55 protein-coding genes and 4 pseudogenes (1 of these 59 running past the window's edge) are annotated in these 57671 nt (G+C 40.7%); 45 read left to right on the top strand and 14 right to left on the bottom strand.

Annotated features, from left to right (window positions below):
- On the bottom strand, nucleotides 1-487 hold the 5' portion of the coding sequence (locus ACU1JV_RS05930; RefSeq protein WP_337682232.1) for an AzlC family ABC transporter permease. The gene continues 239 nt to the left of window position 1, outside the view; only the first 487 of its 726 coding nucleotides appear in the window; its start codon is at nucleotides 485-487; its stop codon lies off the left edge, out of view.
- A gap of 345 nt (nucleotides 488-832) precedes the next feature.
- The gene (locus tag ACU1JV_RS05925) at nucleotides 833-2071 is read right to left on the bottom strand and encodes an MFS transporter (RefSeq protein ID WP_413985833.1); all 1239 of its coding nucleotides are present in this window, start codon (nucleotides 2069-2071) and stop codon (nucleotides 833-835) included.
- Nucleotides 2072-2350: 279 nt separating this feature from the next.
- On the opposite strand from ACU1JV_RS05925, the gene ACU1JV_RS05920 reads away from it, so the two are divergent.
- Nucleotides 2351-2899, top strand: a complete 549-nt coding sequence (locus ACU1JV_RS05920) for a helix-turn-helix domain-containing protein (RefSeq protein WP_025676412.1) — start codon at nucleotides 2351-2353, stop codon at nucleotides 2897-2899.
- 99 nt (nucleotides 2900-2998) lie between these two features.
- Nucleotides 2999-3514, top strand: coding sequence for an acyl-CoA thioesterase (locus tag ACU1JV_RS05915; RefSeq protein WP_014599583.1), 516 nt, complete (start codon nucleotides 2999-3001; stop codon nucleotides 3512-3514).
- A 108-nt stretch (nucleotides 3515-3622) separates the two neighbouring features.
- On the opposite strand, the gene ACU1JV_RS05910 is transcribed toward ACU1JV_RS05915, so the two are convergent.
- On the bottom strand, nucleotides 3623-5089 hold the full coding sequence (locus tag ACU1JV_RS05910) for an RICIN domain-containing protein (protein ID WP_264216330.1): 1467 nt from the start codon (nucleotides 5087-5089) through the stop codon (nucleotides 3623-3625).
- Between the two features lie 226 nt (nucleotides 5090-5315).
- Here ACU1JV_RS05910 and ACU1JV_RS05905 point away from each other — a divergent pair, with 226 nt between their 5' ends.
- On the top strand, nucleotides 5316-6014 hold the full coding sequence (locus ACU1JV_RS05905) for a 4'-phosphopantetheinyl transferase family protein (protein ID WP_102163283.1): 699 nt from the start codon (nucleotides 5316-5318) through the stop codon (nucleotides 6012-6014).
- A gap of 47 nt (nucleotides 6015-6061) precedes the next feature.
- Complete coding sequence (locus tag ACU1JV_RS05900) at nucleotides 6062-7651, top strand: amidohydrolase (RefSeq protein ID WP_064963874.1); 1590 nt, start codon at nucleotides 6062-6064, stop codon at nucleotides 7649-7651.
- A gap of 70 nt (nucleotides 7652-7721) precedes the next feature.
- Here the strand turns inward: ACU1JV_RS05900 and ACU1JV_RS05895 are convergent, their stop codons facing one another.
- From ACU1JV_RS05895 to ACU1JV_RS05885, 3 genes are all read right to left on the bottom strand, one after another.
- Nucleotides 7722-9347, bottom strand: a complete 1626-nt coding sequence (locus ACU1JV_RS05895; protein WP_413985834.1) for an S-layer homology domain-containing protein — start codon at nucleotides 9345-9347, stop codon at nucleotides 7722-7724.
- A gap of 155 nt (nucleotides 9348-9502) precedes the next feature.
- Nucleotides 9503-10354 (bottom strand): DegV family protein, encoded by an 852-nt coding sequence (locus ACU1JV_RS05890; protein WP_413985835.1) that lies wholly within the window; start codon nucleotides 10352-10354, stop codon nucleotides 9503-9505.
- A 32-nt stretch (nucleotides 10355-10386) separates the two neighbouring features.
- Nucleotides 10387-10860, bottom strand: coding sequence for a hypothetical protein (locus ACU1JV_RS05885; RefSeq protein WP_413985836.1), 474 nt, complete (start codon nucleotides 10858-10860; stop codon nucleotides 10387-10389).
- Nucleotides 10861-11078: 218 nt separating this feature from the next.
- Here ACU1JV_RS05885 and ACU1JV_RS05880 point away from each other — a divergent pair, with 218 nt between their 5' ends.
- The gene (locus ACU1JV_RS05880; RefSeq protein ID WP_040101759.1) at nucleotides 11079-11462 is read left to right on the top strand and encodes a DUF423 domain-containing protein; all 384 of its coding nucleotides are present in this window, start codon (nucleotides 11079-11081) and stop codon (nucleotides 11460-11462) included.
- 105 nt (nucleotides 11463-11567) lie between these two features.
- Here ACU1JV_RS05880 and ACU1JV_RS05875 read toward each other — a convergent pair whose 3' ends face one another.
- Both ACU1JV_RS05875 and ACU1JV_RS05870 read right to left on the bottom strand, forming a co-directional pair.
- A complete protein-coding gene (locus tag ACU1JV_RS05875) occupies nucleotides 11568-12116 on the bottom strand; it encodes a hypothetical protein (RefSeq protein ID WP_058829284.1) in 549 nt (182 codons plus the stop codon).
- A 439-nt stretch (nucleotides 12117-12555) separates the two neighbouring features.
- The gene (locus tag ACU1JV_RS05870; protein ID WP_058829285.1) at nucleotides 12556-13326 is read right to left on the bottom strand and encodes an ANT(4')-I family aminoglycoside nucleotidyltransferase; all 771 of its coding nucleotides are present in this window, start codon (nucleotides 13324-13326) and stop codon (nucleotides 12556-12558) included.
- Between the two features lie 457 nt (nucleotides 13327-13783).
- Here ACU1JV_RS05870 and ACU1JV_RS05865 point away from each other — a divergent pair, with 457 nt between their 5' ends.
- Together ACU1JV_RS05865 and ACU1JV_RS05860 are read left to right on the top strand one after the other, a co-directional pair.
- Nucleotides 13784-14365 (top strand): RNA polymerase sigma factor, encoded by a 582-nt coding sequence (locus ACU1JV_RS05865; protein ID WP_240664135.1) that lies wholly within the window; start codon nucleotides 13784-13786, stop codon nucleotides 14363-14365.
- Entirely contained in the window at nucleotides 14322-16019 is a 1698-nt protein-coding gene (locus ACU1JV_RS05860; RefSeq protein ID WP_058829287.1) for a DUF4179 domain-containing protein, read from the top strand. The genes ACU1JV_RS05865 and ACU1JV_RS05860 overlap by 44 nt, the downstream gene beginning before the upstream one ends.
- Nucleotides 16020-16284: 265 nt before the next feature.
- On the opposite strand, the gene infC is transcribed toward ACU1JV_RS05860, so the two are convergent.
- Nucleotides 16285-16800, bottom strand: coding sequence for a translation initiation factor IF-3 (gene infC / locus ACU1JV_RS05855; RefSeq protein WP_025676424.1), 516 nt, complete (start codon nucleotides 16798-16800; stop codon nucleotides 16285-16287).
- A gap of 172 nt (nucleotides 16801-16972) precedes the next feature.
- Here infC and ACU1JV_RS05850 point away from each other — a divergent pair, with 172 nt between their 5' ends.
- From ACU1JV_RS05850 to ACU1JV_RS05805, 10 genes are all read left to right on the top strand, one after another.
- Nucleotides 16973-17968, top strand: coding sequence for an ABC transporter substrate-binding protein (locus tag ACU1JV_RS05850; RefSeq protein WP_413985837.1), 996 nt, complete (start codon nucleotides 16973-16975; stop codon nucleotides 17966-17968).
- On the top strand, nucleotides 17965-20013 hold the full coding sequence (locus tag ACU1JV_RS05845) for an iron ABC transporter permease (RefSeq protein ID WP_337682241.1): 2049 nt from the start codon (nucleotides 17965-17967) through the stop codon (nucleotides 20011-20013). Before ACU1JV_RS05850 ends, ACU1JV_RS05845 begins: the two co-directional genes overlap by 4 nt.
- Nucleotides 20014-20140: 127 nt before the next feature.
- The gene (locus tag ACU1JV_RS05840) at nucleotides 20141-20452 is read left to right on the top strand and encodes an ArsR/SmtB family transcription factor (protein WP_064963869.1); all 312 of its coding nucleotides are present in this window, start codon (nucleotides 20141-20143) and stop codon (nucleotides 20450-20452) included.
- Nucleotides 20453-20527: 75 nt separating this feature from the next.
- Nucleotides 20528-21703: an MFS transporter gene (locus ACU1JV_RS05835; protein ID WP_413985838.1), complete on the top strand. Its 1176-nt coding sequence runs from the start codon at nucleotides 20528-20530 to the stop codon at nucleotides 21701-21703.
- Between the two features lie 234 nt (nucleotides 21704-21937).
- On the top strand, nucleotides 21938-22471 hold the full coding sequence (locus ACU1JV_RS05830; RefSeq protein ID WP_413985839.1) for a hypothetical protein: 534 nt from the start codon (nucleotides 21938-21940) through the stop codon (nucleotides 22469-22471).
- A gap of 85 nt (nucleotides 22472-22556) precedes the next feature.
- A complete protein-coding gene (locus ACU1JV_RS05825) occupies nucleotides 22557-23234 on the top strand; it encodes a VOC family protein (protein WP_413985840.1) in 678 nt (225 codons plus the stop codon).
- A 99-nt stretch (nucleotides 23235-23333) separates the two neighbouring features.
- A complete protein-coding gene (locus ACU1JV_RS05820) occupies nucleotides 23334-23789 on the top strand; it encodes a GNAT family N-acetyltransferase (RefSeq protein WP_348624794.1) in 456 nt (151 codons plus the stop codon).
- A 223-nt stretch (nucleotides 23790-24012) separates the two neighbouring features.
- Nucleotides 24013-25344: a helix-turn-helix domain-containing protein gene (locus tag ACU1JV_RS05815; protein WP_413987556.1), complete on the top strand. Its 1332-nt coding sequence runs from the start codon at nucleotides 24013-24015 to the stop codon at nucleotides 25342-25344.
- 470 nt (nucleotides 25345-25814) lie between these two features.
- Complete coding sequence (locus tag ACU1JV_RS05810; RefSeq protein WP_413985842.1) at nucleotides 25815-27185, top strand: helix-turn-helix domain-containing protein; 1371 nt, start codon at nucleotides 25815-25817, stop codon at nucleotides 27183-27185.
- 160 nt (nucleotides 27186-27345) lie between these two features.
- A complete protein-coding gene (locus tag ACU1JV_RS05805; RefSeq protein WP_413985843.1) occupies nucleotides 27346-27750 on the top strand; it encodes a hypothetical protein in 405 nt (134 codons plus the stop codon).
- A 139-nt stretch (nucleotides 27751-27889) separates the two neighbouring features.
- Here ACU1JV_RS05805 and ACU1JV_RS05800 read toward each other — a convergent pair whose 3' ends face one another.
- Nucleotides 27890-28129 carry a hypothetical protein gene (locus tag ACU1JV_RS05800; RefSeq protein WP_039269860.1) on the bottom strand — a complete coding sequence of 80 codons (240 nt, stop codon included), beginning with the start codon at nucleotides 28127-28129 and terminating at the stop codon, nucleotides 27890-27892.
- 451 nt (nucleotides 28130-28580) lie between these two features.
- Between ACU1JV_RS05800 and ACU1JV_RS05795 the strand changes: the two genes are divergently transcribed.
- From ACU1JV_RS05795 to ACU1JV_RS05770, 6 genes and pseudogenes are all read left to right on the top strand, one after another.
- On the top strand, nucleotides 28581-29096 hold the full coding sequence (locus ACU1JV_RS05795) for a hypothetical protein (protein WP_413985844.1): 516 nt from the start codon (nucleotides 28581-28583) through the stop codon (nucleotides 29094-29096).
- A gap of 686 nt (nucleotides 29097-29782) precedes the next feature.
- Nucleotides 29783-30562, top strand: coding sequence for a hypothetical protein (locus tag ACU1JV_RS05790; RefSeq protein WP_230584964.1), 780 nt, complete (start codon nucleotides 29783-29785; stop codon nucleotides 30560-30562).
- A 149-nt stretch (nucleotides 30563-30711) separates the two neighbouring features.
- Nucleotides 30712-30894: a hypothetical protein gene (locus tag ACU1JV_RS05785; RefSeq protein WP_413985845.1), complete on the top strand. Its 183-nt coding sequence runs from the start codon at nucleotides 30712-30714 to the stop codon at nucleotides 30892-30894.
- Between the two features lie 431 nt (nucleotides 30895-31325).
- A complete protein-coding gene (locus ACU1JV_RS05780; RefSeq protein WP_413985846.1) occupies nucleotides 31326-31874 on the top strand; it encodes an RNA 2'-phosphotransferase in 549 nt (182 codons plus the stop codon).
- A 194-nt stretch (nucleotides 31875-32068) separates the two neighbouring features.
- Nucleotides 32069-32188 (top strand): annotated as a pseudogene (locus ACU1JV_RS05775) (DUF1805 domain-containing protein); the annotation flags it as partial.
- Between the two features lie 1027 nt (nucleotides 32189-33215).
- On the top strand, nucleotides 33216-33464 hold the full coding sequence (locus ACU1JV_RS05770; RefSeq protein WP_025676434.1) for a CPCC family cysteine-rich protein: 249 nt from the start codon (nucleotides 33216-33218) through the stop codon (nucleotides 33462-33464).
- Between the two features lie 143 nt (nucleotides 33465-33607).
- On the opposite strand, the gene ACU1JV_RS05765 is transcribed toward ACU1JV_RS05770, so the two are convergent.
- Together ACU1JV_RS05765 and ACU1JV_RS05760 are read right to left on the bottom strand one after the other, a co-directional pair.
- Nucleotides 33608-34852: a hypothetical protein gene (locus tag ACU1JV_RS05765; protein ID WP_058829295.1), complete on the bottom strand. Its 1245-nt coding sequence runs from the start codon at nucleotides 34850-34852 to the stop codon at nucleotides 33608-33610.
- A 664-nt stretch (nucleotides 34853-35516) separates the two neighbouring features.
- Complete coding sequence (locus ACU1JV_RS05760) at nucleotides 35517-37793, bottom strand: preprotein translocase subunit SecA (protein WP_058829297.1); 2277 nt, start codon at nucleotides 37791-37793, stop codon at nucleotides 35517-35519.
- A gap of 218 nt (nucleotides 37794-38011) precedes the next feature.
- On the opposite strand from ACU1JV_RS05760, the gene ACU1JV_RS05755 reads away from it, so the two are divergent.
- The 3 genes from ACU1JV_RS05755 to ACU1JV_RS05745 all read left to right on the top strand — a co-directional run bounded on the left by ACU1JV_RS05755 (nucleotide 38012) and on the right by ACU1JV_RS05745 (nucleotide 39502).
- Entirely contained in the window at nucleotides 38012-38485 is a 474-nt protein-coding gene (locus tag ACU1JV_RS05755; RefSeq protein WP_058829298.1) for a copper amine oxidase N-terminal domain-containing protein, read from the top strand.
- A gap of 213 nt (nucleotides 38486-38698) precedes the next feature.
- Entirely contained in the window at nucleotides 38699-38941 is a 243-nt protein-coding gene (locus ACU1JV_RS05750) for a DUF1871 family protein (RefSeq protein WP_013370209.1), read from the top strand.
- 231 nt (nucleotides 38942-39172) lie between these two features.
- Nucleotides 39173-39502, top strand: coding sequence for a hypothetical protein (locus tag ACU1JV_RS05745; RefSeq protein WP_013370210.1), 330 nt, complete (start codon nucleotides 39173-39175; stop codon nucleotides 39500-39502).
- 54 nt (nucleotides 39503-39556) lie between these two features.
- Here the strand turns inward: ACU1JV_RS05745 and ACU1JV_RS05740 are convergent, their stop codons facing one another.
- Nucleotides 39557-39880 (bottom strand): DUF3139 domain-containing protein, encoded by a 324-nt coding sequence (locus tag ACU1JV_RS05740; protein ID WP_013370211.1) that lies wholly within the window; start codon nucleotides 39878-39880, stop codon nucleotides 39557-39559.
- 128 nt (nucleotides 39881-40008) lie between these two features.
- Between ACU1JV_RS05740 and ACU1JV_RS05735 the strand changes: the two genes are divergently transcribed.
- The 10 genes and pseudogenes from ACU1JV_RS05735 to ACU1JV_RS05690 all read left to right on the top strand — a co-directional run bounded on the left by ACU1JV_RS05735 (nucleotide 40009) and on the right by ACU1JV_RS05690 (nucleotide 50372).
- Complete coding sequence (locus ACU1JV_RS05735; RefSeq protein WP_025676436.1) at nucleotides 40009-40554, top strand: hypothetical protein; 546 nt, start codon at nucleotides 40009-40011, stop codon at nucleotides 40552-40554.
- Between the two features lie 160 nt (nucleotides 40555-40714).
- A complete protein-coding gene (locus ACU1JV_RS05730; RefSeq protein ID WP_058829299.1) occupies nucleotides 40715-41332 on the top strand; it encodes a restriction endonuclease in 618 nt (205 codons plus the stop codon).
- 399 nt (nucleotides 41333-41731) lie between these two features.
- A pseudogene (locus ACU1JV_RS05725) lies at nucleotides 41732-42992 on the top strand (WXG100 family type VII secretion target).
- A gap of 26 nt (nucleotides 42993-43018) precedes the next feature.
- A complete protein-coding gene (locus ACU1JV_RS05720) occupies nucleotides 43019-43300 on the top strand; it encodes a hypothetical protein (protein WP_238791045.1) in 282 nt (93 codons plus the stop codon).
- Nucleotides 43301-45179: 1879 nt separating this feature from the next.
- Nucleotides 45180-47231 (top strand): YfaP family protein, encoded by a 2052-nt coding sequence (locus tag ACU1JV_RS05715; RefSeq protein ID WP_064963858.1) that lies wholly within the window; start codon nucleotides 45180-45182, stop codon nucleotides 47229-47231.
- An 82-nt stretch (nucleotides 47232-47313) separates the two neighbouring features.
- A complete protein-coding gene (locus ACU1JV_RS05710) occupies nucleotides 47314-47625 on the top strand; it encodes a hypothetical protein (RefSeq protein WP_013370248.1) in 312 nt (103 codons plus the stop codon).
- 65 nt (nucleotides 47626-47690) lie between these two features.
- On the top strand, nucleotides 47691-48224 hold the full coding sequence (locus tag ACU1JV_RS05705; protein WP_025679900.1) for a 3'-5' exonuclease: 534 nt from the start codon (nucleotides 47691-47693) through the stop codon (nucleotides 48222-48224).
- Nucleotides 48225-48274: 50 nt separating this feature from the next.
- Entirely contained in the window at nucleotides 48275-49054 is a 780-nt protein-coding gene (locus ACU1JV_RS05700; RefSeq protein ID WP_129548974.1) for an RNA ligase family protein, read from the top strand.
- Nucleotides 49055-49384: 330 nt separating this feature from the next.
- Nucleotides 49385-49504 (top strand): annotated as a pseudogene (locus ACU1JV_RS05695) (DUF1805 domain-containing protein); the annotation flags it as partial.
- A 610-nt stretch (nucleotides 49505-50114) separates the two neighbouring features.
- Nucleotides 50115-50372: a hypothetical protein gene (locus ACU1JV_RS05690; RefSeq protein ID WP_080683422.1), complete on the top strand. Its 258-nt coding sequence runs from the start codon at nucleotides 50115-50117 to the stop codon at nucleotides 50370-50372.
- Nucleotides 50373-51301: 929 nt separating this feature from the next.
- On the opposite strand, the gene ACU1JV_RS05685 is transcribed toward ACU1JV_RS05690, so the two are convergent.
- Nucleotides 51302-52774 carry an amidase family protein gene (locus tag ACU1JV_RS05685; RefSeq protein ID WP_165084672.1) on the bottom strand — a complete coding sequence of 491 codons (1473 nt, stop codon included), beginning with the start codon at nucleotides 52772-52774 and terminating at the stop codon, nucleotides 51302-51304.
- A gap of 572 nt (nucleotides 52775-53346) precedes the next feature.
- On the opposite strand from ACU1JV_RS05685, the gene ACU1JV_RS05680 reads away from it, so the two are divergent.
- The 9 genes and pseudogenes from ACU1JV_RS05680 to ACU1JV_RS05640 all read left to right on the top strand — a co-directional run bounded on the left by ACU1JV_RS05680 (nucleotide 53347) and on the right by ACU1JV_RS05640 (nucleotide 57373).
- Entirely contained in the window at nucleotides 53347-53739 is a 393-nt protein-coding gene (locus ACU1JV_RS05680) for a hypothetical protein (RefSeq protein ID WP_025677100.1), read from the top strand.
- A gap of 44 nt (nucleotides 53740-53783) precedes the next feature.
- Nucleotides 53784-54230, top strand: a complete 447-nt coding sequence (locus ACU1JV_RS05675) for a hypothetical protein (protein ID WP_025677099.1) — start codon at nucleotides 53784-53786, stop codon at nucleotides 54228-54230.
- Nucleotides 54231-54608: 378 nt separating this feature from the next.
- Nucleotides 54609-54692 (top strand): annotated as a pseudogene (locus ACU1JV_RS05670) (YHYH domain-containing protein); the annotation flags it as partial.
- 159 nt (nucleotides 54693-54851) lie between these two features.
- The gene (locus ACU1JV_RS05665) at nucleotides 54852-55181 is read left to right on the top strand and encodes a copper amine oxidase N-terminal domain-containing protein (protein WP_025677097.1); all 330 of its coding nucleotides are present in this window, start codon (nucleotides 54852-54854) and stop codon (nucleotides 55179-55181) included.
- 177 nt (nucleotides 55182-55358) lie between these two features.
- Nucleotides 55359-55772, top strand: coding sequence for a hypothetical protein (locus ACU1JV_RS05660; protein WP_238791167.1), 414 nt, complete (start codon nucleotides 55359-55361; stop codon nucleotides 55770-55772).
- A 29-nt stretch (nucleotides 55773-55801) separates the two neighbouring features.
- Nucleotides 55802-55969: a hypothetical protein gene (locus ACU1JV_RS05655; protein WP_165084670.1), complete on the top strand. Its 168-nt coding sequence runs from the start codon at nucleotides 55802-55804 to the stop codon at nucleotides 55967-55969.
- Between the two features lie 45 nt (nucleotides 55970-56014).
- A complete protein-coding gene (locus tag ACU1JV_RS05650) occupies nucleotides 56015-56200 on the top strand; it encodes a hypothetical protein (protein WP_165084668.1) in 186 nt (61 codons plus the stop codon).
- Between the two features lie 37 nt (nucleotides 56201-56237).
- On the top strand, nucleotides 56238-56747 hold the full coding sequence (locus ACU1JV_RS05645; protein WP_238791166.1) for a UPF0489 family protein: 510 nt from the start codon (nucleotides 56238-56240) through the stop codon (nucleotides 56745-56747).
- A gap of 305 nt (nucleotides 56748-57052) precedes the next feature.
- Nucleotides 57053-57373 (top strand): hypothetical protein, encoded by a 321-nt coding sequence (locus tag ACU1JV_RS05640; protein ID WP_137078187.1) that lies wholly within the window; start codon nucleotides 57053-57055, stop codon nucleotides 57371-57373.
- Nucleotides 57374-57671: the final 298 nt, after the last annotated feature.

The following is a 57671-nucleotide window of genomic DNA, read 5'->3' as shown; positions in this document are numbered from 1 at the left end:
CGAGCACTCCACCAGCCACACAGGAAGCAATCCAAGCGAGATAAGCTGTAATATTGAGTCCGTTCATCCAGCGGTCACTGACCTGCCCGCCTTTAGCCAATTTATCCGACGCTACCCCAAAGGATTCATCCGTTAAAAGGATACCGATGCCTATGTTTTTCCACAGTGAATATTTAGAAAAGTAAGGAGCCAATGATGCACTTAACAGCAGGTGGCGGGCGTTCACAATAAATGTCGTTAAAATAATGACAGATGGAGGACTGGCTGCAGCCAGCATCGAGCACATAATAAACTGGGAGGCACCTGCGTATACAAGCGCTGACATCAGACCAATTTCCATGGTGCTAACCCCTGATGAAGCGCCCACAATGCCTGCCGCGAATCCAATACATACATAACCAAGCAGTGTAGGAATACAATCTTTAACCCCTTGTAAAAAGCTGAGTGAATCGCGCTTTGTTCCACTCAACTCCGAAGCTATGGACATTTCAACCTTACCCCCAGTGTATAAATTTTATAATAGTATATAACGGAAATTGTAAAGTATCAATATATTATACGTTTGTATGTTATATTGAATATCTCCTATAGCGAACACGTAGTCTTATTGTACACTCTCGGCCACACTCTTCTAATCAGAAACAGTCTAATAAAGTAGACTACAGGAGAATTGCCCTTGAGCCCTTCAAAATGGCAAACGGACAAAAGCTGATGATTAGTCAAAGCAGCTCGGATGTGTTCATACAAGGACTGTTTTGACTGAACGGGGAGTTCGTAAAAAAAGGGCGCCCCAGTCAGTTCATGACTTATGGGACAACCCTAAAGTGGTGGCTTATATAAGCTCCTGCCGTTTTTTCAGATATCCGTAGAGAATATTTCCCGAGACCGCGCAGATGGCTGCGCATAGGCCAATAACTCCATATCCCGCCTGAAGCCCGCGCAGTATGCCAAGCTCAGTGGTTGCGCCGTAGACTATCTTGACTCCTTCGATTACCCAGCCGATCACATAGTTGCCAATGACACTACCTATGCCCATCAGCGTGACGACGAACGTAATAGCTGTATCACTGTCCTTAGGATATCTCCGTGCAATGAACGCCATCACGGTCGGATAGATCATTGCAATGCCTGCACCCGATGCGGCAAAGAGAAACGCCAGTCTCTCCCCACCCGCGATTGCTGCGAACGTACATATCGCTGAGAAGGCGGAGAATAAAATCGTCGAAAGCACAAACCCCATTCGGTCTGTGAGCGGACCAAGCAACAGGCGCCCCAACGAGAAGGTAAGAAAGAACGCGGAGAGCATGCTGGACGCCTTTACTGTACTCCATGAATACGCTTTCTCTAAAAAGTTAACTAGCCAGCCTCCAACTGCGAGCTCGGAGACTACTCCAAACGACAGGATCATTACCATCATCCAGAGTGCCGGATCGCGGGTTAGGGTCTTGAGTGAGGTCCGTTCCTCATGCTGCAGATCGTCTCCCGGGAAGGTGCTGAGCAGCGCGGCCACAATCGGCAGCAGACAGAGCGACAACATAGCCAGATACATCCCTCGCCAGTCCAGCGTATGTCCAAATACCGTCAGTGACATGATTCCCGTCGCCAGCAAAGGGGCGACTGTTGAGCTAAGCCCATAGAAAAAGTGGGACAAATTCATCATCGTGCCGGTATTTTTTACAAAAATCCTCGCCCCCAAAATTGCGAGTGCAATCTCCAGCATGCCGTTCCCGATATACATCAAGAAGTAGGACGAGGCGAAGAATGGATACGTATGCGACAGATAAATGAACACTCCCGAGATGATCATGGAAGCAAAGGAAATAATGCTGACCGCCTTGATTCCCCACTTACGGACAAGGACGGCGGTGAACGAGCAGGCAATCAAATACCCAAGTGCGTTTAGAGACAACAATGTTCCGAGCTGCTGTTCATCCAGATTGAAGTCGAATTGAATGCGTGGAATGGCAGGGCCTTTAATATTTTCCGAGATACCAAATACAATAAAGCCAATAAAAATTGTCGCCAGCTGCATCGTGTACATGTGGCGGGACTTGCGGGTTTGCGGATTCAAATTTAGTCCCTCCTAGATAGTTAACGTTGATTTTCTCACCTGTTGGGTGTTCAGAAACAGAAAAGACATAGGATAGCAACCCCTTTCAAGATATTACAATAGTTTTGAAAAACATTTTAATAAGTGAAGTTTAAGGACATTTATATTCAATGTCAATGTTTTAATTGGCATGTTGAAGTAAACGAGGAACCTGACCATAATAGAGTAAATTGTAGCTACAGCGGGTACTTTTGTGTATTCTTCATATATAGACTTTTGGATATGAGGAGGTATAATTCGGTGGATTCAATGCAATATATTATTGGTTCTAATTTGGCTCAAATCAGGAAGACTAGAGGACTTAGTTTGGATAAGGTGGCTGAACTGACAGGGGTTAGCAAAGGGATGTTGGCTCAAATTGAGAAGGGGAAATCCAATCCTACGGTAACCACGCTTTGGAAGATTGCGAACGGCTTGCACGTATCCTTCTCGACCTTTCTTAAAGAAGACCCGCCGCAAATCACGAAGATTCGGAGAGCAGATTTGCATCCAGTTATTGATGAGGATGGTAACTATTTTGTGTACCCTGTCTTCCCGTATCACTCGGAAAAGAAGTTCGAGGTATTCACGGTAAGTCTGAAGCCAGGCTTTACACACAAGGCAGAAGAGCATCTGGGAGAGGAAACGATTCTCATGATCCGTGGGGAAATGTACTTTGAAATGCAGGGGCAACAGCTCAAACTGAGTGCAGGGGACGCCGTGCAATTTCAAGGATCTGATTTTCATACCTATCGTAATGATTCGGATGAGGATGCCGATTTTTATGTATTGATTTATTATGCGGATTAGTGGGATGATTAACATAGTCTACAACAGACTTCGACACAGGATTCTGCAAAATCCTGAGATATAAAAAGAGAGCAACGAGGAAAAGAGAGGAAAGAACCCATGGAAAGCAAGTACATCCGAGAAACCTACTGCTTTAAGACGTCCCGAGTATTTCCCAACGATATCAACAATCATAACACGCTCTTCGGAGGCCGATTGATGTCGTATATCGACGATATCGCATCTATAGCTGCCGCCAAGCTGTGCCGTACGAACACAGTTACAGCCTCTACAGATTCGGTGGATTTTTTGCTGCCTATCCACCCGAGCGATTCTGTCACGCTGGAAGCGTTCGTAACTTGGACAGGCCGCAGCTCGATGGAGGTATTCGTAAAAGTGATTCGCGAAGGATTAATGACTGGCGACCGCAAAATTGCAGCCACCGCCTTCCTGACCTTTGTGGCATTGGACGAGAACAATCGTAAAGTGACCGTCCCACAGGTGATTCCAGAAACAGAGGAGCAAATACAATTACACCAGACAGCTCCATCGCGCGCAGCCATACGGCGTCAGCGGAGGGAAGAAAGCAAGCAACTGGCCAGTTTTCTGACGACAGATTTTCCGTGGGAAGTGTAGTGTACTAGACATCACCCATCTTATCGTTTTTGCGTAAAAAGGAGCCGTTTTTCCGTTACGATCACTAAGATCTGTTCGGATGACGGCTCCTTTTGGTAAGGATTTGAGCTATTCCACTTTAACTACACGGAAATGCTGATTCGTCCCGCCATTATCGCCCCATTGAATGGCTTTGGCTCCATCGCCAGTGGCGCCTTCGGAAATGTCGATCAGCTTGCCAGTTGCCCGATTTTTCAGCTTGTAATAGCCCCCGGTTACGGATACGAGCTGCCAATGCTGGCTGGACCAGCCTCCATCATTCCACTGTTCGATCACTGCGCCGTCCGCTGTAGCACCGCTTTCAACACCAATCAGCTTCCCGCTGTTCCGATTCACAATTTTATAGTATCCGCCGCCTGCATCCTTAAGCTGCCATTGTTGGCTTGGTGCTCCGGAATTCGCACGCTGCTCTAGATCTGCTCCGTCTATCGTCGCATTGCCAATGATGCCTAGCGGCTTGTTGCTCTTGCGACTTACCAGCTGATAATAAGCATCCGGGTCGATGACCATCGGCGTAGTTACGCCCTCAACCACACCACTGGCGGTATCAACGTTAATGCTGTCGAACCAATCCATGGCCAATGAAGTTGCAGTTGGAAAACGCAGTGGCAGCCACACATATTGCGAATCCTGCACAGGACCGCTCCACGCCCCAGCCCAACGGTCGCCCAAATACAGATACGAGGTCGTCTGCGTACCTTCAACAGGAATGACGTAGGCCGACTGTGAACCGTAAGTCGTCCCGTCCCCGAAGTTCATCGTATTGCTCCAGGTTCCTTCAATGCTGGACGCAGTAGCATACTTGGCCTGATTGGGATTCCAGCCAGTTGCCCCGGATGTAATCAGGAAGTAGACGTCTCCTTTTTTGAACATCGCCGGAGCTTCACGATATTGTCCTGGCCAGAGTGTAGCCACCAGCGATTCAACTTGAAGAAAATCCGGTGTCAGGCGATAAATGTTCAGATCCGCGTTTACACGGGTAGCCGATATCAGGTATGCAGTACCGTTATCGTTGTATACGGTCATATCGCGCGAATCATAATCCAGCGGACGGAAGCTGCCCTGATACGTATAATCTCCGTCTACAGTATCGGATGAGGCAACTGCCACTCGGGCTTCGTTGTAATTAATCCCGTTTTCCTTGTGCATCCATAATACGTATTTACGCGTTTTTTCATTATAAATCACTTTCGGACGTTCAATATTCGATACATTCAGCTCTACGGCCGAGCTGCTGGTCAGCACGTTTTTACGAAACTCCCAGTTTTTTAAATCCGAGGAACGATAAGCGGATACCGCCTTGAACGTTCCATTCGGATTACGATTTTCACCAAACCAATAATAATAACCATCCACTTTGATCATCCCGCCCCCATGGGCATGGACCACGTTTCCATCTGTATCTTTAAACTGAATGCCGTTCACAACATTCGCTGAAGCAGCTGAAGCAATCTTAGGTGAGAACATCTGAAAAATGCTTAACGAAAGCAAAATAGTGAGCATAATACACAGCAAGCGGGCAAAATCATATTTCATTGTTTCGTCCTCCTCTGTATGTGTTATTTTAAAGCGCTTTCATTAGTGGGTTCTATGAAGTAGCTTTGAAGGGCTGCTTATCCCAATTGTATCCATATTGAATTGAAAGTGCTAGAGTAGTATATTGACCATGTATATGGCAAGCGTCATCCAAATTTGACAGACTTCAATCGAATGGTGAGTGTTATAAACGTATTATATTCATTAAGATATACGGGAGGCGACCATGGAAATATACGCGATTGATACGAGCAAGCCAGAGGCTGAGAATCATTACGAATTACTGGTAAATCGGGTTTCGCTGGCAAAACAGCACAAGTTGGATCGTTTTTTACATCGGGAAGACGCTTTGAGGGGGTTATACGCTGATGTGTTGTTAAGATGGTTGGCTTGTCGACAATTAAAAATACCGAATGCCAGCCTTCAGTTTACATACAATGCTTTTGGCAAGCCCTCCTTGTTGAATGCGCCGGCATTTCATTTTAATGTTTCCCATTCGGGAAAATGGGTAGTATGCGCTATCGATGATCATCCGCTTGGCATTGACATTGAACAGCTCCGTCCTATTGATTTTGAAGTAGGCAGGGTGTGCTTCTCGGACACAGAGTATGATGCATTAATGCATCAGGATGCAGAGAGTCGTTTATCCTATTTTTACGATCTTTGGACGCTTAAGGAAAGTTTTGTGAAGGCCGAAGGACAGGGGCTAACGCTTCCGTTAAAGTCTTTTTCATTCGAGTTGGAAACACAACCGTCTATAGGTTTCACGACAGAGGGCTTTACTACGGAGTATTGTCATTTTAAGCAGTATGAGCTAGACCCAGATTATAAAATGGCTGTCTGTGCAGCTCATGATGACTTTGCACAGGTGGTACAGCAGGTAGATATAAATACACTACGTTTGGAAGTAGCAACCCTGGCGTAATATGCAGCAGATCAAGCGTATAGTTGGAAAAAAGGAGATGAGTGGCGTTGACATTCGTTTTGTTCAAGCACGGCAGGTTATATGGGGACTGGGCTACCAAAGGAGACTCCATCGTTGTACAGCATGGCCGCATACAGGCCATTGGAAATGCTCGGGAGCTTGAATTGCAGTTATCTGGTAAGGAGTATGAAACCGTGGATTGGGAGGGAGCCCATGTACTGCCGGGCTTAACCGATGCCCATATGCATTTGTCTATGCATGGTATGAAGCTAGCTATGCTGGATTTAACATCAGCTACTTCCAAGAACGAGATGCTGGCTATGCTGCGCAAGCGGGTCGCTGTAACACCGCCGGGAGAGTGGATTTTAGGTCTTAATTGGAACGAAAATGCATTTAATCCTGTTGAAATTCCGAATATAGCTGAGCTAGATGCTATTACAGATCAGCACCCGGTATATCTGACCCGTACGTGTTTTCATACGTTTTTAGCTAATTCAGAGGCATTTCGGCGTGCAGGTATTAATGAGAACACTCCTGATCCGGCTTCAGGAGCCTATGGACGGGACGCAGAGGGTCGATTAAATGGATTAATTTATGAGGAAGCATCCTTTGCCTTTACAAGCGTGCAGCCAGAGCCGGATTATTCGGTGAAGAAGGATACGATCCGGCGAGCTTGTCTGGATGCGCTACGGCTGGGGCTGACTGCTGCGCATACGGAGGATTTACGTTTTTTGGGCAGCGTGGAGACAATGCAGCGAATTTACAGAGAGCTGAGAGAAGAAGGTCTTGCATTTCGCACACACCAGCTCATCTATCATCCATTTATGGAAGAAGTGAAAGTACAGGAGCTGCGTGCAGGTACCGGAAATGAGTGGTTCAAAATCGGTGCGATTAAAATGTTTGCTGATGGCGCTATTGGTGGAAGAACGGCTTTATTATCCAAACCTTATAGTGATGCTCCACATACGTGTGGAATGGCCATCCAACCACAGCCAGAGCTAAATCAGATGGTGGCAGCAGCCAGAGCCGCAGGCTTTCCAGTGGCTGTACATGCCATCGGAGATGAAGCGGCGCATATGATTTTGACAGCGATGGAGGCTCATGGACCAACGAAGGAAAGCGGGTTGCCGGATCGTCTGATACATGGGCAGGTGCTAAGGGCTGATTTGGTCAAAAGAATGGCGAAGCTGCCACTGATTGCGGACATCCAGCCTCGTTTTGTCGCCAGTGACTTTCCCTGGGTGCTGGATCGAGTTGGGAAAGAACGGAGCGAATATTTGTATGCCTGGAAAAAGCTGCTGCAAGCAGGCATTCCGTGCGCTGGAGGCAGTGATGCGCCGATTGAGCCATTAAACCCATTTCTGGGCATACATGCGGCAGTGACTCGCGCCAAGCCGGAAGAAATGCATGAAGGTTATCTTCCAGCTGAGAAGCTGGATGTTCACGAAGCCCTTCATCTGTTTACTATGGGAAGCGCAGTAGCCGCTGGGGAAGCTAATGAAAGAGGGACAATCGCTGAAGGCAAAGCTGCTGACTTTACCGTTATTGACCGCGATGTATCGGAAAGTCACCAGGCTTTACTGGATGTTAAGGTACGGATGACCGTTGTGAACGGGCAAGTTGCATATCGGTCGTAGGCTGGTGATACGTATGTATGGCAAAAGCCTTCAACTTCACTTTTTACGTGAGGTTGAAGGTTTTTAACTTTTACAAGCCACGCTGTATAAAGCGGTCCGCATTTTTCACACTGGACCACAGATCAGAGCTTGCGCCGCCTGAATACCAGTAGGCGAAGCCGGCAAATCCTTCATCCTGGCCCAGGCGGTACTTACGAGTAAAGGATCGCCCTTCTTCCAGCCATAGCTTATGAAGCTGAGTATCTTTGTATGATACGGTATACTGCTGAATATCCTCGTTCCAGATCGGTTTGGAAGAGATACGGGATACTAGCTGATTTTGCTGGTCTAATGAAATATCAGAGGAAGCGATTGACTGTCCGCTAGCGTTAAGTGTCCAATTCCGTGTAAATAAGGGCAACGCCAAAATCGCTTTCTCCGGATCGGTGGTTTGTACAAAGCGCCGCACGCTTTCACGTAGCCATGGCAGTGAGGACACGGAGCCGGGGATCGAGCTCCCTCCCCAATGCTCGTCATATCCCATCAGGATGAGATAGTCTGCCGCAGCGCCAAGCTTTTGATAATCAAAAGCGGCAGTCCAGTCCGTTCCGTAATCAGGAGATACACAAAGCGCCAGTACCGCATTTTGACTTTTCAACTTAGCCTTTAATTGTTGGACGAACAATGTAAGGTAGGCACGATCCTGACCATCTACATTTTCAAAATCAATGACAAGCCCGTCCAAACCATGTACAGACACAGCATTGGCAAGTTGAGTTATGGTTGTAGCCCGTAGAACCTCACTGGACAGAATTTGGTGCGTTAGCGCCAGATTGGAGCGGTTGCCTACCATAGCCCAGATTTTTTTTTGATGCTGTTTGGACCAGGTAAGCAGCGAAGAATTGGTGTAATCGCTGATACTGCCTGTTTCGTTCAGAAAAAACCAGCGTGGTGACAGGGTGTTGATGTTGGATTGAAGCACCGTATTTTCAAACTGCTGAACGGTTTGGTCATATTGCCAGCCTAATCGAATGGAAGAAGTAGTGGAAGCAGCTTGGCGAGCATGCTGTGCTGAATACGTTAGCAGCCGCTCCAATAATACCGCTGTTTCTTCACGAGTGAGAGAAGATGCCGGGCGAAAATAGTTGTTTTCACCTTTCATAAAGCCGTAACGATTCACGGTGGTTACCCCTTCAAGAGCCCAATCTGCAATTTCGTCACGATCTGTGAAAGAGGATGTGGTGCCGCCTGATCCGCCCGAAGAGCGGATGAGACGTGCAATCATTAAGGCTGCTTCTTGCCGGGTTATAGAACTATTGGGTTGAAATGTAGCGGAAGAACCTCCCTGTACGATATCAAGCTGCGAAGCCGCCTCAATCCAACCGTAGTACCACGCCTGTTTGGGAACATCCCGATAGGAGGAAACAACTGCTTGTACAGGTTCTAGCCCGAGTGTACGGTCCAATGCGGTAACCCATTCAGCTCTGGTAACGGCCTTTTTAGGAGAAAAGTAACCAGGTTGTGTACCATTCAAAATTCCTTTAGCATGCAGGGAAATAATAGACTGATAGGCGTAGCTGTGTGCAATATCCCGAAAAGCTACGCCGGATGCTGCTGCCGGGGCAGCTAAGTATGAAGTGAATGTTGTGAATATTGTAATGGCTGTAGTTGCCGATAGAGTAAACCTGGTTAGCCAACGCGATCGTTTGGAACTCATCCCCAATAACCTTCTTTTTATGATAGATTGTAAGTGTATATATTGTTACTCGACGAATAATACTATCAAAAAGAGGAAAGTTATTCATTGCTAAATTGCTGGAAAAATACCAAAAAACCCGCTACCAATGGGTAACAGGTTTGATATTGGATAAACTATGCTTTTTTGCTATACATAATACCGATCGTTTGTGGACCACAATGACTGGATATAACACAGCCTGCTGTTGTTAGCAGTACCTCTTGTGCGTTTGTTTCCTCTTTCAGACGTGCTTGCAGCATCAGCGCATCTTCCTCAGCCAAAGCGTGCACGACAATAATCATATCGTTATCCATCAAATCCCGATGGTTCAGGGCATTTTGCAGCATTTGTTCTAGTGCTTTTTCACGTTTGCCGCGAACCTTGTAGGCGGGCGTCATTTTTCCGTCAATCACTTTGATTACCGGGCGAATTTTGAGCAGACTGCCGATCAGGTTTTGCATGCCTGAGCATCTTCCGCCTTTATATAGGTATTCGAGTGTATCAATCACAAATTCCGTGTCGATTAGCGGTCTGGTTGCCGTCAACATGTCTACAATCTGCTCTATCGTACTACCGTTAGCTGCTGCGCGAGCAGCTTTCATCACAAGCAGGCCAAAGCCGCACGACAAATTTAGGGAATCAAAAACCGTAATGCGACCTTCTGGAAATTCGGAGGCAGCGAGCAGCGCATTCTGGTATGTCGATGATAGCTCGGAGGACAGACTGATATATAAAATGTCATCTCCTTGTTCTATGTAGGGCGTAAAGGCTTGAATAAAATCTGCCGGAGAAGGTGCGGCGGTACGAGGTAAGCATCCCTCGCGGCTGACACGCTGAAATAATTGTTCCGGGTGAATGTTCACCCCATCTTGCAATGCTTCATCACCAAATACTGTATACAATGGTACAATGCTAATCTCGTACTGTTGACGCCAGTGGGCAGGAACATCACTGGTACTGTCTGCAAAAATTTTAATTTTGTTCATACATTAAATCCTCTCTGTGAGATGCAGAAAAATCATAAAGATTGCACAGAGGAAGGATAAATATCCGCTGTGCTATTCGGAATCGAAAGACCGATGGCAAGTAGTGCAATAAAACCTACAATAATGAGTGTATTAATGATTAATCCAGTAATAGCAAAGGTTTTTTTGCGGTTTTTTAACGCAATGCCGATGATCCCGACCACAAGTCCGCTACAATTGAGCAGCAGGCTGGCTAAAAAAATAAAGGGAATCAGCATCGTTCCGGTTTGCTGCAAAGCGACTTCCGGGTTCATTGTTTGGTATTGGCTGAAATGAGCCATCAGATTAATGACCATAATAGCCAAGATAATATATCCGATCAGACTGACGAGCGACATAATAAAAGAAGCAATTCCGGGACCGGAATGCTTGAGCTTGACCGGAGGCTGAAACACAGGAGCTTCTGAAAAAACAGGGTGCTCCTCAGACGCAGCAGGCTTTTGCAAATTAGGATCTTGGTAACTCATTTTTTCAACTCCTTGAACATAGTCCGAACAGGTACTAATTTTCCACAAAATAAACAAAAAAGCAAGCCACTTTACATATTAGCCTCCAATAGACAGGGTTTAATCATCGAATTTCGTATGCGGTTTGTTTACACACACTGGCTGGTAAACTTCATGCTGTTCCGATAAAATAAGAAGAACATTCGGGTAAAAGGAACAGTGAAAAGGAGTAAAAAAACATGCAACGAAGATGGATAATGGTAGGATCTATAATGATGATGTTGGCGGTAGCCATTGGAGCCTTCGGAGCGCATATTGTAAAAGCACGGATCGACGCGGATGCATTGGCGATATATGAAACCGGTGTGAAATACCATATGATTCACGCTGTCGGTTTGCTGATCATTGCGTTGGCTGCCGGACAATGGGGCCCTTCGACCCGCTTAAGATGGGCCGCGCGGCTGTTGTTCACGGGTATCATTTTGTTTTCCGGCAGTCTGTATGTGCTAAGTTTAACCGGAATCCGTGTGCTGGGTGCGATCACCCCATTAGGGGGCGTATGTTTTATTGCAGGATGGATATTCCTGGCATGGGCTGCTGCTGGTCTAAAGAAAGAGGCTTAGAAAACTTATCGGTCCATACTAAAAAAGAGAATCGGCAGGAAAGACGCAATGCTTTTCCACCGATTCTCTTTTTTCATGCTTTGTTGTTTTAGTGAGATGTTACACTTATGATGTGATTTCGTCGATCTCATTCATTTTAAAGGAGTATACTTGCTTCTCATCGACATGATACACACTCAGCAGGTTATTATCATGGTCCAGGTTGAGTATGCGGCAAGGAATGCTGCGCTGTCCTCCATAGCGGTTCACAATTAACCGTACAAGCGTATTATCATGTATATAGCGTTTGATCCATTCGTACGTACTAAGGTCTTGTTGTATTGCAGGCTTTGGCTGTACGTGGGATTGTTTGATCTCTTGAACAACGGGTGTCTTGTTCGGAATTGCGGCTGATTTCTTTTTGGAGAATCTTTCCGCAAGCGTAGCGGCTGCATCAGATGGGCTATTAACAGCCGACTGTTTTTTTAGATATAATGCAGCTTCAATTAAATTGCCAAGTTCGATACCAGATTGAATCCGACTATCCGCAATTTGTTCGTTTTGGCTCAAGAGATTAAGCAGGAACTGAAGGGCCTCTACGTTCGAACGACCTTTAACTAATACATCAACATTAAATAAATAACTGGTTTCGTCTTGATTTGATTCCTTTTTCATACATCCTCCAGCCCAAGCCCTGGGTAATTAGTCTTTTGTAGTATCTATCAATATATCATTAAAATGTAATCTGTCATAGGGCCTAGGGCCCTGTTATTGGATATTAATAAAAATTAGCTCTATATAAAGACCTATGCGTTACATTTTCTCTGAAAACACAGGAAATATTCATTCTGGCATGTGTACATGAACAAGGGTTGTATATGAGAAGATTATTAGAGCCAAAGTATGCATATACCGAGAATAAGCGAGGTGAGGAATGAAATCAAGTAATTTAAATTTAAAATATTTTACAAAAAAATATAACGTAACATGTCTGTAAAAAGGATCTCATCCGCTCAGAAGAAATAATGAAAATCCCCCTTAACGAAAGGGAGATTTGGCATAGCGAAAATAGGGTTTTATAGTAAGCGAAATTAAAACGGACTTTAATTTCCGATTAAAATGGGATTCGTTGTGAGTTCATATGATAGTCATGTTCGACTGCCCAGCTCACAAGACCACTCCAGAAATTTTCACAGGCTGAAATGATCTTTGTGGATTCCGCTAAGTCACCGGACATGACCATCTTAACCAGATGATCAAATCCTTGTGGACGACTCGGCAGTTCCAGTGCTTCCGGTAGAACCATTGAGCCCGTTGAGAAAAGCTTCTGATTGTGTAACCCAACTAACATAGCCCCATATTGGGCAAACTGCATGATCAAGTACGGCAAGTAAGTACGAGGGCCATTTATACTGACATTTCTAAGCTTTCCAATAAACTCATACATTTCACCTACAAGCACTTCGTTGATGGCATGCCTGAAATCTTCCTTTGTTGGGGATTCGGCAGCTTCCTTTAATATAGAAAAAAAGTCTTCAGGATCATACAGACGAAGTGGGGAAAAGAAGGGTCCATGTGTTAACGGCCAGTCGCCCTCAACAGTAGAGGCGGTTTTCAGAAGAATGTCTGAACTACAGACGTTCACCTCAGCTTTCCAGGGACCCGCCGACCATTCATGGCTAAAATCTACAGGAGCGTTGGATTCACTTAATACACAAAACATTTCAATATCTGAGAAAGGGCCGTCCGTACCTTTGGCAACAGATCCATAGACCCCTATAGCCAAAATTTTGTCTCTATATACCTCATGCAACCTAGTAGCTATTTCGTGGCAAGTCTGAAATCTTTCAATTCGAGAAATGTGAATAGGTCCATTCATGTTCATTAGTGATTCTCCCTCCGATTTATTGGGGTGAGTTGAAACTAACACATGGATGGAGGAGAACGGGCTTAACGAGGGACATTTTTTCGATACATTCCAATTCCTCCCAAGGGATTTTCTTATGGGAATTGTACTCAAACGGGTCTATTTTAGCAAGCATATTGCTCTGTCCATCTTACTTAGGCTATTGATAGAGCGGTCATAGGGTGAATCTACGGCTGAAGATTGTTGCTTGAGCGCTGTAAGAATTGGCGATAAGTTTAAGGCATGTATTTTATGAGTAAAGCGGTGATCCTCTCACATCTGAACTAGGCATAGAGAAATGAGCCAAGTGTTCATGACCTTGAGGGCAACAAAACCTCAAGGTCTTTTTTATATGGATCAAGTGAGAGAAAAGATGCAGATTAGGAGTCTTAGAAATGAAACAAATAAAAGCCGGACCGTAAGAGGAGGGGAACGCGTGGAGCTGACAGACGATCATTCCATTATTGAAGTTGTATTAAAAGGCAATAAACAGGCGTACGCAGACATTGTCCGGCGCTATCAGAATAAGCTTTACGGTTTGTTTCGCAAGATGGGGACTTCTGAAGCGGATGCTCAGGATCTGACCCAAGAGACACTAATTAAAGCCTATCGTAAACTGGCAGCACATAACCCGTCGCAAAGTTTTGCCGGTTGGATGTATACAATTGCCGTCAATTTGCAGAAGGACCGTGGACGCCGAAAAGATCCGAAGTCTCCGGTACAGGAAGATACATATGAACGTGAAACACCGGAATCAAAGTTGCTGCAAAAGGAACTACGTTTCGAATTGGATCGCTTGTTGGAGACGCTACCCGAACATTATCGACTTGTGTTGATTCTGCGCTACACTAACCAACTGAGTCACAAGGAGATCGCTAGTATTACTGGCATGTCGGTTCGGCAGGTTAACAACGCCGTCCACCGTGCTAAAATCAGCCTACGGAAAACCGTAGAAGCCAGGAAGGGGCAACGTTATGAGATTCTGGGGTCGTACAACAACGAAAAAAGCCAATCTTGAAGCAGTAGACGGTAAATCGATGATAGAAGATAGGAATTGGGAAAATTCGTTGTTTCACGAAAGGCTTCCTGATGAGTTTACCGACCAGGTGATGCTGGAACTGGAAGGAGTGGAGATCGAACCAGCTGACAGAGCCGACGCGAGCGATCAGGATCTATCCAGATACTCTGCGAGCGGGCAACCCGCGGAAACGGAGGCACAGATTATGACGGGATCGACTGGACACGGGAAGCGGCAACAGAACGCAGCAGCGTACGATGACACGTCCATAGTTGCTCAGGTGAAACATTACCGCCTTACCAGATGCTCTTCACAGCTTAAAGTATGGAGTGTGGTGGTCGTCGTCTCTGTATTTGCGGTTAGCACACTACTGTATACGCAGCCAACTCTCGCAGATACGGTGAGATCGCTGTTTGCGAAAGATAGTTATGTGGATAGCGGTATGAAGAAGGCACGTGAAACAGGGCTGGTACAGATTTCGGGCGCCAGCGCTAAAGATCAGGGTTACACCCTGAAAGTCAACGAACTTATCGCCGATTCGACTAGAATGATTATCGGGATCGACGTTTTCGACGCCAAAGGAAATGCTATAGCCGGGGATTTTGGTCTTCAAGATGTCGATTTCAGTATCTTTGATAACCAGAGAGGTGATATTGGCGCTGTTCCTTTTGAAGTAAGCACAGGGAGCAACGAGACAACTAGCAGGATTGAGTTCGACTTTACGAGGCCAGTACTGACTGACAAGCTTCAGCTTAGTGCGCATATCCGTGAACTTAGGCTGTATGCGGATAAACTCAATGTGGAAGCTCCTATTAAAACGGTAAAAGGAGATTGGAGACTGAATCTTGAGGCAGATCTGACTAAAGCCAAAGAGCAAACGTTGCTGACTCCAATTGATAAAACGTATGAGACGCCAAGCGGCTTACAAATTCACATGCAGGGAGCTACTCGGACACCAAGCGGCGGATCATTGGAATATACGACAGAGTTGACTCCGGAAGCGGCAGGCCGAGCGCTGAACGGAAAAAGCGGATTCCACGAGCTTAAGTATCATCTGGAAGATGCACAGGGGAAATGGCTTGGGGATAACAGAGAACCTGAATTCGAACGCCGATCTAAATTGGACCGTTGGAGTGGCAAGACGCACTGGTTCTATCAATTTAATGACTTCGCTTATGATAAGCAGCAAATTCGATTCGTATTGGACGGCTATATAATTCGAGAGAAAAGCGAAATGTCGGTCGTGCTCGACCCGGCTCAAACCTCAGCTGTGCATCCCGTTAAATTTGAAGATTCGGGTGATGCTTATCTGTTCAAGGGGCTTAAACTTCGTCCCGACAGTTCCAATTCGGGCAAAATGTATGCGACCATTCCGGTTAGTGGTACGTTCAGCAGTCCAAACTTCACGAAAGATATCTGGGTTGCAGTTGACGAGAATGGCAGGGAGTATTCAATGTTTTTTGGCGGAGGCTATACCACAGACCGTGCAGGTGTGATCGAGCCGCAGGAGGATGCCGGATATTTCGTCGATGGTCTAAATCAAATGCCGAAACAGCTCACGTTAAAACGAAAGATTGTTAACCATTTGTACAAGGATGCCGATTGGTCGTTTGTCATACCGCAAACGGGAACGAACGGCGTCATCCTGAAATAAGCAAGCGGTTATGTATTGAGGTTGATGAATGAAAAACCTTTTTGGTATCTCCCTTGGAGCAAAGTAGCTGTGACAAGAACAGGAATGAGGTGGAGCACTTGATCATAGTAAATCAGATAACCACATTGAATCTGCTCGCTCTGCTTCACCTGACTTGTGCCGAAGATAAAAAGAAAAATTCAAACAAGGGATTTATAACAGAGGGCACATTCGGCCCTCTGTTTTCTACGGACGAAGAGACTTGTCCAATCTACCGATTCGCCATTCAGCGAGGGTTTAATTTTACCTGTGAGCCCTTGCCGCCCGTCTGGATTCCAGTTTCCTTTACGCCGACTTCCTTCAGATCACCCAGTAGACGCTCCAGCACCGCTTTGGCGACAGGTGCTTCTTTTGCGCCTGAGGCCTTAACGACCAACTGTACCGGCTTACCAGAACGAAGCTGTTTGTCCGCCTGACGCAGCTTCGTGTCGTAATCATGATCCTCAATGTGAGCGGTGAAGCGGAGCTCCTTGACCTTTTCTTTGCCGCTGTTTCCTGCGGCTCGTCCGTTGTTTGTTTTGCTTGCTGCGGCTTTTTTTTGCGCAAGCGCTTTTCCTTTACCTTTTGCAACCAAACTGCATGGTGGTGGACTACTCATCAGTGAGGTGCAGACCAGATCCACTCCTTTGGATCGGGCCATAGCCAAGGCTTCTGACTTGGAAACAACGCCGAGGTTCTCCCCTGAGAGTCCAGTGAGCACCACCTCATCAGCTTTAATTTGCTCGTTGATTAATACTGCCACTTCAATGTAGCCTCCCTTAAAACAATGATAAAGCTATCATATACGGAACCTGTGTGCGATTCAATTGAACTTCGATATATCCTTATTGACAAAAATCACTAACCCCTATACTCTTTTACTGATAATGATTATCATTTTCCGATGCATATACATACAGGGGTGATTGAGAGAAATGAAAAAGATGTTGAATGGCCTATTGTTATTTGTAGTTTTCGCGATTGTATTGGCAGGTTGCGGTTCGGCTGGGGATAGCTCAAAGACGGAAGGTGCTGCAGGATCTGAGCAGACATCTACAGCGGCTGGTCCAGTTACGGTTAAGGACGACCATGGAGAAGTCAAGCTGGACAAGCCAGCGGAACGTGTCGTTGTACTCGAATGGACGTTTACCGAAGATCTGATTGCCCTTGGCGTACAGCCGGTCGGCAATGCGGACAATGAAAACTACAAGCTGTGGGTAACACCGGAGGCGAAGCTGGCTGATACCGTAACGGATATCGGCACACGGGGCGAACCCAATCTCGAAGCGATTGCGGCGCTCAAGCCAGATCTTATTATCTCTAACGCCGATAACAATGCAGCGATTTATGCGCAGCTTAAGGGAATTGCACCAACGATAGAGTTCGATCCTTACAAGGGGAACGGCTATGATTACGACCGTATGGTCGAGATTTTCAAGCAAATCGCTGTGGCTACTGGTAAAACGGAACAGGCTGATAAAGTCTTAAGCGAACTTGACCAGCACTATGTAGAGGCAAAGGCTACATTGGAAAAAGCGGGCAAAGCAGACTTTCACTATGCGCTGACACAAGCCTTTACATCTCAAAATGCTGCCAGTCTGCGGATGTTCAAAGAAAATTCGGTTGTAGTGGGAACACTTGCGAAAATCGGTATGGTGAACGACTGGAAGTCGGACCAGACTGAGAAGTACGGATTTAGTACCGTTGGAATCGAAGCTCTTCCAGCTGTACAGGACAGTAATTTTATCTACATTACGCAAAAGACGGACGATATATTTGGCGCCGCGATGAAGAACAACACGGTATGGAACGGACTGAACTTTGTTAAAGAGAAACGGACCTACCCGCTAGACGGCACAACATGGACATTCGGTGGCCCAATCTCATCCAAAGTACTGGTTGATCAAGTAGCCGGAGCTCTGACGAAATGACCCGAACGGACACAACGGGTTTATCGAAGACTTGGCGTATAGGAAGCATCTTTGGGGGCGGTTTGCTCGTCCTCATCGTGCTTTTTTTTGTAAGCTTGTGTTATGGGGAAGCTTCGATCCCGCTGCATACAGTCATCGAGGCGTTGACCCAGCGTCAGGATACGCTTGAGCATAACATGGTGTGGGATCTTCGGATGCCGCGTACGGTTATTGGAATCCTGGCTGGCGGCGCGCTGGCTATTGCCGGTGCTTTGCTTCAGGCCATCACCAAAAATCCACTGGCGGCTTCTGATACCCTAGGGATAAACGCTGGTGCCTACTTTGTGGTCGTACTTGGTGCGGTGATGTTTCCTGGCTTGCTGCACCAGGCGCCATTTCTATTTGCCGCCGCTGGCGGGCTGTTGGCAGCGGTGCTAGCTTATTTTATGGGTGGAGGAAGAGGAGGAACACCGATTCGGTTGGCGCTTGCCGGCCTGATCGTATCCATGGTTCTTGGTTCATTTACCGGAGCGTTGCATATCTTTTATTCATTTGAAACACAGGGGCTGTTTCTCTGGGGTTCGGGCTCACTGGTGCAAAATGATTGGAGTGGGACGACTTACGCTTGGCCTTGGGTTGTAGGACTCTCGGTTATTGCTGTTATGCTGTCAAGGCAGTTTGATGTGCTTGACCTGGATGAGTCCACATCCACATCCCTTGGACAAAAGGTTAGCTTAACCCGGGCGGTGGGAATTGTGCTGGCGGTTCTGCTATCGACCATTACAGTCAGCGTCATTGGTCCCATCGGATTTGTAGGTTTGGTGGCTCCGCATTTGGTTCGCTTAAGCGGGCTGAAAATGCATCGTTGGGTACTGCCCGGTTCCTTCCTATGGGGGGCACTGCTGTTGATAGGCGCAGACGTGTTGGCGAAAATGGTTCACAAATCAAGTATGGATTTGCCAACCGGAGCGGTCATGGCCTTGATCGGGGCACCTTGGTTGATTTGGCTGATTTTGTGGAAGATGAAGCTGCCTTCCGGTATCGGTGGACAGTCTTCAATGAACATAGGTGTGCGCTCTCGGAAATTACCGTTTGGCAGACTGGTTACAATATTTGCTTGCTGTGCCGTGATATTAACGGTATTCAGTCTAATGTTTGGAGGCATGCGCATTCCGGTGGGGGATCTGCTGTCTGGCCTGTTTGGCGGGGAGAACGCGAATTCGGCTTTGCTACAATTTAGAATACCACGCACATTGGTGGCGGCCGGGGCTGGTATCGCGCTTGCGGTCAGCGGCGTCTTGATCCAACTAGCGGTTCGTAATCCTTTGGCGGATGCCTCAATCATCGGGGTTTCTTCGGGGGCTGGATTCGGCGCGCTTGCAGTGATTATCGTGTGGCCTGGGCTGCCTATCTATATGTTGCCCATCGCAGCAATTGCCGGAGCGACGGTGTCGGCAGCGGTAATCTTCTTTTTATCGTGGAACAAGCAACTCAATCCGTCTGTGGTCATTCTGCTTGGTATTGCCGTATCTGCCATCGGATCAGCGGGTATTCAGGTGTTGATCATCCAAGGTTCACTTTGGGGTAGCACAGGCTATATCTGGCTGACTGGTAGTACCTACGCTCGAAACTGGGGGCAGGTGGCGACCATTCTGGCCTTTCTGCTCGTGTTGTTGCCAGTAGCGTGGTGGCTGGCTCGCCGTTTCGATCTTTTGGTATTTGACGATAGCAGTGCCATGGGTCTGGGACTTCCGGTGCGTCGCACCCGGCTGCTGGCGATGGTAGTGGGTGTGCTGCTGGCAGGTGGAGCAGTAGCCTGTGTGGGTACAATTGGCTTCATCGGGCTAATTGCTCCGCATATTGTGCGTACGTTGATCGGGCACCATGTACGCCGTTCCATTGTTCTGTCGAGCATCTTGGGAGCGGTCATGCTGGTGCTGGCGGATACGATTGGACGGACCGTGCTTGCACCGACCGAAATTCCTTCTGGATTGCTGATTGCATTGATCGGGGCACCGTATTTTCTGTACTTGATGTACCGCTCGAATAAGAGTAAATCTGTGTAGTTGAGATGACACGAACAGGCTGTTTCCAAGCGGATTCTCCGTGAGGAAGCAGCCTTTATTATTTTTTATTGTGTAATCACCTGAATTAAATATTTACAAATCTAATAAAGTAGATATAATGTGATGTATGGAACCGTCATTGATTTATAAAGCTTTGTCCAACGAGACTCGTCGTCTAATTATGCAGTGGTTAAAAAAACCGGAAGATTATTTTGATGAACAGGCTTATTTAAAGCAAGGGCTTAATTTTCAAATTGGTGTATGCGTGGGAGATATTCAGGCCAAATCGGGACTGGCACAGTCTGTAATTTCAAGTTATTTATTAACGATGCAAAAATCCGGTTTGTTAGAGTCTGAGCGAGTAGGAAAGTGGACGTACTATCGTCGGAATGAAAAAACAATACAGGAATTTGCCGAGTACATCCAAAAAAAACTATAAACAGAAAGGAGTTTTTTTTTCACATAACATATCTACAAATCTATATATATAACTAATTGGAGGCTTATACTTAATATGAAAAAGGTTAACCCGTTACTTATTATCATTCTAGCTTTGGGCGTGTTCGGCATTATTACAACGGAAATGGGGATTATAGGTGTTCTTCCCCAAGTCACTCAAAAATTCAATGTGTCAGCTTCCCAGGCTGGTTGGCTCGTCAGTATATTTTCTTTAGTTGTTGCTATCTCAGGCCCGTTTTTGGCCTTACTCGTTTCTGGCATGAATCGTAAAGTTATTCTATTAATAGCTGTATTCAGTTTTGTTATTTCAAATATTGTCTATGCCTATACTACTCATTTTGAGGTCATGCTCATTTTTCGTGTTCTCCCTGCTATATTTCACCCTGTCTTTTTTTCAGTTGCCCTCGTGACCGCATCTCATCTTGTCCCCCCTGAAAAGAGCAGTAAAGCTGTCACCAAGGTTTTCGCCGGGATTACAGTAGGATTTGCTTTTGGTGTGCCCTTGACTTCTTATCTTGCTGAGAAGATAGCGTTAGAAGCTGCTTTCTGGTTTGGAGCTGTCGTAAGCATGATTGCATTTGTAGGAATCCTCATATGGCTTCCTTCTCTACCTGTCCAGCAAAAGATGTCTTATGGCAAACAGCTTGGTATATTACGCAAGCCTCAATTATGGTTCAATATTGTGTCTGTTATTTTTATCTTTGCGGCTATGTTTTCAGTGTATAGCTATTTTGCTGAATATCTTGGAGAAATAACTCTTATGAACGGATCATGGATCAGCATGATGCTGATGGTCTTTGGAATCGTTATGATTTTTGGGAACTTTTTATTTGGAGGGTTATTACATAAAAATCTGATCAAGACCGTCATCATGTTCCCGTTGCTATATATGGTCGTTTACGTATTCACTTATGCTCTGGGTACATCTTTCCTACCGATGATTGTAGTTGTGCTCATTTGGGGAGCTGTGCATTCAGGAGGGCTTATTATTAGCCAAACATGGTTAACCACAGAAGCGAAAGAAGCTCCGGAGTTCGGTAACAGCCTGTTTGTCTCATTTTCTAATCTGGGTATTACGATAGGATCTGCTATAGGCGGATGGTTTATCTCTCATCTGGGAATACACCAGCTCATCTGGAGCGGAATGATGTTTGCGCTGCTGGCATTCTTATCTATGATTATAAAAATAAAAATGTTCAATTCGAATGCAGCGGAAGCGAACGTGCGTTAAAATATGGAGAGACATTAGAAAATACTTTACAAGATGACCATAAAATGATGCATGGGGTGATGTTGATTGCATTTCGTATGGACTTCGATCTTAATGACCTTTGTAATCGTCAGTGGGATCTTGGCGTTGCTCATCTGGGGAGTGATATCTTTGATTAAGCGCTTTCGTTAATCGTAATGAAGGAGTAGACATCTCTAAGTGTTAGAATTTATATTATCTATGGGGAGGAATCTGATGGATATTCGAATGTATCAGGATCTGGAAGCTCAATTGGTAGAAACGATTTGGGCTCTTGGAGAGGAAGCAGCTCTTACACTCCCGTTAGATAGCAGCTTGGCCGAGGAAAAGGCACAGAAGGCTTGGGACCTCATCCCCGAACCTAAGCATACATGGGGCATTACAAGTGTAACTTTGCATCAGTATGTTCAAATTCTCAATTATAACAGCCATATGCAGCGATCAGTAGAGCTTTTAAATGAGGAAATTTTAGATTTGGAAGGTGCAGGGTACCGGGTTATACATGCTGAACCTTATATTCAGATGGCGGAAACACTTCTTCATCAGAGCAAGCCTGTATTAGCTCATGAATATCTCCAGAAGGCATACTCGATTGGGAGGGCAAGAGCGTTTCGGGACCAGCCCAAGCTTTATCTCGAAATAGCAAAAAGTAAAGCTCTAGATGAACAGGATATACTACTTCAATTTGCGGCGTTAGATGGGAACGCCAAATTTTTAAGCGACTTAAAGGATAATAAACAAACATTGTAATGACCTCATATAGTCTGAGATAAAATGCTGATATGGATTAGACGGACAATGGGTTTCAAAATTATTTGTGGGGAGGACCAATGCATTGAAATTAAAAGAAGTGCTCTTAGGCACCCATAGTTTCGAAGCGATAAAAGCTTTTTACGGCTCTCTCTTGGATTTGCAGGTTGTGGAGGAAAGCCCTTCGCGGTTGTCGTTTCAAGTAGGGGAATCGGTTCTTGCTTTTCAGGAATCCTCCCATATGGAAAATGAGTTTTACCATATTGCATTTACGATTCCAACAAATAAATTCACAGAAGCAAAACAGTGGGTAATCGACCGTGGAATTTCATTGATTTCAAGACCCCAAGAAGATGATGAGTTTTTTTTCGAAAACTGGAATGCAACAGCGCTTTACTTCTATGATTCGGATCATAACCTTGTCGAGTTCATCGCTCACCATACACTCGACAATGCAGTCACTGAAGCTTTCGGGCCCAACTCTCTACTTCGTATAAGCGAGATCGGTCTTCCTGTCGATGATGTCCCTGAAGTATCTAGGATAATCACCGAAACGTTCCAACTTGATCCATGGGGAGGGGCTGGACAAAAATTCGCGCCGCTAGGGAATGTTGAAGGATCATTTATAGTCATAGACAAGCAACGGCCTTGGTTTCCTGATGATAGGCTTCCGGCCGTATTTAATACCAGTGTCTTGTTTGAAGGTCCATACTCTGCCCGTCTTTCACTGCATAATGGTTTGTATGAATTGAGGTCAACCTGAGTTAAGGCTTCATTCATCGCCATCACCCCCGGATTTCTGGAATAAAGCTTACGATAAGGGGGGAAATCCGGGGGCCATAATACATTCAGGAGAGAATATATGAATATTAGACTACTTAATTCAAATGAAAAATATCCAATAGAGCTTTTGTTACTAGCTGATCCTTCGCACCAACTTGTTGAGGAATACTTAAAAAGAGGGCAGTGTTTTGTAGCAGAGATTGACCATCATATTGTTGGAGTCTATGTTCTTTTACCTACAAGACCTGAAACAGTTGAGTTAGTGAATATAGCAGTATCAGAAGATATGCATGGTAAAGGAATAGGCAGACTATTAGTGACACATGCCATTGAAACAGCTAGGGCACAAGGTTATAAAACGATGGAAATGGGCACAGGAAACTCTAGCATTGGGCAGTTAGCTCTCTACCAAAAATGCGGGTTTAGAATTGTGGGTGTAGATCTAGATTTCTTTGTCAGACATAACTATCTAGAAGAAATTTATGAGAATGGCATACAGTGCAGAGATATGATTCGTATGTCTCAGGATTTATAGAGCTTAATTTTCTTTACAAACCCTTCAAAGGTATCTTAAGTAAGGTTCTGAAAGGTATATGATATTGTGCCAAAAGATGGTACAATGAATTGCGGAAAGGCTATACAATCATTGGATTGTAATAGTCCTTTTTTAATGAGTTGATATCCTACTAAGTTCCTGACAAGGGGTGGTTACTTTGTACAACACAACAACCACGATACTCACAGAGATAACAAAACATATGAAAGATCATGATTTAATCCTAAGTGATTTAGCTAGAGAAGCAGAAATGAATCCGGGCACCATGAGCAGTATTATTAATGGGAACCGCACACTTTCAGTTGATCAGTTAGATCGAATCACAAAAGCAATGGGGCTTCCCGTTGGCTATTACTACGAACGGTATGTGTCTGAGTATTTAACAGAGGCTAATCCGAATTGGCGTCGAATGAGTCCTTTTATACATAATTGTGCGAGACTCAATAAATTGGACTGCATTCATGATGTGGTTAATTTATTGATGGATAAACTAGGCTATTCAGAATCTTTATTTGAGCTTGCCGAAGAACTTTTTAGAGAAGGGCTTTACGAAGCGGCAACTATTCTATATGAGAATGTGGCTCTAAGTGAGAAAAAGCAATATTCAGAACGTCTGGCTATGTGTCAGTACCGTTTGTTCCATACAAGGCAAGGAGATAATCAAGAGAAAAACTATGAAGCAGCCGTTCAATTTGAAATATACGTTGATCGACTAGATGAGATAGAACAGTTAGATGCATTAAAAGATCTGGCGAATACATACCGTTCGTTACGAAAATGGGACAAAGTAGAATTATTCGCTAAAGCTTTGGGAGACAAGGCAAAAATTCAATATAACATGGAGCAACAACGGCATCCTTCCAAAAAAGAAAATGCAAAGAAACCAAGCTTTCCTCTGTTTGCTTATTGGGCTTTTTCGCATTTACTTCGTGCAGAAGTCTGTGAAGCTCATAAAGATTATCAGACGGCACTTCAACATACGTACAAATATGGTGACTTAAGTTGGGTGAAAGAAACCGATGAAACTACTCTGAAGTGGAAAAAGCAATATGAAGAGTGGGCTGTGGGGAATACCTATTTGAATAAGATTCTTGCTGGCGAAATAAGCGTTCTATCTGATTATCTAGTTTATATATCATCAAGAAAAGATGAAATTCTTCCTGCACTTGATATTATAGTTGATTCCGCTAATAGGTACCATTTTGATGTGGATGATATTTTAAAGCAATTCGAGGAGGCAATTGTAACTTTTCTAGAACAACAAAAAATCGAGGGTTTTTACACTAAGCGTTTCATAACAGAACGTTTTATGCATTTTTCGAAGGAATTATCGATCTACTATTTGACCAAGAAAAGATATTCTGATGGCTTCAAATTTTTAATAAGTTGTTTGGAAAAATCTACATTAATCAATAATAAATCATATATAATTACATGTATGCGGCTGTATGAGTCTTATCGAGAATATGCATCATCTGTTGTGAAGACAGCATACAGAAAATTGATTAATGAGGTGGATAAGGATGAAACGTAAAATAATTTTTACCTTATTGGTAACAAGTTTTATGTTGTTGACATTAGTAATTCCTTCAGCGGGTTATCAGGATTCTGAACATAGCTACCAACCTGCACAGCATGGCGAAATGTAATTATTTCCAACAGAAAAAAGATGCTTGATATTTAAAGCACTTAACTTGATATTTAAAGCACTTAAAAGGTACAGAATATTAAACCAAATGGATAATGGAACAGGTTAGATGGAATGATCCCTCTAGCCTTTTTATTGCGCGTTTTGCTGTATATAAGCAATATGAGGAAATCTTCTTTTGAGAAATATATGTAAAAAGTGCAAAAATGTAATGTGTGTTGTTGTAACAACTGAAAGGTATATGACTTTGTTCCAAAAGACAATGATGGGCTAAAGTAATTTTTACTAACTGTTTCTCTTTACATGGTTTAATTATGTATCATATGCCGAGTCTACGTTGAAAGGGTGGCTTATCTATGGAGATTACACCTACGATTAGAGCAGAAGTTCAAACCTATCTGATACGGAAAAGCTTAACCATGACCGAGTTTGGTCACATGATTGATTTGAATGTAGGAACAGTTAGTGGCATTGTGACGGGCAACCGATCAATTTCAGTTCACCAGCTAGATCGCATCACTATGGGAATGAATTTACCACCAGATTATTTTTATGAACGTTATATTGATGAATGTATTGAAGAAGAACCGCTCAACTGGCGAAGAATCAGCCCTTTTTTGTACCGATGCGTGGAGTTAGGACGACTTGATTGCTTGCGAAGAGTTGTAGGTATGTTGCTAGATAATCCTGTTTATCTTCCTTCACTTTTTGAAGTAGCCGAGGATTCTTATAAAAAAGGTTATACTGAAGCAGCGGCGTTCCTTTATGAAAATGTAGCAGAAGGGGAAAAGTATCAGTATTCAGAACGCTTGGCAGTTTGCCAGTATCGATTGTTTACGATTCGTATTAGAGACGATCAAGAGAAAAACTATGATGCAGCCGTTCAATTTGAGCCTTACGTTGAACGGTTAGATGAGGTAGATCAACTTGATGCACTAAGAGCGTTGGTGAATACATATCGTTCTCTACGAAGATGGGCTAAATTGGATGACTTCGCCAAAACGTTAGGGAATAAAGCTAAAATACAATACAAAATTGATCAACAGCATCATGAAAATAATGAACACACAAAGAAGCCGCTTTACCCTCCATTTGTCTACTGGGCATTTTCGCATTTAATACGTGCTGAAGTTTGTGATGCTCATAAAGATTATGAGACAGCACTCCAACATATTCAGAGATATGCCGATTTAAGCTGGGTAGAAGAGAAAGATGAAACGACTCTAGAATGGAAAAATCAATTTAAAGAATGGGCAACTGCTAATATTTATGTGAATAGGCTTATGTCAGGCGACTTAAGTGTAATTCCAGATTATGTTGCTTATTTTTCTTCAAAGAAAGATGAAATACTCCCTGCAATAGATAATATAATCGAGGCGGCTAATCGATATAATATTAATGTGGATCACATCCTTGAAATGTTTGAAACAGAAATTCAATCTTTTTTGAATGAACAAAATCAGGTAGGCGTATATACTCAACAAATCAGTTCAGAACGTTTTACTCATTTATCAAGGGGATTGGCAATCTATCTTTTGCGTAAGGGCAGATTTTCAGAAGGTTTCGCATTTTTGTTCAGTTGTTTGGAAAAGTCTGCTGAATCTAATAATAGAATACAAGCAATCAGATGTATGAGGTTGTTTACACATTTTAAAGAACATGCATCTGCTCACACGAAGGAAGTCTATGGAAATCTGATTAAAGCGGTTAACGAAGAGGAAGAGTAAGCTGATCCCACCATTCCAGTTTATGTTAGTAGCAGTGGAGGCACCTCCTATTGAGCATTGATAGAATGGCTCGAATTACAGACCAACGGGTCACCACGTGGCAGTCTGAGAATAAAATGCTCTCAAGTTCAAAATCACAGCCATTAGAAGGAGTAAGAGTATGAAGACAGATAAAATAAATGATACCTACTATGCTGGATTTGAAGGAGAACCAGAAATAAGATTGATTTATACAAATTCAGATAAAAGCTATGTATTGAAGATATGGAATGGATACTTTGATACATTAATGGATTGTTTGGTTCAACTAGAATCTGCACAAAGTAATATACTAAGTGAATATTATGCCCACGAAGGCTGGTATGAGGAAAGTCCATGGGAAGTGGAAAATATTAGAGAGACCCTACAATTGTTTGATTCATTTGATATTAAATATTTCACAGAGGAAGAAGCGAAAAGTTTGACTAATATATTACCTGTACTTCCTGACCTTAAGAACGATATAATTATATTGTTACAGAAAGCCGTCAATGGAAACGGCAATGTGTTCATTGAGTATGATTAATATTTTATAAGCTTGCTCCTTAACATTAAAATGGGAGCAGGCTTTTTTGCATAGTTAGTCAATTAAATAAAGGGTCGATAAAGAAAAGGAGCTATTGCGATGGGTTGGCTCCTTTTGTTTTGGGATTATTCTGGGAAATCTACTTATTTCCTTTTATACATAAAAAAACGATTGTATACACCACTCCAGCAATGAGGCTTAGTATAAACGAGATTGATAAAGTTCTGAAAATAAAAGTAGAAGTGGGTACTGTATAAAATTCAAACATACCGTTGATTGAAGAACTCATTGTTGTTGGCCCTTTAATAAAGGAATAATAAATTCCTACACAAAAACCGTAAGACAAATACTTAATTAGATTTTTTTCAAATTTACTCATTTACTAGCCTCCAATAATGTTTATGGAAAAGGAGAATTTTGTACTATGAAGCCATTCAAAGTTATATAGGAAAAGCCTTTAAATATAGCGTCCTAGAATTATATAGTAAGGATGTTTATTGATATTATGTCAATTATATTGTTATAAATCAAGAAAAAGTAATAATGATATAATCAACATTAATCAATACTTGATCACTAGCCTATGGATAGAACAGCTAAAACTAACTTAGGCATTATCTAACAGCGTTATACACTACTTTATACATAATAAATCTGTTTATTTCAGTTCAAATGTCACATGGATTAAAAGGAAATAACAGGATAGCAGATGGATTTCCCTAAATCATCCCTTCTCTATCTCAAAGTAATATAGAAAAATTAGATAATATCAAGAAGCTAGGAGTAACTGTTGTAAATTCCTTGGAGGAATTAAGAAAGGTGGTTAAGTGATGGGGAGTTCGGCTTTTATTTTAATAGAACGAGAAAAATATACACCTGAGAAATTACTAGGAGATGCAATCGTAGCTGCCTTTCATGCAGATGCTGGATTATATTTTGACAATGATAAAAAATATAAGAACGAACAGTTTTTTTCAACAACTCTAAATATATCTTACAACCCACTAGGTGCTGAAAATAACCAGCAGTTTATATTCTATATTGATGGAATTTATAATTACGAAATTAATTATGAGCATGATGAGAATATTAGTGGATTAGATTCAAGCTTGTCCTTGTATCAAGTAGGATGTATTGAAGATGTTTATGGTGTTGAAGAGCTGATTTTTCGATTTATATATGAATATCTCAAGCTAAATCCTACTGACTATTTTTGGATTCCTGATTACGATTGGGTCTACAGTTGGGAAGATATGCAGAAGTTCAGATCTCTGCCCTATGATCCAAACTGGTGCTATAAAAATCCTAAATCAATAAAATTCACAACGATTAATGAATATCTATAAGCTCGCTCCTTTAACAATAAAATGGGAGCAAGCTTTTTTCATAGTAATTTATCTGATAAAGAAGATAATTTGCGTGCACCTAAGAATTACGAGGCGGGTTTAAACAGGAGAGTCTTCAATCAGGCTACTAACTTAGCGATATGGGTAAAGTATACGGAAGGTGCGTGAATGTTATGAAGTATGATACATTCTTAAAATTATGGGAAGAACAAAATAGTCTAATGAGACTATTGTTCTGTGAAAATAAAGTGTTAGACTGAAAAACAAAGCATTAGACCGTGAAAAATAAAGTTGTAGACTGGCAGCCGGCATTAGCCAACGGGCAGGATAACGCAACCATTAGATGGACTTATGGTTCTCATATGATACAATTTATCCCAGAAGTATCTTCGCGGGTTAATGAAAAGCAGCGGTGATGAACTAATAGGAGACCAACACAATAAGTGGTGGTTTTATGGATATGCAATAGTTTGCTATAGGATCTTATTCCTCGGTTCGTCTGAACCGATTGTAACGGAGATTCATGAAGTGCCTGGAGAGATGGAAATAAAAGTGTTGCCTGACAATGGACAGAGCGGGATTGGAAGAGCGGAAGTGAAGTGGCAAAGCCCGTAAGCGTAGGTCACAGCTCATAATACGAACGGTATAGCTTAACCAAAAAATTACTGGAAAATGCGGAGGATAATTTGGATCGTAATTCGCTGGAATCGAGCGGAGATTCACTTCGCAGACAACTGGTGGCACTACGCGCCGAATGGAACTTGGTACTAAAAGGAGGGGCAGGACACATGCAAGAAGAACAGGAAATATTCGCGGGCGACGGATATAACAGGTCGTACGCAATGGCTACGGGTATGCCGATTTTGAATCTTAGGGGTAGCATACCGCGTGAAAGTAACGGCCAACTACCGTTTCCGTGGGTGACAACGGGCATCAGGATTGATAAAGAACAGATGTTGGAAACCGTTATGAAGCAAAAGACACTCGAGTATTTGTTTAATATGCAATTCAGTAAGGAGGAAATGACCGACCGCAATTTGGTTGTAGGCTGTTATGAATACAGGAATCCGAATGACAAGGAACAAATAATGCTATATGCGCTGGTTTCGTTGAAGGAATTTCTCGCGAGATACGGCGATGAACGGGCATTGGAGATTCTGATGCGAGTTGGCTGCACATACGAGAAGATTATGGAGGAATGTGATGAAGCCATTAAAGAACACTTTGCAGTGTTGCGCCGGTCACTTCATTTAAAGAATTTGAGGGACAAATATGATGTCGTTTACGAGTGGAGTGAAGAGGAAGGGGTAAAGACGTACATAATCAGATACACCAAATCAAGTTATACGAAGATTAAAGCTAAATCATTCGAAGAGTTGACCAAACTCTATGATGAGCAACGGAAGAAGGATGCAAAGAAGACGTTCGCGACTCTGGAGCCGTTAGAAGCATTCATGCAAGCATAAGAAAACCGCCCCTTTACGGGGTGGTTATTCAACATTTCATTGAACGAAGATTCCAGGAATATCCAGTGATAGAGAGGATTCTCGACAGTCGCATCGGAAAGTGCTGACCCGTACGCCAGATATGGTCGAATGGGGACTGATGGAAGACGTTGATCCAGCCGATTATTTCGGCAAAACCAATAGAGGTAGAACGATTTAAGGCGATTGGAAGCCTAGCGATTCAGGGAGAATTTATCGCCTCGGTGTTTCTTACTGACGGCAAGCCGATCGGCAGCACCGAAACGGTTGTATATATATCGCATGAAATAATTTTGCACCACTTGTTACGCTAACAGAGAACGTTACTTCAATAAACCAGCGGCAGTCTAGGACTTTATTTTCAGGTCCTTGACTGCCGCTGGTTTTATATTTGGGTCAGTCTAAAACTTATTATTCCAAGTCTGACGATTTAGCAATTCAGAATCAGCTTAGGACCAACAAATTCAGTCTAAATCTTTATTTTCATCGGACAACTATTAGAGAGGAGGGATATAAGAATCGGAAATTTTTTATCATGGCTTTGGTAAGGGGCATTTTCGGGTATTTTCCTTGTGGGCTGGGACTTGCAAAAATATTGGAGGCTTATAACAGATACAGTCTAAGAGGTTTTTTAATTGGTGCTACATTTTTCCTTATCGGAGGTTTGGGGCTTTACTTCCCAAGGCGCTATGAATCATCGGTAGGTTATTATAGATAGACAAATATTTTATTAAAGGAGTATACAATGTTAACACCAAAACAAGAAGAGAGCCTCAGTAAGTTTATGAGTAAGATTCTTAGGCATACACCAGAACAGTTTGGTCTTGAGCTAGACCATGAGGGTTATTGTGACATTCAAGACCTGATTCAAGGAATAAGATCAGAGGATAGATGGTCTGATGTCAGCGAGTCGGATATCAAGCAAGTAGTAAGCCATTGTCCAAAACAAAGATATGAGATTGTTAATGGGTACATAAGAGCTAATTATGGGCACAGTGCAGGCAGATTGGATTATAAGGAGGCCACTCCACCAACGATTCTCTATCACGGTACAAACACAAAGGTAATCCATAACATTTTTACTGAAGGAATTAAGCCAATGGGCAGAAAGTATGTACATCTGTCTGAAGCCCTTGAGTTTGCAATTCTAGCAGGTAAAAGACGTGGGGAACTGGTGATCCTTGAAGTAGATACAGAAAAGGCATTGGCTAATCAAGTGAAGTTTTATAAAGCAAACCATGGTGTTTGGCTTGCTGACCTTGTGCCGTCACAGTATTTAAAGAAGTTTGAATAAAGCATAGACCTAGAACATTAACGATGATCAAGAGACTAGATGGAATGATTCGTCTAGTCTTTTTGATTTCGCCTGTTTTGCTGTACATAAATAAGATTTTTAATATTTTGAATGTATCCACGAGTGTCCACACTTACCCGCAAATGCCGCATAAAATATCCCGGATGAAAAAAGAGGAGGTGCATGTAATAACCATGATACACATGGAACCCATTCAAGTGGGTGAGCATACATTTATCGGAGTCGAGGTCAAACTGCCTAAAACAACGCTGTTAACGATCTCTAACTCCCGTGGTTACATCATGTGTGGTGCGTCTAAGATGTACCGAATTTGGGGTAGTAAAATTTTTCGATGTTTAAGCCGTAAAGTCAAGCGGGACAAGCTTTCATAGCAATTTTCAATTTACTGATCTGTACTGATTCATTCTATTAAAATCTTATAAATGACTGAATTTTGTGACCACATTTGTGACCTCTTGGAGTTGGACAAGCATGTGACTGTGCATTGCATTTCCGTTATAATCCTTCAAAGAATAATTATACGCCCCATCATCTACTCCTTTAATGGGGGCTTAGCTACGCTGAATAATTTTATCTTGCTCTTTTAAAATACCTTGCATTGGTTTCGTCCTTAAAAATAACTTGTGTACTAACTAAGGTAGCTTTACCTATTTGAGTTTTACTGAATAAATTTTAGATGGTTTGTATCCTTGAATTTTTACAAGATAATCGAATACCTTGTTTTGAGTATCACTTTTAGTGTAACTACTAAGCGTCCAAACGCTTGCGAATATCATTACTATAAAAATTGCTATTCCATATTTTCTTATAACTATCTTCTTTGTTGGAGCAAGCTAAAGTAGCGCTACCAATGACGTAATATTTGCTTCGAACCGTTACTTAAGAAAAGGAGCCGTTGCGATTTGGACAGCTTCTTTTGCTTTGGAGTTATTCAAAGAATCTACTTATTTCCTCTTATACACAAAAAAGTAATTATATACACCACTCCAGCAATGAGGCTTAGTATAAACGAGATGGATAAAGTTCTGAAGTAGAAGTGGATACTGTATAAAATTCAAACATACCGTTGATTGAAGAACTCGTTGTTGTTGGTAATAAAGGAATAATAAATTCCTACAAAAAAACCGTAAGACAAATACTTAATTAGATTTTTTTCGAATTTACTCATTTTCTAGCCTCCAATAATGTTTATGGAAAAGGAGAATTTGTGTACTATGAAGCTATTCAAATTAGTATAGGAAAAGCCTAGTATTTAAAAGAAATCCTTGTTAAGCTAACGGGAAACGCTAGTTGAAATCTGTTATGTGGAGGTCACTATATATGAAATATGCATGTCCATGCTGTGGTTATAAGACACTGGATTATGAACCACCAGGTACCTATGACATTTGTGATATTTGTTTTTGGGAGGATGATGTTGTTCAATATCACGATCCCGACTATGAAGGGGGGGCAAATATTGAATCGCTAAGGCAATATCAAAAAGCTTATTTACAAGGACGTGTTAATCGTAAGCCCACGATTAACGATGAGCGTAATGAGAACTGGAAACCACTTTTGAAAAAGTGACAGTCTCATTACGCTAATGGGAAACATTAGTTCAATGACAACAGTGGGGTTTCAAGACTTTATTTATCAAGTCTTGTGTCCGCTGCTGTTCCCTTTAATAGACTGGTCCATATTTAGCTGGTGTTAAATCTGGAAGAGAAGAATTATGGTTTTTTCTTAGTTTTAGGCAATACTTCGACTGCTATCTCAGCCCATTTGACAGAGCCGTACGGTGAACTACCTCCCACGAATACATCTGGGCTTAGAATATTGACCAAATAAGTACCAGGTTTTTGAATAACGACAGAACCGCTAAAGGATTTATCCTGTTTGAGGGGAATAACGGTCTTTTTTTCAACTTCAACAAAATCACCGTTTTGAAATGCTGCCACTCCAAAAGAAACTTCATTGCTTTGGATATACGTGTCCATCACGACTCCAGCAATTGCTATTGAATCTCCAGCCTTTACACGGAGATATCCCTGGCTCGGTTTGGTAAAGCGGATGTCTTGCTCGTTACCGGCATGATTGTATCTGATAGGAACGGATGATGGGTTTAATACTTTGCGATGGACCATTATCTTAACAGATCCTTTATCATTAGTGTGAATTTCTAATGGATTTGGACCAGGACGAAGCTCAACTGAATATTCAATCCGCCGAAATGTTTGCCCATTTATTATAATCGGCTTTCCAATGCTTTTTTCTTTTCCCTTAAACGTGCTAATGCTACCTCCAATGGAACTTGTCATGCCACCGTGCCCTGTATTTACCATAAGATAAGCATGCCCGAACTCTTTTTGTACTAATGCACTAAAAGTGATTTTTTCCTTATCCGTTGTATAAGTTGGGTGAAGCGCTTTAACTACTTTGTCGTTCCAGACCCAGTGCATGACTCCATTACTCCATGTATAATTTATTCCCATTTTAGGCAGAAGTGACGCTGGAATATACAATTGATCGTTTTTCATAAAGGTTTTAGGGATTGGCTCATCCAGCGCTGTCATTGTTCCGTCTTCGTACCTGAAAATCTTTGATTGGTTAGGCATCAACCGAAATGAGGAAAAAGGTACCGAGTTCTCAATGTCAAACTCCGCCCACGTGCTGCCTGTCTTTGCATCCCACTTGATGGTTGCCAAGTGAACTGTTTCCAGCCATTTGAACGGGAAATATAAATGATTATTTTTCTTCAGCAGGGGAGCGGTTTTTATGGAGACGGAATCCAGCGATAAAGAAGATTTGTTTACTTCGGCAGTCAGTTGGTGCGGAACCAGATAGAACACAGCCGCATCCTCTACTACAACGGGAAGATTGGAATTTGAATTCTCCGCATAACTCAGAGCCGTTGGAAACAGACCAGAAATAAGAAGGCAGGAAGATACAAGTAGAGAAACAAAAATTCGTCTCATTGAATAAACACCTGATTTCATTTTTTTATCATATATACCAGAAAAACGAAAAAAAGTTGCGTGTATATAAGTCTTTTATTCTGACCATTTTTGAATAACTTAGTTCTTTCATTCAACTGCTTTCTTATTTTGTTTTATGACAAGCTTTATGATACTTCGACACGACTTTTACTATAAGATAAAAAAGACTAATTTACTTTGGAGGTGTCTTTTTGGAGTTATTCCTATTTATACTTAATATTTTAGTTATCCTCCTTTCTATTGCTGGCGGAGTGCTTTTAATTGGATTAGTGTACAGAGGATATGTACTACTAGGTTTACTTGTTGCTGAGAAAAAGAGAAGAATAACGGATCAATCTCAAAATCAGGCTTGACTATTAGCCCAACATCCGATGGCGGTTACATTCAATGAGAATGCCTGCTTTATAGCATCTACGCTTGTTGCCATCGGCATATAAATCCCCCCCTCAAAATGAGTGCAAAAAAGCCACCATAGCTTTGGCGGCCGTGATTGATATGTTTATACCGATTATAAAATTGAGAAATCCAAGCGGACGTCCAAAGTCAACACGGAGTCAATGCTTCGCTTCAACTTTTTCAGCGCAGGATGAATCGAGCGTTTGCTCTTATTCGTCCCGATCATTCTCGAAAAAGCTACGCTGCATCAAAATTTTGACAGTTTGAATATCGGCCTCAAAATCTTGCGAATCCCAAAAGCAAATACAGTCATTGCGGTCCATGAGCTGCGCATATTCTGGATGTATTGATCGTTGATTATATAAGTCCGAGTGGAAGTAGGGCTCTTCAGACCGAACTCTTCCCACTTCGCCGGATCATTCGAACCTCCGAGCCTTACAAGCATATTCGCTGACTTGCTATTTATTTTAGCTCGAATTTGCTCGTATGCTTGGATGATTTGCTCATGAAATTCGTCGATCGGATTGCGGCTAGCAAGGCTCTCCAAGTGGATGCCTTCGCGAAGGTAAGAAATGTATGCCAGATGGTCAGCCCAGAACTTGTCAATATAATAAAGCCGTACCCGCTGCTCCGAAGGGCTCATCGGCGTCTCTCCTTTCAAAATTGCGAGCCGCTCCTCGTATAGAATACGTCGCTGTTCCTCCACCATATCCGAATAACGGTTTAGTTCCTGGTGGATATCGAAGTTCTGGCCCATAATAACGCGCTGAATATGCGCGATTTTGCTGCGTAGCACCGGGTCTTCGAGAGTCTCATCCTGCCTGTGGGCGCGAATCGCTTTATCGATGCCGAACCGAAGTAACAACTCGTCCTCCAAGCTTACGAAAAATACGGAAGCTCCAGGGTCGCCTTGGCGTCCAGAACGCCCGCGCAGTTGGTCGTCGATCCGCACACTTTCGTGCACATGTGTACCAATCACGTATAACCCTCCCAGCTTGGCGACAACTTCTGCTTGCGTAGGGTTACCACCGCCGAGCCGAATGTCGACGCCGCGTCCCGCCATATTCGTAGACACCGTCACGGCGCCGATTTCTCCCGCTCTTGCAATGACCTCGGCTTCTTCTGCATCGTTTTTTGCATTCAGAACATGGCAGGGTACGCCGGCAACTGCTAGCGCCTCTGCCAGCATGTCCGACTCCTCCACGCTTGACGTACCAATGAGAATCGGCCGTCCCATCGCATGGACGGACAAGATTTCTTGGACAAGCGCCTTAAGCTTGGCTTCCTTATGGGTATAAATCCGATGCGGTTGGTCGATCCGTATGTTTGGCCGGTTCGGTGGAATTTGCACGACCTGAAGTGCATAAATCTCTTTGAATTCCATTGCGGAAGCGTACGCGGTAGCCGTCATTCCGCAAATTTTTGGATACAGGCTAATGAAGTGTTGAAGGGTGATCGTTCCGAGAATTTTCCCGCCGACTTTCGAGTGCAGCCCTTCTTTGGCTGCAAGCGCGGCTTGCAGTCCTTCTGGCAAATGCCTGTTCTCCGCCACGCGGCCAGTATATTCGTCGATCAGCTCGATTTTACCGTCCCGGACGATGTAATCGACGTCTTTTTTCAATAACGTTTCCGCATACAACGCGCAATTTAACGACGACAACAAATGACTATTATGGCTTTCGTACAAATTACCGCATCCCAGCAGCGACTCCGCTTTCGCAGCGCCCGCCTCATTCAAATAAACGTTCCGCTTGAACTCGTCGAAGTCGTAATACTTATCTTGCTCAAGCTGTCTAGTCACATCTGCGAAACGAATTACGTCGTTGCCGGAAGAATCCGGCTCGCCAGCGATGACTAGCGGCACCCGAGCTTCGTCGAGAAGCAGTGAATCCGCTTCGTCGACGATAACGTAGTGGAAAGGACGATGCACGGTATCGGCTTCGCTTAGTGTAATCGTGTCGCGCAAATAATCGAATCCCGCTTCTTTGGCCGTAACATAGGTTATATCCGCGGCGTACGCTTCTCGTTTCTCGGACAAGCTCATGCCCGCTTGAACCGATTTTACCGTTAATCCGAGGAAACGATAGATCGGACCCATCCACTCCGCATCCCGATTTGCCAAATAATCGTTAAAAGTGAGCACATGAACGCCTTCGACGGTCAGCGCATTTAGATAAGCAGGCATAACAGCAGAGAGTGTTTTTCCTTCGCCGGTATGCTGCTCGATCACAAACCTATCGTGCAGAGCGATGGCAGCCATGATCTGGACATCATAAGGCTGTAATCCGAGCTTTCTCTTCGCTGCCTCGCAGACTAACGCATAAGCATCGACAAGCAGCTCATCCAAAGGCGTACCCAATTTTGCTTCCTTTTTCAGCCAGAGAGATTCCGCTTTCAGCCGCTGATCGTCCCATGCTTCCAAATTCCGTTTCCTAATGAGCTCCGCTTTGTCCCGATAGCCTTTCAGCTTATTCTGGGTATCGCGGTCTTTGAATTTTTGCATCAACTTGACGGCTAAATTCATTGGAATTTGATCCCTCCTCGGTAGAAACACGCAATTCTAATAGTGGCTAAAGTATAATCAAACTCTGTAACAATAGCAAAGTTTGGAATAAAAAACTTCCTTGCTTTATTCTTATTATTAGGCAACGATGTATGATTCACAGGAAAAGTACATCTTGGAGGTCAGAAAGATATATTTTCAGTAAATTGTTAATTTTAAACAAAGGGAGAGATGGATGCATGATGAAAAGATTCTTTCCGGTTTCCGTATTTCTTATTTTTTCACTTGTATTAAGCGTACAAGCCAGTGCAACAAAACATCCTTATAGTTACACAATTAATGTACAGGTAAACGGTGTTCCTATTAATTTTGGAACTAATTCAGATTCACCTCCTTATATTGAAAATGCTACAAATACAGCTTTTGTTCCTCTTCGCTTCGTTTCTGAAAATCTAGGAGGGAGAGTAAGAGACTGGGACAAAACTTTACAACAAGTCACAATCGAATCAAAGAATGGAACTGTAATTAAATTGGCGATCGGTAGTAAGATTGCATATGTCAACGATGAAGAGAAAATGATGCTGGCGGCACCGCAGATTCCTACAACTCGTGTTCAAGTTCCTTTAAGAGTTGTTTCCGAAGTGTTGGGAGCTAAAGTGGATACCCAAAAAATAGGTGGAACATTAAATGTGAACATTACAACCTCTAATTAATAATTCTTGGAACTAAACTATCCTATTTATGCGGCAGTTTTTCCTCATTTAATTGATTAAATTTATTTTCATCGTTAAACATTTGTTTTCAAAAGAAGATGCTGCTGTATTGCTAACGATGGGACGCTTGTTATAGTTATTCCTAAGGGTAAGTATGGTGATGCATATAAAGCACTATCTAAATCGTTATTTGGAGAATAGGAGTCTATAAAAATGAACAATGATATAGTACAAATGATTAATGAATGGAACCCAATCGAAATATATCCTCTATTAGAAGATGAATATTATTCAGAAATACATAAAATTCATGAAAAAAGCAAGGAAACAAACTCTATTAGAGAATTAGCCAAGCAGATCCATTCTGTATTCGCTCAATCTTTTAAAAAGGAATTCGATAAAAGCATTGAAGATTGTCAGTCAATCGCTGAAAAGATAATGAATATTACAAAATAATTTATTTATGAGCTTGCTCCTTTAACAATAAAATGGGAGTAGGCTTATTTTTGCATAATTGGTCAATCAAATAAAGGACACGAGTTTTTGAATACAGCAAACAACAATATCATCCATGATAAGATGGTTGTGTCTGGATAGGTTAATAAGGAATTGGGACAATGGTTTATTTATAGCGAAACACTCCATTGAATTTGAAGACGAGAAGAGCCTTAAACCAAGGAGGAGTATATGGGATATGATTCTTTAATTAAAGCTATTATTTCTGTGCCAAAAGATGAATTAACTATTCATTGGGGGAATGGATTAAAGATTATTGGCACTAGGGACACCATCTATGAAACAAACAATGGTTTAGATGAAGAAGATAATGGGTTCCTTGAATATGCTGCTGCAGTTATTGAAGTTGAAAAAATAGTATCTAAGCCGATTAACGATGAAGGAAGTATATATAAATGGTTGCAAAAAAGAAAAAGCTCCTTTATTGAAATTTCTCTCCATGACGATCCCCCTAGCATGATTACATCTTCAGATGGCTCTATTATCTGGAAAAATGAATAGCTTAGGCCATCCTCAATTGAGTTTTTTCACTGAATTGAGGATGATCTTTCGTTTTTATTTGTTTTCATGATGTTTATAAATATAAGCACCATCATCTACTCCCTTAATAGGGGCTTGGTTATACTGAATAATTTTACCTTGCTCCTTTTTATAAAAATACCTTGCATCGATTTCGTCCTTAAATATAACTTGTGTACTAATTAAGGGAGCTTTAGCTATTTGAGTTTCAACTGAATAAATTTCAGATGGTTTGTATCCTTGATCTTTTATAAGATAGCTGAATACTTCGTTTTGGGTATAACTTTTAGTGTAACTACTAAGTATCCAAATGCTCGCAAATAGAGTTGCTATAAAGATTGCTATTCCATATTTCTTCATAACGATCTCCCTTTTTAATTGAAAGAATAGAAATAATTCAGTTTTTCTTCTAATGCTTTTTAATTATATTTACTCTTACCTTCATTTCCCTTATGATAATTGTACTATTACCAGACAAGGGGATAAATATGAAGAAAGCTATTCTACTATTATTAATGATTGTTGTTTTAATTCCATCACAAGTATTGGCAGCAACATCTACAAAAGCAATGTCAACAAGTGAAATCGAAAAATTATACTTTGAGAATTATAAAGATCGTGTAAAAGAAATTAAAGCTGCACAAAAAAAGCTTAATGCTGTTCTGGGGGCAGAGGTTCGTGAGCTAACTCAGAGATTAAACCAAGCCTCTGCACGTTATAAAAATGAAGTGAAAAATAAGTCTAGTAAAGCGGTAATAGCTCAAGCCAAGGCTGATTGCGATAAATTAAAGAAGCAACTCAGCGTGGCGAAGGTTGAACTAAGTAAAAGTATTAAAAATTACAAGCGAGAAAGTGACCAAGTTTTAAAGGATATTGCAAAACAGAAAGCAGACCTTATAAAATTCATTAAGAATCACACGGCAGGAAAAGACAAACTTACGGAATCTCAATTTAGCCAACAAGTTAATGGAGAAATTATGTCGATCGGCAATTCATTTACTGAAGCTTTAAAAACATTAACAGAAGCTGAATAATAGGGAGTAAGGCAGCAGGTATTACCTGTTGCCTTTTTAATTTAGACTCTTTTTTTGTTTCTAATTCACTATATTCATCTAAATTTTACGGGAAATTGTACCTATTTGTTGTATTATAAGCAAGTATGGAAAAGAGTTGAATAGCTGAGGAGGAGCAGAGTTGTACATATTTATAGTTGTTGGTGTCATTGCTGTATTACTTGCTTTGGCTCTATTACGTTTTCTTAAAAAGCCTAAAGTCCAAGAGCGATATAAAGTAACGCAGGATATTGACCCTTACAAAATCGGAATAAATGAGATCGATCGTATGGAAGATGGCAAGGATTTTGAAATGTATCTGTTCAGGTTGTTCTTGTGTTTAGGCTATAGTGATGCGTATAAAACACAGGACAGTAGAGATTTTGGAACAGATTTGGTATTTACGGATAGAGAAGGATATCGCAATGTCATTCAGGCAAAACGGTATGCATTAAGCAATCCTGTAGGTTTGAGTGCAGTTCAGGAAGTGTACAGTTCTATGCGATTTTATAGAGCTAAGAAATCTATTGTGATTACTTCAAGTAAATATACTCCCTCGTGTGAACAGTTAGCCAGTTATAATGGAGTGAAGCTGCTGGATCGTAATGATTTAATTCGAATGATTGAGCTATTCAAAGAACAACAGCACAGCAAAGTAAAAGATATCATCGAAGCAGAGCCTTACTTGAGTCTGGATTCATGGGATGATTATAGGAATAACAGTAAAGTGATAAAAAAGGATCGTAAGACTGAAAAATAACAGAAACAAACTGTGTTGTAACGAAAGAAAACAAGACCGGAACGGTTAGGGATACCCCTTACAGTCCGGTTTTCACTTTTTTCATGCAAAAGACTGTCTAATGGTCGAAGAAAAACTACTTTTGGAAGAGATCCATTTGTAGACGGAGGGCTAAACAAGAAGGGATGTGCAAATAGAGTCAAACAAATTGCAGAAGGCAAAAGTTACAAAAACGCTTCTCACATTATTCCTTTGTTAAAGATTAAAGAATGAAGATGAAGATTAAAAAACGATGAATTTAAGTCTTTAGACATAGGTAGAAAGGTTAATCCTTCATATAACAATTAGGAATTAAGTTTATTTTCCATAAATCGGAATAGTGTTACTATGTCATAACGAACTCATGACTAGAGGTAAACTATGACAACTATTAAAGTGACACCTGAGCAAATTATGACTGTCTCCAAGCAGTTTGAGTTAGCACAGCAAACGGCAACTCAAATGAACAGCAATTTAGTACAACAAATTTCATCTATGGGACAATTGTGGGAAGGACTGACTAAAGAGCACTTTTACTATTCCTTCCAGACCTCTCAGAAGAATATGAATGACTTTGTTACCCTAATAGATTCTATTGCTAGGGGAGTTACGTCAGCATGCAGATAAATTCAGATTAGCGGACCAGATGGAAGCAGGTAATATTGACGCAAGTTGTTTACCGCCTCCACCGAATTCATGTGCTGTTCATGCCCCAGATACACGAAATGCATTCCAGAAATCGGTAGATAGCTTAACTGAACTAGGTCAGGATTTTGTAGATGCTAATTCAGTACGCTATGAGAAAAAGTTTGATTCGGTTTGGAGCTTCTTAGATTATATGTCGTATGGTATTCCAAAAGGAATGTATCAAGGGTAAATGGAACGGGCAGCTAAACAAAATGATTCGTGGAATGACATGCTCAATTTCGGTATATTTGGAATAACGGGCATGATTCAGGGAGCATTTAATCCTACCAATGCGTGGTCAAAGGAACACTGGGCTAATATGATCGGTACAGCAGGATTGTTTGGAGGAGTTAGTTCGGTAATTAAGCCTAAAATTGGGTTATCAGGGTCTATAAAATATACTCCGTTAAAAGATGGAACTACCCGAATAATAGAAGAGGCGGGCAATGCAAGGAAAATTATTGATACTAATGGCCTGCGTAATGAAGTGCCTTTAACTGTAGCACAAATTGAAGGTTTAACTCAGTACGCAAAAAAATTAGGGATACCACAAGAAAATATCCGTGTAGCGGGGCCAAATGACACATCTCCTACTGGATTATTATTTGATACGATTCTCAATATAAATAATGATGTATTACCTTCTAATGCAACAGGTAAATTAGCAGCTAATAGCCGGATTACTGGTCATGGAACAATAGCGCATGAAGTTGTCGGACATTATGAAGCAGGACTGGCAGGAAAATCCTTTCAGGTTATGGATGATGAATTTAACGTTATAACTAGAAACTTTGCACTTGACGAAGCTCAAGCAAGTATCCGAGCTGCACGGTTTGCTCCTGATTTGACCCAATTAGAAAGGATCATGCTATTAAGAGATGGAATTACTAGATTAAAAAACGAAGGTATCAAAATTAGGGAAGTTAAAGATATACTGTTTATACATGAACGTTAGAATGGAGAGGTTTTCTTTTGGAGATTATGAAGTTAGACGATATTATTAAAACACCCAATAAAGGAATCATTTTAATTGGAACAAATCTTGGTTTAGATAAGCAGGATCATACCAATTTGAAAGGTTTGATAGGTTCAAAAATACAAGTAGATAAGATAGATGGAACGAAATGCGAACTGGACGTATTGGATATAAGCATTTCTTTCTCCATTGCTAACCATCCGCTAATTGGAATTAATGTAAAGAATTCAGGAAACATTGAAGATATAAAAAAGGGAACACAAGTAACAGTACTTAAAAAAGTTTGAATAAAGCGTAGAACTAGAACATTAACTTATGATCAAGAGACTAGATGGAATGATTCGTCTAGTCTTTTTGATTTCGTCTGTTTTGCTGTACATAAATAAGCTTTTTAATATTTTGAATGCATCCACGTATTTCCGTTATAATCCTTCGAAGAATAATTATACGCCCCATCATCTACTCCTTTAATGGGGGCGTGGCTATACTGAATAATTTTAACTTGCTCTTTAAAAATACCTTGCCTTGGTTTCGTCCTTAAAAATAACTTGTGTACTAACTAAGGGAGCTTTACCTATCGTTTTGAGTATGATTTTTAGTATAACTACTAAGCATCCAAGCGCTTGCAAATATCATTACCGTAAAGATTGATATTCCGTATTTTCCTATAACTATCCCCTTTGTTGGAGCAAGCTAAAGTAGCGCTACCAATGACGTAATATTTGCTTCGAACCGTTACTTAAGAAAAGGAGCCGTTGCTTGGACGGCTCCTTTTGCCTTGAAATTATTCAGGTAAAATCTACTTACTTCCTCTTATACATAAAAAAGTAATTGTATACACCACTCCAGCAGAGAGGCTTAGTAGAAACGAGGTTGATAATGTTCTGAAAATAAAAGTAGAAGTGGGTACCGTATAAAATTCAAACGTACCGTTGATCGGAGTACTCGTTGTTGTTGGCCCTTTAATAAAGGAATAGTATATTCCTACAAAAAAACCGTAAGACAAATACTTAATTAGATTTTTTTCAAATTTACTCATTTGTTAGCCTCCAATAATGATTTTGGAAAAGTAGAATTCTTGTACTATGAAGCCATTCAAAGTAATGTAGGAAAAGTCTATAAATATAGCGATCTTAAAAATCTTTGGAAAGGATGTTTATTGATATTATGTCAATTATATCGTTTTAAATCAATAAAAAGGACTATGGATAAAATCCTTGAAACTCTAGGTCACGCTAAGAATGTACACAGCGTCTAACATTAACAATACGTGAAATCCCGTCATATCAAGGCTTATGACAGTTTGTCAAAAGTATTAGGAAAATTTACAACAAATCAGCCTAATAAAATGATTTAGGCTCTTCGCCATGTTGTCTATGTGAGGCAAATATAATAAAAAGGCAGGGAAGGATTGTGTATATAGGAGTCAGATAGGAGTGATTTTACCCCTTTGATATGTAACTAAGCATCTAGCAATAGGCGTTATTTATTGTCGATTTACTATAGTTATTTAAAAATAATTGGGAAATTGTCCCTGAGTGTTGTATTATAAGCAAGTGTGGAAAAGAGTTGGAATAGCCAAGGGGGAGCAGAGTTATCTATATTTGTGATTGTTGGTGTCATTGCTATATTGCTTGCTTTGGCCCTGTTACATTTTCTTAAAAAGCCTAAAGTTCAAAAGCGATATAAAATAACGCAGGGTATTAACCCTTACAAACTCGGTATTAACGGAAATAAACCGTATGGAAGATGGCAAGGATTTTGAATTTTATTTGTGGAAGCTGTGCTTGGGCTATAATGATGCGTATAAGATACAAGACAGGACAGTAGAGATTTTGGAGCGGGTTTGGTATTTATGGATCCTTGTGTGAACAGTTAGCCAGTTTTAGTGGAGTAAAGTTGTTGGATCGCAATAATTTAATTGAAATGATAGAGCTTTTCAAGTCACAGCAGCATAGTAAGGTAAAAGATATCATTGAAGGAGAGTCTTATCTGAGTCTGGATTCATGGGACGATTCTAGGAATAAGGTAAGTGATTAAAAGGATCGTAAGGTTGAAAAACTCATCGCTTCAGGTAACTAGATACTGAAGACTTTTGAAGTAGAATGATGATTTTACAATCATGTTACATAAAAAATAATAATACAATTAGGAGAAGGTTAAAAAGTGAACAACAATATCAATTATATCAAAGACAAATACGACAACAGCAATGATCAATACCCACATTTCAGTGAGGTAATCAAAGAAAGATTTACAACCTTTAGCAGCAAGCCGCTTTTCACAACTGATTCCGATGGAGTATTTGACGCATTTCTTGAGGGCTTACCACATGAAGCAAGACAACATTATACTTGTAAATGTTGTAGAAATTTCGTGAATCGTTTTGGTGGGCTTGTTTCTATTTCTGAAGATGGCGAAATCTATTCTGTTATGTGGGATGAAAGCAACACTCCTGAGTTTTTCATTAATTCTGTCAATGCAATGAAGCAAATTGTTCTTAAATCTAGAGTTACAGGGGTGTTTGTTTCTAGCGAAAGGAATCTTGGTCAGCCACACTCTAATGGACGGGATCATATGTCAGTTACGCTTCCAGCAGAAAAAGTTTATCAATCTAGACTGAAAACTGCTGGACAGGAACTGGCAGAGAAGAAAGAGGATTTCAGAATTTTGACTGCTGGACTTACGGAATATCCGCCGGAGGCTGTCGACCAAGCTGTGACTCTCTTGGAATCAGAATCTTTGTATCGGTCTGACAAAATTCTTGGTGTAGCTAAATTTCTTCAAGTTCTTCACTCAAAACATCAAAACATTCGGAACAGTCAAATTCGTGAAAACATTACTTGGATGGCTGTTGCAACCGCTCCATCTGGATTCTGCCATGTGAAAAGCAGCATGATCGGAACTTTGCTTGACGATATTGTTAATGGACTTTCATTTGACTCTATAAGTCGCAGATTTGCTGAAAAAATGAGTCCTTCCAATTATATGAGAGCGCAAGTTGCTCCATCTCAAGGGAACATTGAGCAAGCTGAGAAGATTGTTCAGAAGCTTGGCATTGCTAATTCGCTACAACGAAGATACGCAACGATTGAAGAAGTCCCTGAGACCATTTGGAAGAGTAAGGGTTCTTTTGTGAATAAGGGTGTTGTTAAAGCTGGAGGTATATTCGGTAATATTACGCCGAAAGAGAAAACTAATACTGTTTCAAACAGAGGTGACCTTCCAAGCGCGGTTATGACATGGGACAAATTCCGAAAAACGGTAATGCCATCAGCAGAAAGCATTGAAGCGAAAATCGATAATCCAAATAGATTTATGGCATTGGTTACGGCTTCTGATGATACAGCACCTAACATTCTGCAATGGGATAACGCATTTAGCTGGTATTATCATGGAGGCATTGATGGAGAGATCAAACGTAGGGTTGAGAGTGCAGGTGGTCAATATAAGAACAATGAAATCCGATGCTCACTCATTTGGGAAGGATATACGGATCTTGATTTGCATTGCGTGACCCCTAACGGTGAACATATTTACTACGGAGACAAGCTAAGCGGGTGTAATGGTTGGCTAGACATTGATATGAATGGTGGAGGTCATAGAGAGTACTCGCCAGTAGAAAATATCAGATGGAGCGAAGGAGAAGCTAGAAATGGAACATATAGATTCTATGTTCATAATTACTGTGAACGAGGAAAAGGAAGCACACCATTCAAGGTAGAACTTGAAGTCAATGGAAAAATATATTCCTATCATGGTGTTGCTGGCGGTGATGGCTATCAACAAGACGTATTTATATTTAAACATATTAAGGGCCAGCATCCGGAAATCGTTAACTCAAATTCATATTCTTCTGATGATGCATGGAATGTTTCAGTTAATAGTTTTGTCAAGGTAAACGGAATTACGAATTCTCCAAATTTGTGGGGCGAAGAGAAAGTTACTCATACAGGCCATCATATTTTCTTCTTGTTGGATGGATGCAAAGATTTGTCGGAAGGTAAAGGCAGAGGATTCTTCGTTGAAACACTGAAACCAGAACTTCGTGAAATCAGAAAGACGCTTGAAGCGTACACCGCTAACACTCCAATCGAAGGAATTGAAGCAGCGTCAGCTAGTGGTGTGGGTTACTCTAAGGATAGTGAGTGGAATTTGATTGTGAAAGTAACATCAGGCAACTTCGCACGAATCATCAAGATTGATCGTTGGGATTAGTATTTAATAATTATCTTGGAAATATATAAAAGCTTGGGAAGAATCAAAATGAATTTTTCTGTCCATGAGGAGGGCGATTGTAATGAAAGAAGGGTTGACACTAGAATTTCATAAGAACAAATTAATTTTTTTTGAATTCAAGAAAAAGGCTGTCACTCTGATACCTGATATTATTCGCGAGGAATTCAAGGATGCGCAAGTGATTAATGAGCATAACAGTAAAGAAAAAGTGATTTACCAGGTATACCTATATGAAAACGACATAGAATTTACCATTCGAATTATCGCTTCTTATTTCTATGATTCCATCATCATTATCGCTGACGAAGTAAATATAACAATCAGAGCTTATCAAGTCTTGCATAAAATACTTGCAAATGGCTCATTGGCTTGAAAGATGGCTAACCTAGCTATATATGGTGAGAGTAAAACAAGATTTGACATGAGAAAGGATAAATAATGAACTACATAATCTTTGATTTAGAAGCTACCTGCTGGGAGAATGATCGAACAAGGCAGAATGAAATTATTGAAATTGGTGCTGTCAAAGTAAATGTAAATTTAGAGATCATAGGCGAATTTCAAACTTTTATTAAACCTAAATTGAACTCACAATTATCTGACTTCTGTAAGAGTCTAACTTCAATTTCGCAGCAAGATATTGATATGGCAACATATTTTCCACAAGCTATCTATAAGTTTCAAGAATGGATTGGTAAAGAACCCTATTATCTTTGTTCTTGGGGATTTTATGATAAGAGCCAACTGAAGAAGGACTGTGAGTTACATAAAATCAGAACTGAATGGATTAGAAATCATATAAGTATTAAACATCAGCATGGAAAACTGATTGGAAATGATCGTGGAGTTGGTATGGAGAGAGCTTTAAAGATGCTTAATCTGCCATTGGAGGGTACTCATCATAGAGGAATTGATGATGCAAAGAATATCTCAAGGATTTTTGTTAAGATATTTGACCGTTTGAAGCTTTAATTAACCGCACATATAACAATGATTTTTTAGTTGGATAAAAGGAGACAAACATGGATATACAAAAAATTAATTCGATTACGAAGTACCCTAGCATTCTTACATATCATGAAATAGGCGAAAGAGGGCGGCTAAAAGATACTCTTACTCAAGCTAAATTCTTTCCTTCTGATGAGATGCTATATTGTTATGAGAAAGTAGATGGTGAGAACTCAAGAATGATATTCATCAACGATGGTGAAGAAGCAGATTATTTTATAGGTTCCAGAGAGGAGCTTTTAACTTCTAAAGGCGATAGAATAGCAAACCCTTACGGTAATATTGCAGAATTTTTAAAGCCATTAGCAGAAAAGCTGAAAGGATCTATTTTTAAGAATCGAAACGATCTTGCGTTAACTGTTATCTATCAAGAATCTTATGGAGGAAAAACTCCTAAATCTAAAAACTATACGCAGAATAAAACACAAGGTTATCAAGTATTCGATGTTTTTTCCCTCACATGGGAGCAGTTTAATGGATTGATGGATAGGGATGTATCTGCTATAGCATCTTGGAGAGACAATGGAGGACAGCCATTTTACAATGGGACAGAGAAGCGTAGATTGGTTGATGGCTTTAAATTGGATGCTAGCCCTATCGTAGACTATTTAAGTTCAGATCTTTTTCCTGAGTCAATTGATGATGTATACGCGTATTTGAAGAGGTATGAATTTACTAAGGTAGGTATTGATGTAATCGGTAAATCCGAAGGAATTATTGTTCGAACAGAAAATAGAAGCATGATTCGAAAAGTTAGATTTGAAGATTATGAAAGAACCCTAAGAGCCAGATAAAAGATTAATTTGGCCAAGATCGCTTAGGCGGTCTTTTTTTGGTAATTTAAGTAGGAAAGATATTTGAAATCTAATCCATTGATTTTATTAACCAGGAGCATATCAATCGTTCAAATGGTGGTTCGGTCGTACCTTCTTAAAAAATACGATAGAAACAAACTAAGGAAAAGGCTAGATGGAATGATTCGTCTAGTCTTTTTGATTTCGCCTGTTTTGCTGTACATAAATTAGCTTCTTAATATTTTGAATGTATCCACGGGCGTCCACACTTACCCGCAAATGCCGCATAAAATATCCCGGATGAACAAAGAGGAGGTGCATGTAATAACCATGATACACATGGAACCCATTCAAGTGGGTGAGCATACATTTATCGGAGTCGAGGTCAAACTGCCTAAAACAACGCTGTTGACGATCTCTAACTCCCGTGGTTACATCATGTGTGGTGCGTCTAAGATGTACCGAATTTGGAATAGTAAACTTTTTCGCTGTTTAAGACTTAAAGTCAAACGGGACAAGCTTCCATAGCAATTTTCAATTTACTGATCTGTACTGATTTAATCTATTAAATTCTTATAAATGACTGAATTTTGTGACCTTTTGGAGGGGGAGAAGCATTTGACTGTGCATCATACTCCTGTGAGGTTTGCTCAGATGGTTGTTTGAGTTGAGCCATAAAAAATATATTAAAAAGAAGATATTTGTGTAAATGGACAAAATGATCGTACGATATAGCATTCTTCGTAACAATGGCTTTGGAAAGTTTATTCTGGAGAAAAAAACTACAACTGTGAATTGTGAAATGAACTTAAAAGACTACGAGTACTATCAAGAGAGCATAGTAAATGAGATAAGCTCAAAGGAAAGCGTACAAAGGACAACATATGTTTATTCATTCCAATTTCGTATAAAGTATCAATTGTACACATGATATATTTTAAATTCAAAGAGCTGTTCACATTATATCCACTCTTATTAACAATTGTTTCAATATTTTGTTTACTTTTGGTAATTTTTCACTATTATAAATGTGTATCCCAAATATGAAAGGATGATAGAGATGAAAAAGAAACTATTAGTTGGTCTGTTGACTGTCGTTGCTTGTTTCACACTTGGATCAACATCTTTTGCGGCTAGTGCTACCACACAACCCTCCAATACTAACTCAAGTAAAATTTCATCAATAACACCTTTTGAAACAAAATATGTCACCCATCAAGAGGTTTTACCAAAATCATCTTTCCCTGATCTTGCTAGTTTACCTATGTATTATGGTTACAATCAGGATGGATGGACGGGCACCATACCTTTGCGTTAAGTCGATGGACAAACAGGTTTCACTTGGACAGTCACTTATGCAGGATGGGTAAATCGATAAGTTTAGTTAATTAATTTTATGAATAGTAGGCTCTATATTTCTCTATTTACCTGAGCCTACTATTCATATAGTGTACATACATTATCATCAAATCTTTATTTTGCTGGATTCTTTCTTCTTCAAATAAAGGTGAATTATTCTATATTATTTTCAGTACACTAGATAAAACACCAATTTTACCATCCAGTTGCCCCCATATTGACGGTGACTGGATTTTTTATCCAATATCAATATGCACTTTTTTTGTGTAGATTGATAGATACCTTGATATTTGGAAGCTTCTACGAAAATTTTTGGGAACCTTATTGATGTCCTAAACTTAACTTAGGGCATTGTTGCCATTACTAATACTTAAACAATATCAGTATTAGACTACTAAGTTAAGCTTAGTACGTTTAAATGGTGGGATTTCCTACATTTCTGTGTGTGTGAATATCAAACAAAATGTGTGTCATCAAGTGTCCCCCCAAGGAAATATCATTTTGTAATGTCGTTACTGTGTAGATGTCACTAAGTGACACGATTCCTCCTCCGCGAAAACGCGGAAAACTCATTCACGAATGAGAGCGCAAAATTGCGCTGTCTTCTTTTATTCGTCGCTGGTCAGAATTGTCCAATGTAACGATGTCGTTACAACTTGATGTCCGGTGAAAATAAAGTTTTAGACCAAGAAAACAAAGTTGTAGACTGGCTGCTGGTATTAAGCTAACGGGCAGTATGGCGTAGCCATGATATTTGAATATATGATACGGTTCACCGTACCGTAGTGTATTTAAACACAAAGTACAATTTGACCACAAAATATACCTCTATATAAAGACAAAGCCACTCCTTACAATGGAGTGGTTTCTTTGCATGGAACTTCTCTTTTACTTATAACTGAGTGACGGTTTTTTTCTATGTTTTGTTCGTTGTTCATATGCAAATGCTATACGAATTAGCATAGGTTCACTAAATGCCTTTCCTGCAAACGTAACTCCAAATGGTCTGCCGTTGTCTTTGAAGCCAGCGGGAACAGCTACTGATGGATACCCTGCCCTTGCACAAATTTCTGCTCCCACATATGATGGAAACATAATTGCATCCAATCCGTATTTCTCTATGGCATAATCTATGCCTTCATTCTGGGAATAATATAAATCAGTTAAAGACTCTAATATATAGTTCGGATTCTTCAATGGATTCACTAAATGTTGACGGTTCTCCAGTAAATCTTGTCCATATTTCAAAGCCTTCTCGGAGTTTTTTTCGTTCCACTCAACCAATTCACTAAAGGTATGTACAGGCATACTTTGTGGAAGGTTTCGGAGATAGTTATCAAGACCATGCTTAAATTCGTTATTCAACTTGTTCCAATTCCATTTCCTATCGAAGGCTGGCATTTCAATGTCTTCAATGACGATTGCTCCCGCTTTTGTTAGTTCCTCTACAGTATTATTAAATAATATTTTATCATATTCGTCAGGGTCACGAAATTGCTCTAATGGTACATCTCTATAAACCCCAATTTTCGCCCCTTCTAAGCCATTCTTGTCTAAGTAAGTTGAATAGTCAATCGTATCATCATTTTTCCATGTAGCAGGGTCATTATCGTCTTTACCTACAAGTACACTAAGTAAGATTGACGCATCTGATACTGTCCTTGCCATTGCTCCAGCGGTATCTTGAGAATAGGAATAAGGTATTATACCTGTACGACTTATAAGCCCAACTGTAGGCTTTATACCAACAATCGAGTTTTGAATAGCTGGACTTAAAATTGATGCTGAAGTTTCCGTTCCAACTGCAACACTTGTAAAATTTGACGCCACAGCTACAGCAGAACCAGTACTTGACCCACCCACGAAAAAGTCACCGTATGGATTTAATACTTGTCCGCCTTTAGAACTGTAACCTGCCCACATTTTTGAGGATACGCCGTTTGCCAATTCAGTCATGTTTGTTTTTCCAAGGATAATGGCTCCAGCTTCTCTAAGTTTTTTTACAAGAAAGGCATCCGTTTCGCTAATGTTGTTTTCCAGTGCCAACGCTCCCGCACTCGTCCGCATTTTGTCCTTTGTTTCAATATTTTCTTTCAACAAAACAGGTATACCATGTAAATACCCTCTAATTCCTCTTGTTTTTCTTTCTTTGTCTAGGGCTTCTGCAATGAAAATCGCATCTGGGTTGATTTCCATTATAGAATTTATATTTTGACCACTCTGGTCGTGTGTTGCAATACGATACATGTAGTACATAACAAGTTCCCTAGAAGTAACCTCCCCTTTTCTCATTGCTTCTTGCAATTCAAAAATGGTTACTTCCTCACCATTTAGATTCTTAAGTTTAAAATTAGGTTCCATTTAGTTGCTCCTTCAATGATGAACTTTTTTATTAGAAATTACATGAAATCCATGCTTTGTGTACTGTCTTTTATACTACCATATGTTGGAACGACATACTATATCCGTTATCGCTTCATATTCTGCTTATAGTCGGTCTATGGAAGTGCCTACGGTATATGTGATATCGACTAAACAGCCTTCACAGGCAAGTTTCAATCCTACATTAAGGTCTATCACAACCCTATCAAAGTCGTTCATAAGCCCACACAGACCCACTCCTGCTCAAATATACAATGTCAATAAGTTCGAGGGTGTAGGAGTGTCAGAAAGTCTGCCTAATGGATTTGAAATGTTTCGTATGTCTATTAGTAAAATGTAAAATTAGCTAATCTATCCGATAATTGTAGGATAACTCACGGTGAACCGCATCATAAAGAGTGTGAAGTCATTGAATTAACGGGATAAGTTAGTTTAATAAAACAGCAGCAGTTGCTATCCAAGTATTTGAGCATGGCACTGACGATAATTGGACTCGTATTATCGAGCCAGCACCGTACAATCCTAACTTGTCGATTAATGAGCTAATCAACATGCTCAATATTACTCCTGAAGCAACTGGCATTCGCAATGACATGCAAATCATATTGAACACAGTTGAACGCCGCAATGAATATGTAAGTCGTATCGTCAATGTTAATCGTGAAAGTAGATTTCTTCTGCTTCATCAAATGAAGGATGAATATTTGCAACACGATCAACTTACAGATGAACACTTTATGCAATTGTACGCTGGAAATCCCGTTGGAGCTCTGTCCATGTATTTCTTACAGTCCATTGATATCATCACGTATTGGGAATGGGCTAACGCTAATGGTACTGCTGAGAAGGCTATACAGTACAAACGTGAGGAACCTTTGTTGCCGTTTATACAAGCTATTGAACGTGCTGAGGATGAATCGAGAGGAATTGTTTCAGGTTTCTAGGGTGTCACGTGACACAACTATTTTCCAAAAGGAGAAGATACATAATGACAATCACATTGAACAACAAAGGGATAGTCAATTTGACCACTACTCAAACTCCATATCACTCTGATCTGACAATTGAAAAGCTTTGCTGGTTTCTCGAAGTTTCACCTAAAGCAGAGATCCTAGTTACCAAAATGAAATTTATGCTTAAAACGGTTGAGCGCATGAATGAATTTCTTCAACGTAAGTTGCCCACAATGACTGAATTGTCGTTGCTTACTGTTATGCGTAAAGAGGATATTGATGCACATGGATACACTTTTAAAGCTGACTTTGTATACGACTATTACCGCAACAAAAAAGCAGCGCTGGAGAAATTGTTTCAAGAGGAAATGCCAACTTGGAAAGTAAATAGGCTTAAAACAGATGATCCAGAACGTATATATGACGGTTACGTTGAACGTGGAAAGTATTCAACCTCGTTGGAAGTGGCATTATCTATCTAACTGTTACCTATTGAGTTGATAAAGGAGCGATAAACAATGTATATATGTAGACGACTCATAAAGGGTAAACTTTTTCTACAGACTTGGGATGGTCAATTAATCAGTCTGAAAGTGCTGGCTCAAGCCAACAGGTAGGCATATGTTAAAACAAGAGAGAATGTGTATATAGGAGTCAGGGAGGGTTAAATTTAGCCCCAAGTAAAAAAGGAGAAGTAAACAGGTATAGCTCTTTAGCATTTATTGGATTTATTTAAATATGAAACAAAATTCTTCCTTATTATTGGAACAATGTGCTAATATAATAGGTATATAATACCAAAAAATAGTTGTAGAAAAGCGAAAAATAAAGTATTAGCTAGTTCATTCGCCTTAGTATTAATTCTTTCCAGTGCTAGTGCATATGCTCATCCGGGTAGAACTGATTCAAATGGTGGACATTATTGCCGTACTAACTGTGCTAAGTGAGGACTCCAAGACGGGGAATATCACTATCATAATGGTGGAGGATCTTCTTCACGTAGTTCCTCATCTTCAAGTTCAAGTAAATCAACTCCTAAAAAGAGCGTTGCAAAGCCTAAAGCAGCAAAGCCAGCTTATAAAGAATCTGGAATAAGAGTTTACGTGAACGGAAATAAATTGAGCTTTAGTAGTGAGCCATTGATTTATCAGAATACCAATTTGGTTCCACTTCGCGAGATTGCTGAAGGCTTGGGTGCTACCCTGAACTATGATAATAATAGTGGCACAATTGGTGTAACTAAAGGAAATAGTAAAATGACACTTACCGTTGGAAGCAAAATAGTGTTTTACAATGGATCATCTGAAACAGTGAGCGCAGCACCTAAAGTAATAAAGGGAGTTACATATGTTCCTGCTCAGGTTTTTGCTAGGGGATTAGGTGCAGGAATTGAATTAGACAGTAGTAATAACTCTCTGAAAATAACATATTAGAGCCGTGTAAATAAGATAGAGAAGTTTTGTGACTACCTTCAATATACCAATTAAAGTATCACAGGTTTTAGAAAGTTGCATAAAATTTGTATGCTTTTCTGCTTATATATTGATGATGTGTTGTAAGTAAAACGATGATTTTATAAGGAAGTGATTTATATTAAAGAGCGGCTAAAGATGGTGGCAACCAAAGTAAGGAGAGCAATTGAGAGCATTGATCCAAACAAATTCACTATGTACTGCCAGTTCCATCATGGATTTCCCCATGGCGCCTGTGGAGATTCAAGCATGATCATAGGGAAGTTGTTGCTGGATGAATTTGAAATTGATTGTGATTATGTTACTGGCAATTGTATTATTGAAGGTCACGAATCAAAGACTCACGTATGGTTAGAGTACGAAGGATATAAAATTGACATTACGGCGGACCAATTTAGAGATTTATTTAGAATAACTGAAGAAATTGTAGTCAGCACAAATCATGAATTGTATAAATATTTTGAAGTAAAAGAAACAAGGAAAATATCTGAGTACTTCCCTAATGAATTAAGGGCAGCTTATATTTTGATAAGAGATTTAATCTATAACTAAATTAATCTCACACAGGATAAGGTGAATTCATGAATAAGCAGGCGCTCAAAGGGTTTGCTCTGATTTGTATCGTTGCTTTACTCATACATAAGTGGCTATTTTTAACGCTTTTGTTTGGTAGTATAGTTTTCTATGTTATTGGCAAAATCGACTTTTATCAAATGAAGGATGCCTATAAGTCAAAAAAGAAAAGGTAAAACGAATCTTTGATTTGGGTAGTATCAATTAAAGGAGAGGATTCCATGAAAAAAGGCATAAAAATTAGCGGAGCAGTTTTTGCTACTAAAGGTAACATTGATCACGATGAATTTATTGATAAGTTTATAGAGTTTGTTGAATCTAATGGCTGGGAATTTGGTGGAGGAAGTAGATTAATAGATGAGATGGAAATGATATTAAAGAAATTAAATATGACTTTCATAAGCTGATATAAAGAAAACTAGATTTTGATTAGGAGGTTGTAAGATGAATTACCCTTGGAGCAAAGATATTGACTGGAAGCTACAGTCAAAAGACAAGCGAGTGTATATTATGCGAGATCATAACTGGTCATTTGCTGCTTGGGAAGTATCTAAAATAGAGAATAGAATTCAAGAGGGTTCATTGGTTGTTCATGTTGATTCACATTTTGATGATGTGCCAGATGGACTAGTAGTAAGAAGTTTATTTGAGGCGAAATCCAAAGAAGACATCATGAAGGTAAGTAGAAGCTATGACAGATCATTGGGGCAAGTTCCTGAGTCTAATTTGATGCATATAGACAATTTTATTTGGGCATCGATTGGAAGAGGAACCATTGAAGAAGTAATTTTTGTATCAAGCGACAAACTAGAACTTAATGTTCTATCAGATGTGCGAGAAGAGTATGCACATTGCCTCCCTGAAAATTGCAAGTATAGTTCAAAGCTATTCCCTAATACTGAAGAATTTTTGAATTCATATGATGGTGAAAAGTTTTGCAGAGTACATAGGTAATAGGTCTGCTATTCTAGACCTTGATATTGATGCTTTCAACAATAGCGACACAATCGGAGAGTCCGACTTTATTTCGGAAGAAACAATAAGAGGATACATTAAAGGTTTGAAAGACTTTGTATCCATGGGATTTGATAACAATTTCCATTTCGCCCGATTATTCTGGTGGAACCACAGGGGCATCGTATTTGTTAAATATAGTTTTGAGTGAGTTGGGTATAGATTTAACCGATATGGAGAAGTGGTAGGACTATGTTTTATTCAAGTCGATGAAACAAATACTTCATAACAAGGAGTACATGAAAATGGGACACGATATTAGTGGGTATAACAAGGAAAACAAAGAAGTTGTGTATACTCGATACGGATCTTGGAACGAAGGCGCAAGGTATTTATATAGAGTTCTAGATGTTCAATTATTAGACGGTGGGGTTAGTGGTGTAGGTGAAGAAATTTATTTCGATGAAAACCAAATTAGACATGCTATTTTAAAGTCCAAAACAATTGATTGGTCTAACATTGAACAAACCGAGCCTGAGTATGAGAAAGACAAATTAGCCAAATTTCTCGATGGACTTTTAAGCATAGCTACCAACGAAGGCAAGGTAAAAGTTTATTTTGGATAAATCATACATTTCATTGTGAGGGGACTTGGATTGGAAACAAACTACTGGAGTAAACTTTACAATTCTTTTGAGAGTGACTCAAAAATACTTGTATATTGGAACTTATTTATAGCGCTATCCATCCCTTTCATTATTTTTATAAATAGTAGAATGGGCATAGATATGTCTTTGATTTATACTATCATTACTAGGGCCTGTACGCAAACTGTACAACTCGTAGAAATCTAGTAAAATAAGGCACATGAGACGAAGATACGAGTTAACGGATGAAGAATGGAATATAGTTGACCCCCTGTTG

The sequence above is a fragment of the Paenibacillus sp. T2-29 genome (assembly GCF_052921365.1).
The sequence above is the reverse complement of the archived record's forward strand: the minus strand, read 5'-3'. Positions and strand labels throughout refer to the sequence as shown.

Bases quoted from the DNA above. Each gene is read 5' to 3' on its own strand.
- ACU1JV_RS05800 (WP_039269860.1), bottom strand. From the start codon at position 28,129: ATGAGTAAATTTGAAAAAAATCTAATTAAGTATTTGTCTTACGGTTTT.
- ACU1JV_RS05705 (WP_025679900.1), top strand. From the start codon at position 47,691: ATGAACTACATAATCTTTGATTTAGAAGCTACCTGCTGGGAGAATGAT.
- ACU1JV_RS05655 (WP_165084670.1), top strand. From the start codon at position 55,802: ATGAATAAGCAGGCGCTCAAAGGGTTTGCTCTGATTTGTATCGTTGCT.
- ACU1JV_RS05895 (WP_413985834.1), bottom strand. From the start codon at position 9,347: ATGAGTTCCAAACGATCGCGTTGGCTAACCAGGTTTACTCTATCGGCA.
- ACU1JV_RS05690 (WP_080683422.1), top strand. From the start codon at position 50,115: ATGAAAAAGAAACTATTAGTTGGTCTGTTGACTGTCGTTGCTTGTTTC.
- ACU1JV_RS05680 (WP_025677100.1), top strand. From the start codon at position 53,347: ATGCTCAATATTACTCCTGAAGCAACTGGCATTCGCAATGACATGCAA.
- ACU1JV_RS05810 (WP_413985842.1), top strand. From the start codon at position 25,815: ATGGAGATTACACCTACGATTAGAGCAGAAGTTCAAACCTATCTGATA.
- ACU1JV_RS05780 (WP_413985846.1), top strand. From the start codon at position 31,326: ATGTTAACACCAAAACAAGAAGAGAGCCTCAGTAAGTTTATGAGTAAG.
- ACU1JV_RS05720 (WP_238791045.1), top strand. From the start codon at position 43,019: ATGAAGTTAGACGATATTATTAAAACACCCAATAAAGGAATCATTTTA.
- ACU1JV_RS05765 (WP_058829295.1), bottom strand. From the start codon at position 34,852: ATGAGACGAATTTTTGTTTCTCTACTTGTATCTTCCTGCCTTCTTATT.
- ACU1JV_RS05910 (WP_264216330.1), bottom strand. From the start codon at position 5,089: ATGAAATATGATTTTGCCCGCTTGCTGTGTATTATGCTCACTATTTTG.
- ACU1JV_RS05645 (WP_238791166.1), top strand. From the start codon at position 56,238: ATGAATTACCCTTGGAGCAAAGATATTGACTGGAAGCTACAGTCAAAA.
- ACU1JV_RS05805 (WP_413985843.1), top strand. From the start codon at position 27,346: ATGAAGACAGATAAAATAAATGATACCTACTATGCTGGATTTGAAGGA.
- ACU1JV_RS05755 (WP_058829298.1), top strand. From the start codon at position 38,012: ATGATGAAAAGATTCTTTCCGGTTTCCGTATTTCTTATTTTTTCACTT.
- ACU1JV_RS05820 (WP_348624794.1), top strand. From the start codon at position 23,334: ATGAATATTAGACTACTTAATTCAAATGAAAAATATCCAATAGAGCTT.
- ACU1JV_RS05905 (WP_102163283.1), top strand. From the start codon at position 5,316: ATGGAAATATACGCGATTGATACGAGCAAGCCAGAGGCTGAGAATCAT.
- ACU1JV_RS05835 (WP_413985838.1), top strand. From the start codon at position 20,528: ATGAAAAAGGTTAACCCGTTACTTATTATCATTCTAGCTTTGGGCGTG.
- ACU1JV_RS05795 (WP_413985844.1), top strand. From the start codon at position 28,581: ATGGGGAGTTCGGCTTTTATTTTAATAGAACGAGAAAAATATACACCT.
- ACU1JV_RS05760 (WP_058829297.1), bottom strand. From the start codon at position 37,793: ATGAATTTAGCCGTCAAGTTGATGCAAAAATTCAAAGACCGCGATACC.
- ACU1JV_RS05870 (WP_058829285.1), bottom strand. From the start codon at position 13,326: ATGAACATGAATGGACCTATTCACATTTCTCGAATTGAAAGATTTCAG.
- ACU1JV_RS05770 (WP_025676434.1), top strand. From the start codon at position 33,216: ATGAAATATGCATGTCCATGCTGTGGTTATAAGACACTGGATTATGAA.
- ACU1JV_RS05650 (WP_165084668.1), top strand. From the start codon at position 56,015: ATGAAAAAAGGCATAAAAATTAGCGGAGCAGTTTTTGCTACTAAAGGT.
- ACU1JV_RS05845 (WP_337682241.1), top strand. From the start codon at position 17,965: ATGACCCGAACGGACACAACGGGTTTATCGAAGACTTGGCGTATAGGA.
- ACU1JV_RS05750 (WP_013370209.1), top strand. From the start codon at position 38,699: ATGAACAATGATATAGTACAAATGATTAATGAATGGAACCCAATCGAA.
- ACU1JV_RS05830 (WP_413985839.1), top strand. From the start codon at position 21,938: ATGGATATTCGAATGTATCAGGATCTGGAAGCTCAATTGGTAGAAACG.
- ACU1JV_RS05875 (WP_058829284.1), bottom strand. From the start codon at position 12,116: ATGAAAAAGGAATCAAATCAAGACGAAACCAGTTATTTATTTAATGTT.
- ACU1JV_RS05850 (WP_413985837.1), top strand. From the start codon at position 16,973: ATGAAAAAGATGTTGAATGGCCTATTGTTATTTGTAGTTTTCGCGATT.
- ACU1JV_RS05885 (WP_413985836.1), bottom strand. From the start codon at position 10,860: ATGAGTTACCAAGATCCTAATTTGCAAAAGCCTGCTGCGTCTGAGGAG.
- ACU1JV_RS05710 (WP_013370248.1), top strand. From the start codon at position 47,314: ATGAAAGAAGGGTTGACACTAGAATTTCATAAGAACAAATTAATTTTT.
- ACU1JV_RS05880 (WP_040101759.1), top strand. From the start codon at position 11,079: ATGCAACGAAGATGGATAATGGTAGGATCTATAATGATGATGTTGGCG.
- ACU1JV_RS05660 (WP_238791167.1), top strand. From the start codon at position 55,359: ATGGTGGCAACCAAAGTAAGGAGAGCAATTGAGAGCATTGATCCAAAC.
- ACU1JV_RS05840 (WP_064963869.1), top strand. From the start codon at position 20,141: ATGGAACCGTCATTGATTTATAAAGCTTTGTCCAACGAGACTCGTCGT.
- ACU1JV_RS05700 (WP_129548974.1), top strand. From the start codon at position 48,275: ATGGATATACAAAAAATTAATTCGATTACGAAGTACCCTAGCATTCTT.
- ACU1JV_RS05815 (WP_413987556.1), top strand. From the start codon at position 24,013: ATGAAAGATCATGATTTAATCCTAAGTGATTTAGCTAGAGAAGCAGAA.
- ACU1JV_RS05915 (WP_014599583.1), top strand. From the start codon at position 2,999: ATGGAAAGCAAGTACATCCGAGAAACCTACTGCTTTAAGACGTCCCGA.
- ACU1JV_RS05735 (WP_025676436.1), top strand. From the start codon at position 40,009: ATGAAGAAAGCTATTCTACTATTATTAATGATTGTTGTTTTAATTCCA.
- ACU1JV_RS05890 (WP_413985835.1), bottom strand. From the start codon at position 10,354: ATGAACAAAATTAAAATTTTTGCAGACAGTACCAGTGATGTTCCTGCC.
- ACU1JV_RS05745 (WP_013370210.1), top strand. From the start codon at position 39,173: ATGGGATATGATTCTTTAATTAAAGCTATTATTTCTGTGCCAAAAGAT.
- ACU1JV_RS05675 (WP_025677099.1), top strand. From the start codon at position 53,784: ATGACAATCACATTGAACAACAAAGGGATAGTCAATTTGACCACTACT.
- ACU1JV_RS05640 (WP_137078187.1), top strand. From the start codon at position 57,053: ATGGGACACGATATTAGTGGGTATAACAAGGAAAACAAAGAAGTTGTG.
- ACU1JV_RS05740 (WP_013370211.1), bottom strand. From the start codon at position 39,880: ATGAAGAAATATGGAATAGCAATCTTTATAGCAACTCTATTTGCGAGC.
- ACU1JV_RS05685 (WP_165084672.1), bottom strand. From the start codon at position 52,774: ATGGAACCTAATTTTAAACTTAAGAATCTAAATGGTGAGGAAGTAACC.
- ACU1JV_RS05860 (WP_058829287.1), top strand. From the start codon at position 14,322: ATGAGATTCTGGGGTCGTACAACAACGAAAAAAGCCAATCTTGAAGCA.